Source organism: Pseudomonas sp. UBA6315, from assembly GCF_002438125.1.
GTDB classification, from domain to species: Bacteria; Pseudomonadota; Gammaproteobacteria; order Pseudomonadales; family Pseudomonadaceae; genus Aquipseudomonas; species Aquipseudomonas faucium.
Window position 1 is genome coordinate 1 of sequence record NZ_DJTF01000078.1, and the last position, 57,230, is coordinate 57,230.

At 64.3% G+C, this 57,230-nt stretch carries 55 protein-coding genes (1 of these 55 running past the window's edge); all 55 read right to left on the reverse strand.

Annotation, left to right across the window (positions count from 1 at the left end; all coding sequences use genetic code 11):
• Nucleotides 1–601 (reverse strand): protein phosphatase CheZ (locus B3E94_RS10300; protein ID WP_286913403.1); only part of this gene is annotated, 601 nt, incomplete at its 3' end.
• A gap of 18 nt (nt 602–619) precedes the next feature.
• Nucleotides 620–994, reverse strand: a complete 375-nt coding sequence (locus B3E94_RS10305) for a chemotaxis response regulator CheY (protein WP_104881405.1) — start codon at nt 992–994, stop codon at nt 620–622.
• Nucleotides 995–1,102: 108 nt separating this feature from the next.
• Nucleotides 1,103–1,843, reverse strand: a complete 741-nt coding sequence (fliA, locus tag B3E94_RS10310) for an RNA polymerase sigma factor FliA (RefSeq protein ID WP_054900043.1) — start codon at nt 1,841–1,843, stop codon at nt 1,103–1,105.
• Nucleotides 1,840–2,673, reverse strand: coding sequence for a flagellar synthesis regulator FleN (fleN, locus tag B3E94_RS10315; protein ID WP_016393812.1), 834 nt, complete (start codon nt 2,671–2,673; stop codon nt 1,840–1,842). The genes fliA and fleN overlap by 4 nt, the downstream gene beginning before the upstream one ends.
• Nucleotides 2,674–2,765: 92 nt before the next feature.
• Complete coding sequence (gene flhF, locus B3E94_RS10320; protein WP_286913405.1) at nt 2,766–4,073, reverse strand: flagellar biosynthesis protein FlhF; 1,308 nt, start codon at nt 4,071–4,073, stop codon at nt 2,766–2,768.
• Nucleotides 4,074–4,084: 11 nt separating this feature from the next.
• Nucleotides 4,085–6,214 (reverse strand): flagellar biosynthesis protein FlhA, encoded by a 2,130-nt coding sequence (flhA, locus tag B3E94_RS10325; RefSeq protein WP_286913406.1) that lies wholly within the window; start codon nt 6,212–6,214, stop codon nt 4,085–4,087.
• Between the two features lie 210 nt (nt 6,215–6,424).
• The gene (gene flhB / locus B3E94_RS10330) at nt 6,425–7,567 is read right to left on the reverse strand and encodes a flagellar biosynthesis protein FlhB (protein ID WP_176513153.1); all 1,143 of its coding nucleotides are present in this window, start codon (nt 7,565–7,567) and stop codon (nt 6,425–6,427) included.
• A 2-nt stretch (nt 7,568–7,569) separates the two neighbouring features.
• Nucleotides 7,570–8,346: a flagellar biosynthetic protein FliR gene (fliR, locus tag B3E94_RS10335; RefSeq protein WP_286913408.1), complete on the reverse strand. Its 777-nt coding sequence runs from the start codon at nt 8,344–8,346 to the stop codon at nt 7,570–7,572.
• A 7-nt stretch (nt 8,347–8,353) separates the two neighbouring features.
• Entirely contained in the window at nt 8,354–8,623 is a 270-nt protein-coding gene (fliQ, locus tag B3E94_RS10340) for a flagellar biosynthesis protein FliQ (RefSeq protein WP_176513149.1), read from the reverse strand.
• Nucleotides 8,624–8,644: 21 nt separating this feature from the next.
• Nucleotides 8,645–9,412, reverse strand: a complete 768-nt coding sequence (gene fliP / locus B3E94_RS10345; protein ID WP_176513147.1) for a flagellar type III secretion system pore protein FliP — start codon at nt 9,410–9,412, stop codon at nt 8,645–8,647.
• The gene (gene fliO, locus B3E94_RS10350; RefSeq protein WP_286913450.1) at nt 9,412–9,852 is read right to left on the reverse strand and encodes a flagellar biosynthetic protein FliO; all 441 of its coding nucleotides are present in this window, start codon (nt 9,850–9,852) and stop codon (nt 9,412–9,414) included. The genes fliP and fliO overlap by 1 nt, the downstream gene beginning before the upstream one ends.
• 12 nt (nt 9,853–9,864) lie before the next feature.
• A complete protein-coding gene (gene fliN, locus B3E94_RS10355; protein ID WP_236236349.1) occupies nt 9,865–10,329 on the reverse strand; it encodes a flagellar motor switch protein FliN in 465 nt (154 codons plus the stop codon).
• A gap of 47 nt (nt 10,330–10,376) precedes the next feature.
• A complete protein-coding gene (gene fliM / locus B3E94_RS10360) occupies nt 10,377–11,345 on the reverse strand; it encodes a flagellar motor switch protein FliM (RefSeq protein ID WP_176513144.1) in 969 nt (322 codons plus the stop codon).
• Between the two features lie 9 nt (nt 11,346–11,354).
• The gene (gene fliL / locus B3E94_RS10365; RefSeq protein ID WP_286913410.1) at nt 11,355–11,852 is read right to left on the reverse strand and encodes a flagellar basal body-associated protein FliL; all 498 of its coding nucleotides are present in this window, start codon (nt 11,850–11,852) and stop codon (nt 11,355–11,357) included.
• Between the two features lie 199 nt (nt 11,853–12,051).
• Complete coding sequence (locus tag B3E94_RS10370; protein ID WP_286913411.1) at nt 12,052–13,341, reverse strand: flagellar hook-length control protein FliK; 1,290 nt, start codon at nt 13,339–13,341, stop codon at nt 12,052–12,054.
• Nucleotides 13,342–13,413: 72 nt separating this feature from the next.
• Nucleotides 13,414–13,761, reverse strand: coding sequence for an Hpt domain-containing protein (locus tag B3E94_RS10375; protein WP_176513138.1), 348 nt, complete (start codon nt 13,759–13,761; stop codon nt 13,414–13,416).
• Between the two features lie 48 nt (nt 13,762–13,809).
• The gene (locus B3E94_RS10380) at nt 13,810–15,501 is read right to left on the reverse strand and encodes a fused response regulator/phosphatase (RefSeq protein WP_286913412.1); all 1,692 of its coding nucleotides are present in this window, start codon (nt 15,499–15,501) and stop codon (nt 13,810–13,812) included.
• A gap of 8 nt (nt 15,502–15,509) precedes the next feature.
• Entirely contained in the window at nt 15,510–15,815 is a 306-nt protein-coding gene (locus tag B3E94_RS10385) for an STAS domain-containing protein (RefSeq protein ID WP_236236353.1), read from the reverse strand.
• 156 nt (nt 15,816–15,971) lie between these two features.
• Nucleotides 15,972–16,424 (reverse strand): flagellar export protein FliJ, encoded by a 453-nt coding sequence (fliJ, locus tag B3E94_RS10390; RefSeq protein WP_236236354.1) that lies wholly within the window; start codon nt 16,422–16,424, stop codon nt 15,972–15,974.
• A 7-nt stretch (nt 16,425–16,431) separates the two neighbouring features.
• Nucleotides 16,432–17,790 carry a flagellar protein export ATPase FliI gene (gene fliI, locus B3E94_RS10395; protein WP_176513130.1) on the reverse strand — a complete coding sequence of 453 codons (1,359 nt, stop codon included), beginning with the start codon at nt 17,788–17,790 and terminating at the stop codon, nt 16,432–16,434.
• Nucleotides 17,780–18,544 (reverse strand): flagellar assembly protein FliH, encoded by a 765-nt coding sequence (fliH, locus tag B3E94_RS10400; protein WP_286913413.1) that lies wholly within the window; start codon nt 18,542–18,544, stop codon nt 17,780–17,782. The genes fliI and fliH overlap by 11 nt, the downstream gene beginning before the upstream one ends.
• A gap of 193 nt (nt 18,545–18,737) precedes the next feature.
• Complete coding sequence (gene fliG / locus B3E94_RS10405; protein ID WP_027921181.1) at nt 18,738–19,757, reverse strand: flagellar motor switch protein FliG; 1,020 nt, start codon at nt 19,755–19,757, stop codon at nt 18,738–18,740.
• Nucleotides 19,750–21,525 carry a flagellar basal-body MS-ring/collar protein FliF gene (fliF, locus tag B3E94_RS10410; protein WP_176513126.1) on the reverse strand — a complete coding sequence of 592 codons (1,776 nt, stop codon included), beginning with the start codon at nt 21,523–21,525 and terminating at the stop codon, nt 19,750–19,752. Before fliF ends, fliG begins: the two co-directional genes overlap by 8 nt.
• A gap of 15 nt (nt 21,526–21,540) precedes the next feature.
• Nucleotides 21,541–21,873, reverse strand: a complete 333-nt coding sequence (fliE, locus tag B3E94_RS10415; RefSeq protein ID WP_008097326.1) for a flagellar hook-basal body complex protein FliE — start codon at nt 21,871–21,873, stop codon at nt 21,541–21,543.
• Between the two features lie 106 nt (nt 21,874–21,979).
• Nucleotides 21,980–23,350, reverse strand: a complete 1,371-nt coding sequence (locus tag B3E94_RS10420) for a sigma-54-dependent transcriptional regulator (protein WP_286913414.1) — start codon at nt 23,348–23,350, stop codon at nt 21,980–21,982.
• The gene (locus tag B3E94_RS10425; protein ID WP_176513122.1) at nt 23,350–24,567 is read right to left on the reverse strand and encodes a sensor histidine kinase; all 1,218 of its coding nucleotides are present in this window, start codon (nt 24,565–24,567) and stop codon (nt 23,350–23,352) included. Before B3E94_RS10425 ends, B3E94_RS10420 begins: the two co-directional genes overlap by 1 nt.
• Before the next feature lie 207 nt (nt 24,568–24,774).
• Nucleotides 24,775–26,250, reverse strand: a complete 1,476-nt coding sequence (gene fleQ / locus B3E94_RS10430) for a transcriptional regulator FleQ (protein WP_176513120.1) — start codon at nt 26,248–26,250, stop codon at nt 24,775–24,777.
• Nucleotides 26,251–26,416: 166 nt separating this feature from the next.
• The gene (locus tag B3E94_RS10435; protein ID WP_176513117.1) at nt 26,417–26,713 is read right to left on the reverse strand and encodes a flagellar protein FliT; all 297 of its coding nucleotides are present in this window, start codon (nt 26,711–26,713) and stop codon (nt 26,417–26,419) included.
• A 14-nt stretch (nt 26,714–26,727) separates the two neighbouring features.
• On the reverse strand, nt 26,728–27,123 hold the full coding sequence (fliS, locus tag B3E94_RS10440; RefSeq protein ID WP_286913416.1) for a flagellar export chaperone FliS: 396 nt from the start codon (nt 27,121–27,123) through the stop codon (nt 26,728–26,730).
• 131 nt (nt 27,124–27,254) lie between these two features.
• Nucleotides 27,255–28,667 (reverse strand): flagellar filament capping protein FliD, encoded by a 1,413-nt coding sequence (gene fliD / locus B3E94_RS10445; RefSeq protein ID WP_286913417.1) that lies wholly within the window; start codon nt 28,665–28,667, stop codon nt 27,255–27,257.
• A gap of 79 nt (nt 28,668–28,746) precedes the next feature.
• Nucleotides 28,747–29,121 carry a flagellar protein FlaG gene (locus B3E94_RS10450; protein WP_286913418.1) on the reverse strand — a complete coding sequence of 125 codons (375 nt, stop codon included), beginning with the start codon at nt 29,119–29,121 and terminating at the stop codon, nt 28,747–28,749.
• A gap of 72 nt (nt 29,122–29,193) precedes the next feature.
• Complete coding sequence (locus B3E94_RS10455) at nt 29,194–30,045, reverse strand: flagellin domain-containing protein (RefSeq protein ID WP_286913419.1); 852 nt, start codon at nt 30,043–30,045, stop codon at nt 29,194–29,196.
• A 252-nt stretch (nt 30,046–30,297) separates the two neighbouring features.
• Complete coding sequence (locus B3E94_RS10460) at nt 30,298–31,233, reverse strand: ketoacyl-ACP synthase III (RefSeq protein WP_286913420.1); 936 nt, start codon at nt 31,231–31,233, stop codon at nt 30,298–30,300.
• Nucleotides 31,234–31,499: 266 nt separating this feature from the next.
• Nucleotides 31,500–34,427 carry a TIGR00180 family glycosyltransferase gene (locus B3E94_RS10465; RefSeq protein WP_286913421.1) on the reverse strand — a complete coding sequence of 976 codons (2,928 nt, stop codon included), beginning with the start codon at nt 34,425–34,427 and terminating at the stop codon, nt 31,500–31,502.
• A 32-nt stretch (nt 34,428–34,459) separates the two neighbouring features.
• Entirely contained in the window at nt 34,460–35,197 is a 738-nt protein-coding gene (locus B3E94_RS10470) for a cephalosporin hydroxylase family protein (protein ID WP_286913422.1), read from the reverse strand.
• 34 nt (nt 35,198–35,231) lie between these two features.
• Nucleotides 35,232–36,110, reverse strand: coding sequence for an NAD-dependent epimerase/dehydratase family protein (locus B3E94_RS10475; protein ID WP_286913424.1), 879 nt, complete (start codon nt 36,108–36,110; stop codon nt 35,232–35,234).
• The gene (locus tag B3E94_RS10480) at nt 36,107–37,333 is read right to left on the reverse strand and encodes a class I SAM-dependent methyltransferase (RefSeq protein ID WP_286913425.1); all 1,227 of its coding nucleotides are present in this window, start codon (nt 37,331–37,333) and stop codon (nt 36,107–36,109) included. Before B3E94_RS10480 ends, B3E94_RS10475 begins: the two co-directional genes overlap by 4 nt.
• A complete protein-coding gene (locus B3E94_RS10485) occupies nt 37,330–37,890 on the reverse strand; it encodes a dTDP-4-dehydrorhamnose 3,5-epimerase family protein (RefSeq protein WP_286913427.1) in 561 nt (186 codons plus the stop codon). Before B3E94_RS10485 ends, B3E94_RS10480 begins: the two co-directional genes overlap by 4 nt.
• Nucleotides 37,887–38,969 carry a CDP-glucose 4,6-dehydratase gene (rfbG, locus tag B3E94_RS10490; RefSeq protein WP_286913428.1) on the reverse strand — a complete coding sequence of 361 codons (1,083 nt, stop codon included), beginning with the start codon at nt 38,967–38,969 and terminating at the stop codon, nt 37,887–37,889. The genes B3E94_RS10485 and rfbG overlap by 4 nt, the downstream gene beginning before the upstream one ends.
• On the reverse strand, nt 38,951–39,724 hold the full coding sequence (gene rfbF / locus B3E94_RS10495; RefSeq protein ID WP_286913430.1) for a glucose-1-phosphate cytidylyltransferase: 774 nt from the start codon (nt 39,722–39,724) through the stop codon (nt 38,951–38,953). Before rfbF ends, rfbG begins: the two co-directional genes overlap by 19 nt.
• Before the next feature lie 136 nt (nt 39,725–39,860).
• Nucleotides 39,861–43,436, reverse strand: coding sequence for a glycosyltransferase (locus tag B3E94_RS10500; protein ID WP_286913431.1), 3,576 nt, complete (start codon nt 43,434–43,436; stop codon nt 39,861–39,863).
• Nucleotides 43,437–43,510: 74 nt separating this feature from the next.
• On the reverse strand, nt 43,511–45,082 hold the full coding sequence (locus tag B3E94_RS10505) for a flagellar hook-associated protein 3 (protein WP_286913432.1): 1,572 nt from the start codon (nt 45,080–45,082) through the stop codon (nt 43,511–43,513).
• Nucleotides 45,083–45,095: 13 nt separating this feature from the next.
• The gene (gene flgK / locus B3E94_RS10510; RefSeq protein ID WP_286913433.1) at nt 45,096–47,126 is read right to left on the reverse strand and encodes a flagellar hook-associated protein FlgK; all 2,031 of its coding nucleotides are present in this window, start codon (nt 47,124–47,126) and stop codon (nt 45,096–45,098) included.
• A 12-nt stretch (nt 47,127–47,138) separates the two neighbouring features.
• Nucleotides 47,139–48,302: a flagellar assembly peptidoglycan hydrolase FlgJ gene (gene flgJ / locus B3E94_RS10515; protein WP_176513085.1), complete on the reverse strand. Its 1,164-nt coding sequence runs from the start codon at nt 48,300–48,302 to the stop codon at nt 47,139–47,141.
• 11 nt (nt 48,303–48,313) lie between these two features.
• A complete protein-coding gene (locus B3E94_RS10520; protein ID WP_176513083.1) occupies nt 48,314–49,423 on the reverse strand; it encodes a flagellar basal body P-ring protein FlgI in 1,110 nt (369 codons plus the stop codon).
• Between the two features lie 12 nt (nt 49,424–49,435).
• Nucleotides 49,436–50,131 carry a flagellar basal body L-ring protein FlgH gene (flgH, locus tag B3E94_RS10525; protein ID WP_176513081.1) on the reverse strand — a complete coding sequence of 232 codons (696 nt, stop codon included), beginning with the start codon at nt 50,129–50,131 and terminating at the stop codon, nt 49,436–49,438.
• A 35-nt stretch (nt 50,132–50,166) separates the two neighbouring features.
• Nucleotides 50,167–50,952 (reverse strand): flagellar basal-body rod protein FlgG, encoded by a 786-nt coding sequence (gene flgG, locus B3E94_RS10530; protein WP_054900084.1) that lies wholly within the window; start codon nt 50,950–50,952, stop codon nt 50,167–50,169.
• A gap of 47 nt (nt 50,953–50,999) precedes the next feature.
• Complete coding sequence (flgF, locus tag B3E94_RS10535; RefSeq protein ID WP_176513079.1) at nt 51,000–51,740, reverse strand: flagellar basal-body rod protein FlgF; 741 nt, start codon at nt 51,738–51,740, stop codon at nt 51,000–51,002.
• A 313-nt stretch (nt 51,741–52,053) separates the two neighbouring features.
• The gene (locus B3E94_RS10540) at nt 52,054–52,239 is read right to left on the reverse strand and encodes a hypothetical protein (RefSeq protein ID WP_176515812.1); all 186 of its coding nucleotides are present in this window, start codon (nt 52,237–52,239) and stop codon (nt 52,054–52,056) included.
• 72 nt (nt 52,240–52,311) lie between these two features.
• Entirely contained in the window at nt 52,312–53,667 is a 1,356-nt protein-coding gene (gene flgE / locus B3E94_RS10545; RefSeq protein ID WP_286913434.1) for a flagellar hook protein FlgE, read from the reverse strand.
• Nucleotides 53,668–53,698: 31 nt separating this feature from the next.
• Entirely contained in the window at nt 53,699–54,406 is a 708-nt protein-coding gene (gene flgD, locus B3E94_RS10550; RefSeq protein WP_176515808.1) for a flagellar hook assembly protein FlgD, read from the reverse strand.
• Between the two features lie 15 nt (nt 54,407–54,421).
• Nucleotides 54,422–54,865 carry a flagellar basal body rod protein FlgC gene (flgC, locus tag B3E94_RS10555; protein WP_176515806.1) on the reverse strand — a complete coding sequence of 148 codons (444 nt, stop codon included), beginning with the start codon at nt 54,863–54,865 and terminating at the stop codon, nt 54,422–54,424.
• A 2-nt stretch (nt 54,866–54,867) separates the two neighbouring features.
• Nucleotides 54,868–55,275: a flagellar basal body rod protein FlgB gene (gene flgB / locus B3E94_RS10560; RefSeq protein ID WP_176515804.1), complete on the reverse strand. Its 408-nt coding sequence runs from the start codon at nt 55,273–55,275 to the stop codon at nt 54,868–54,870.
• 337 nt (nt 55,276–55,612) lie between these two features.
• Nucleotides 55,613–56,440, reverse strand: a complete 828-nt coding sequence (gene cheR / locus B3E94_RS10565) for a protein-glutamate O-methyltransferase CheR (RefSeq protein ID WP_176515802.1) — start codon at nt 56,438–56,440, stop codon at nt 55,613–55,615.
• Between the two features lie 52 nt (nt 56,441–56,492).
• A protein-coding gene (locus B3E94_RS10570) for a chemotaxis protein CheV (RefSeq protein WP_176515800.1) crosses the window boundary here: on the reverse strand, nt 56,493–57,230 show its 3' portion. Its footprint extends 192 nt past the window's final position; the window shows 738 of its 930 coding nt (coding positions 193–930); its start codon lies beyond the right edge, outside the window; the stop codon is at nt 56,493–56,495.

Sequence of the window (57,230 nt, forward strand, 5' to 3'; positions counted from 1 at the left end):
CGAGCTTGAGCAGATTGCTTTCGACTTCGGTCACCAGCGCGGTGACGCGCTTGATCACCTGGCCAGTCAGGTCTTGGTAGTCCTGGGCCAGGAGAATGTCGTTGAGGTGGCCGGACACCTTGCGGTTGCCCTCGGCGCTGTGCGTCAGGAAACTGTCGACGCGCTTGACCAGCTCACGGAATTCCGGCGCGGCCACTTCGCGGCGCATGAAACGCTGCCAGTCCAGGCTCAGGCCCTGGGCCTCGGCCGCCAGGTCGTTGAGCACAGGCGTGCTCTCCTCCACCAGGTCCATGGTGCGGTTGGCGGCGCCTTCGGTGAGCTTGACCACGTAGGACAGGCGCTCGGTGGCGTCGGTGATCTGCGAGACTTCCTCGGCCTGCGGCATGTGCGGGTCGATCTGGAAGCTGACGATCGCGCTGTGCAGCTCGCGGGTGAGCTTGCCGACTTCCTGGTACAGGCCGCGGTCGCGAGTCTGGTTGAGCTGATGGATCAGCTGCACCGCCTCGCCGAAACGGCCGCGCTCCAGGCTTTCGACCAGCTCCTGGGCATGCTTCTTCAGGGTCGTTTCGAACTCCCCCAAAGACGTTTGTGATGATTCCATGGCGCCCCCTGACGTGACTCAGCCGTTGACGCGTTCGAAGATCTTCTCGATCTTTTCTTTGAGCACCTGGGCGGTGAACGGCTTGACCACGTAACCATTGACGCCGGCCTGGGCCGCTTCGATGATCTGGTCGCGCTTGGCTTCGGCGGTCACCATCAGCACCGGCATGCCCTTGAGGCGGTCATGGGCGCGCACCTTGCGCAGCAGGTCGATGCCGGACATGCCGGGCATGTTCCAGTCGGTCACCAGGAAGTCGTAATGGCCGCTTTCGAGCATCGGCAGCGCCGTGGTGCCGTCGTCGGCCTCGTCGGTGTTGGTGAAGCCAAGGTCACGCAGCAGATTCTTGATGATTCGCCGCATCGTCGAAAAGTCGTCAACGATGAGGATTTTCATGTCTTTGTTCAAGTAGACCTCCAAGCAGTCTCAAACGCGCTCGGCCTACCGAGCACGCAACTCATTCAATTCGGTACAACATGGAAAACGACTGCAACGATACCGGGCTCAACGCGCCCGCCACTCTCCCAGACGGCTGCGCAGGCGCGCGGCGCACTGGCTGTGCAGCTGGCTGACACGCGACTCGCTGACCCCCAGCACCTCACCGATCTCCTTGAGGTTCAGCTCTTCGTCGTAGTACAGCGCCAGCACCAGCCGCTCACGTTCCGGCAGGTTGGCGATGGCATCGGTCAGGGCGGCCTGGAAGCGCTCGTCCTCCAGGTCGCGCGATGGCTCGACCTGGCCACTGGCGCCGTCCTCGTGCAAGCCTTCGTGCTCGCCGTCCTGCAACAGGTCGTCGAAACTGAACAGGCGGCTGCCCAGGGTATCGTTCAAGATCCCGTAGTAATCATCGAGACTCAATTGGAGTTCGGCAGCAACTTCATGATCTTTAGCGTCACGGCCGGTTCTGGCTTCAACGGCGCGCATCGCGTCGCTGACCATGCGGGTGTTGCGGTGCACCGAACGCGGCGCCCAATCGCCCTTGCGCACCTCGTCGAGCATCGCGCCACGGATGCGGATGCCGGCGTAGGTTTCGAAGCTCGCACCCTTGCTGGCGTCGTACTTGTTGGCAACTTCCAGCAGGCCGATCATGCCGGCCTGGATCAGGTCTTCGACCTGCACGTTGGCCGGCAGGCGCGCCAGCAGGTGGTAGGCAATGCGCTTGACCAACGGGGCGTAGCGTTCGATCAATTCGTACTGGGCGTCCTTGGACGCCTTGCTGTACATCTTGAATCCGCTCGCGTTCATAGCACCGGCCCTGCGCTGGTGGGTTGCACCAGGCGCTCGACGAAGAACTCCAGGTGCCCGCGCGGGTTCGCCGGCAGCGGCCAGCTGTCGACCTTCTGGGCAATGGCCTTGAAGGCCAGCGCGCACTTGGAGCGCGGGAAGGCTTCGTACACTGCGCGCTGCTTCTGCACCGCCTTGCGCACGCACTCGTCGTAAGGCACGGCGCCCACGTACTGCAGGGCAACGTCAAGGAAGCGGTCGGTGACCTTGGTCAGCTTGGCGAACAGGTTGCGCCCTTCCTGCGGGCTCTGCGCCATGTTGGCCAGCACGCGGAAACGGTTCATCCCGTAATCGCGGTTGAGCAGCTTGATCAGGGCGTAGGCGTCGGTGATGGAAGTCGGCTCGTCGCAGACCACCAGCAGTACTTCCTGGGCCGCGCGGACGAAGCTGACTACCGAGTCACCAATACCTGCAGCGGTGTCGATCACCAGCACGTCGAGGTTGTCGCCGATCTCGCTGAAGGCCTGGATCAAGCCGGCATGCTGGGCCGGCGCCAGGTGCACCATGCTCTGGGTGCCCGAGGCCGCCGGCACGATGCGCACACCGCCCGGCCCCTGCAACAGCACATCGCGCAGTTCGCAGCGCCCTTCGATCACGTCGGCCAGGGTGCGCTTGGGGGTCAAGCCCAGCAACACGTCGACATTGGCCAGGCCCAGATCGGCGTCCAGCAGCATGACCCGGCGGCCGAGTTCGGCCAGCGCCAGGGACAGGTTCACTGAAACGTTCGTTTTGCCGACGCCACCTTTACCACCGGTGACGGCGATCACCTGTACGGGATGCATGCTACCCATGTTCGTTGTTTACCTTGTCTCGCTTGGACCCAAGCCACACTAGAGGCATTACAGCGCCCCCCTGGTGTAGGTATTTTGCATACGCGTCATCATCAGCCCGCGCGCCGCGGGTTGTGATAGAGATCAGCGAACATGTCGGCCATGGCCTCTTCGCTGGGCTCGTCTTGCAACTGCACATTGACCGCGCGGGTCACCAATTGGTGCGGGCGCGGCAGGTGCAGGTCATCAGGAATACGCGGGCCATCGGTGAGATAGGCCACAGGCAGTTCATGACTGATGGCCAGGCTCAGCACATCGCCGAGGCTCGCCGTTTCGTCGAGTTTGGTCAGGATACAACCGGCCAGGCCGCAGCGCTTGTAGCTGTGGTAGGCAGCGGTGAGCACCTGCTTCTGGCTGGTAGTGGCCAGCACCAGGTAATTCTTCGCGGCGATGCCGCGCCCGGCCAGGGTTTCCAGCTGCATGCGCAGCGCCGGGTCGCTGGCCTGCAGGCCGGCGGTATCGATCAGCACCACACGTTTGCGCAGCAGCGGCTCCAGCGCCTGGGCCAGCGACTGGCCCGGGTCGACGTAGGTCACCGGCACGTTGAGGATGCGGCCCAGGGTCTTGAGTTGCTCCTGGGCGCCGATGCGAAAGCTGTCCATGCTCACCAGGGCCAGGTTCTGCGGGCCGTACTTGAGCACATAGCGCGCCGCGAGCTTGGCCAGCGTGGTGGTCTTGCCCATGCCGGCCGGGCCGACCACTGCGATCACCCCGCCCTCTTCGATCGGCTCCACCTCGGGCACCTCGATCATCCGCGCCAGGTGCGCCAAAAGCATGCGCCAGGCCTGGCGCGGCTCTTCGATTTCAGCCGTGAGGTCGAGCAGTTCGCGGGCGATCGGGCCAGACAGGCCGATACGCTGCAGGCGGCGCCACAGGTTGGCTTGCGCAGGCTTGGCGCCTTGCAGCTGGTTCCAGGCCAGCGAACCGAGCTGCACTTCGAGCAGCTCGCGCAGGCCCGAGAGCTCCGAGCGCATGGCGTCGAACACGCGCTGGTCGACCGGCGCCGGGGCAGCTGCGGCAGCGGCTGCCGGCGCCTCCACGTGCGGCTCGATCAGCGGCTCCGAGGCGGTCAGCGACTGGCCGGCGAACAATTGGCGGTTGCCTTCGCTGGCATCTTCGCGGTTGTCCAGCTCGGCCTGGGCCGTGGCGATGCGCGAATGGGTCTTGCGCAGCTCTTCTTCCAGCTCGGCGTTGGGCACGCGCGGGGCCAGCGCGGACAGCTTGTAGTCCAGCGCGGCCGTCAGCTCGACACCGCCGGCGATGCGGCGGTTACCGATGATGGCGGCATCGGAGCCCAGCTCATCACGGACCAGCTTCATGGCCTGACGCATATCGGCGGCGAAAAAACGCTTAACTTGCATAACCCACTACCTCAGCCGTTGGGGCCCACGGTGGCAACGATGGTGACTTGCTTGTTATCCGGTATTTCCTGATACGCCAGAACATGCAAATTCGGTACAGCCAGGCGACCGAAGCGCGACAGCATGGCGCGGATCGGGCCGGCGACCAGAAGGATGGCCGGCTGGCCCTGCATCTCCTGACGCTGGGCTGCTTCGATCAACGAACGCTGCAGCTTTTCGGCCATGCTCGGTTCCAGAAGAACACCGTCTTCCTGACCTTGCCCGGCCCTTTGCAGACTATTGAGCAAAATCTGTTCCAACCTTGGCTCAAGGGTGATCACAGGCAGCTCGGACTCAACGCCGACAATGCTTTGCACGATGGCACGACACAATCCGACGCGCACTGCCGCGACCAGCGCGGCGGTATCTTGACTCTTGCCCGCATTGTTCGCGATGGCCTCGGCAATGCTGCGAATATCACGTACTGGCACTTGCTCGGCAAGCAACGCTTGCAGGACCTTGAGCAGCCCCGACAAGGAAATGACACCCGGTACCAGTTCCTCGGCAAGTTTAGGCGAAGCCTTGGACAATACCTGCAGCAGCTGCTGCACCTCTTCGTGGCCGATCAGCTCGTGGCAGTGCTTCTGCAGGATCTGGTTGAGGTGGGTGGCCACCACCGTACTGGCGTCGACCACGGTGTAGCCCAGCGACTGCGCCTGGGCCCGCTGGCCGACGTCGATCCACACCGCCTCCAGGCCGAACGCCGGGTCGCGCGCGGCAATGCCGTTGAGGGTGCCGAACACCTGGCCAGGGTTGATCGCCAGTTCCCGGTCCGGGTAAATCTCGGCTTCGGCCAGGATCACCCCCATCAACGTCAGGCGGTAGGCACTGGGCTGCAGGTCGAGGTTGTCGCGGATGTGCACGGTGGGCATGAGAAAGCCCAGGTCCTGGGACAGCTTCTTGCGCACGCCCTTGATCCGTGCCAGCAGCTGACCACCCTGATTGCGGTCGACCAGCGGGATCAGGCGGTAGCCGACCTCCAGGCCGATCATGTCGATGGGGGTGACGTCGTCCCAGCCCAGTTCCTTGGTATCCATCGCCCGTTGCGGCGAAGGCAGCAGGTCCTGCTGGCGCTGGGCTTCCTGCAGCGCCTCGACCTTGGCCTTCTGCTGCTTCTTCCACACCAGGTACGCACCACCTGCGGCCAGCAGGCCGAGGCTGAGGAAGGCGATGTGCGGCATGCCCGGCACCAGGCCCATGACGATCATCAGGCCGGCCGACACCGCCAGCGCCTTCGGCGAATCGAACATCTGCCGGTTGATCAGCTTGCCCATGTCCTCGGAGCCCGAGGCACGGGTGACCATGATCGCGGCGGCGGTGGACAGCAACAGGGATGGCAATTGCGCCACCAAACCGTCACCAATGGTCAACAAGGCGTACACCTTGCCCGCATCGCCGAAGCTCATGCCGTGCTGCAGCATGCCGATGAGCATGCCGCCGATCAGGTTGATGAACAGGATCAGCAGGCCGGCGATGGCGTCACCGCGCACGAACTTGCTGGCACCGTCCATCGAGCCGTAGAACTCGGCCTCCTGGGCCACCTCGGCGCGGCGCGCCTTGGCCTGGGCCTGGTCGATCAGGCCGGCATTGAGGTCGGCGTCGATGGCCATCTGCTTGCCGGGCATGGCGTCGAGGGTGAAGCGCGCGCTCACCTCCGAAATACGCCCGGCACCTTTGGTCACCACCACGAAGTTGATGATCATGAGGATGGCGAACACCACCGCACCCACGACATAGTTGCCGCCGATCACCACCTCGCCGAAGGCCTGGATCACCTTGCCCGCGGCGCCATGGCCCTCCTGGCCGTGGAGCATGACCACGCGCGTGGAGGCGACGTTCAGGGCCAGGCGCAACAGCGTGGCGACCAGCAGGATGGTGGGGAACGCGGCAAAGTCCAGCGGCCGCAGGGCGTACACGCAGACCAGCAGGACCACGATCGACAGGGCGATGTTGAAGGTGAAGAAGACGTCGAGCAGGAACGGCGGTATCGGCAACATCATCATTGCCAACATCACCAGCAGCAACAACGGCACCCCCAGGTTGCCCCGGCCGAGACCGACCAGGTTTTGCCGGGCGTTGCTGATTAACTGAGTGCGATCCACCGCGATTCCTCTTCATGCAAAACTTTGACGCCCAAGGGGCGCTTGGGCGTGGCTCTGCAAGAAGCCTTCCAACTTTGGGTTTTGTGCTGGCAGGGCCGGCCCTATCGCCGGCAAGCCGGCTCCCACAGGCACACCTGAACATTCAAGACCTGCAGTGAGCCTGTGGGAGCGGGCTTGCCCCGCGAAGAGGCCAGCCAGCGCTACACAGGATCAACTGTCGCGGCGCAGGTCTGGCGGGATCGGCAGGTCTTCCTTCAACGGCTCCGGCCGCTTGCCCTTGCCCGAGCGGTACTGGCGAATCTGGAACACGTAGGCCAGCACCTGCGCCACGGCCAGGTACAGCCCCGCCGGGATCTCCTGCTCGACCTCGGTGGAGTAATAGATCGCCCGCGCCAACTCGGGCGACTCGAGAATCTGCACCTTGTGCTCCACGGCGATCTCGCGAATCTTCAAGGCAATGAAGTCGGTACCCTTGGCCAGCAGCAACGGCGCCGCCCCGCCCTGCTCCGGGTCGTATTTCAGGGCCACGGCATAGTGCGTGGGGTTGGTGATGATCACATCGGCCTCAGGCACCGCGGCCATCATGCGCCGCTGCGACACCTCGCGCTGCAGCTGGCGGATGCGCTGCTTGACCTCGGGCTTGCCCTCGCTGTCCTTGTACTCGTCCTTGACCTCCTGCTTGGTCATCTTCAGCTTCTTGTGCGTCTGGTACAGCTGGAACGGCACGTCCGCCGCCGCGATGATCAACAGGCCCGCCGCCATCCACAGGGCACTCCAGCCCACCACCTGGACGCTGTGGATGATCGCCTGCTCCAGCGGCTCGTTGGCGATGGCCAGCAGCGCCTGGCGGTCATTGCTGAGCACCACCAGCGCCACCACCAGGATCATGAAGAACTTGGCCATCGCCTTGAGCAGTTCGGTCAGCGAGTTCAGCGAGAACATGCGCTTGATCCCCGACAATGGGTTCATGCGACTGAACTTGGGCTGCAGCAGGCTCCCGGAGAAGATGAACCCGCCCAGCAAGATGGACGATACGAAGGCGATCACGAACAGCAGCACCAGGATCGGCTGCACCGCCCAGATCGCCATCTTGCCCGAGGCGAGCAGGAACTGGCCCATGGAGCGCTCATCGACCAGCACTTCACGGGTCAGCGAGAAGTTCATGCGCATCAGCGTCATCAGGGTTTCGGCCAGGTTGCCGCCAAAGGCCAGCAAGGCCCCGGCACCGGCGAGGGTCACCGACACCGTGTTCAGCTCCTTGGAGCGGGCGATCTCACCTTTTTCGCGCGCGGTGCGCTTGCGTTTTTCGGTGGGGTCTTCGGTCTTGTCCTGACCGCTCTCGCTCTCGGCCATGCTCAGCGCGCCCTTGCCAGCTCACGCAGCCATTGCAGCGCTTCGCTGGCCAATGCCTGGTAATGGGAAAGAATGTCGGCCAGCCCCACCCAGAAGATGCCGATGCCTAGCACCAGGGTCAGCGGGAAGCCGATCGAGAAGATGTTCAACTGCGGCGCGGCGCGGGTCATCACGCCGAAGGCGATGTTCACCACCAAAAGCGAAGCGATCGCCGGCAGAATCAGCAACAGCCCGGCGCCGAACACCCAGCTCAGGCGCCCGGCCATTTCCCAGAACTGGTTGGGCATCAGCGCATTGCCCACCGGCAAGGTGGTAAAGCTCTCGGTGAGGATCTCGAACGCCACCAGGTGGCCGTTCATCAGCAGGAACAGCACGCTCACCAGCATGGTCATGAACTGGCTGACCACGGCCACGTTGACGCCGTTGGCCGGGTCGACCATGGAGGCGAAGGCCATGCCCATCTGCACCGCGACGATCTGCCCGGCGATGACGAAGGCCTGGAACAGCAGCTGCAGGGAAAACCCGAACAGCGCACCGACGATGACCTGCTCGCCGCACAGCAGCAGGCCACGCAGGCTCAGCGGGTCGAACTCGGGCAACGGCGGCAGTGCCGGCACGATCACCACGGTAATGGCCACCGCCGCGTACAGGCGGATGCGCGCCGGCAGCATGCGCGTGCCGAAGATCGGCATGGTCATCAGCAGCGCCGTCACCCGGAACAACGGCAGGATGAAGGTGGCGACCCAGGTGCCGATCTGTGCGTCGGTCAGCTCCAGCATGGCCGCCTCAACCGATCAGCTGCGGGATGCTGGTGTACAGGCCGGTGATGTACTCCATGAACTTCTGCACCAGCCAAGGGCCGGCGACGATCAGCGTCACCAGCATGACCAGCAGGCGCGGCAAGAAGCTCAGGGTCTGTTCGTTGATCTGCGTGGCGGCCTGGAACATCGCCACCATCAAGCCCACCAGCAGGCTCGGCACCACCAGGATGGCAACCATCAGCGTGGTCAGCCACAGCGCATCGCGGAACAGGTCGACAGCTACTTCAGGGGTCATGCGGGGCTCTCCTTGACGGCGTCAGACGCCGCCGAAACTGCCGGCCAGGGTGCCCATGATCAACGCCCAGCCATCGACCAGGACGAACAGCATGATCTTGAACGGCAGCGAGATGATCAGCGGCGAGAGCATCATCATACCCATGGCCATCAGCACACTGGCCACCACCATGTCGATGATCAGGAACGGGATGAAGATCATGAAGCCGATCTGGAACGCGGTCTTCAGCTCGGAGGTGACGAACGCCGGCACCAGGATCGTCAGCGGCACCTGGTCGGGGCCGGCGATGTCGGTGCGCTTGGACAGGCGCATGAACAAGTCCAGGTCGCTCTGCCGGGTTTGCGCCAGCATGAAGTCCTTGAGCGGCCCCTGGGCCTTGTCGATGGCTTGCTGAGCGGTCATCTGCTCTTTCAGGTAGGGCTGCAGGGCGTCCTGGTTCACCCGGTCGAACACCGGGGCCATGATGAACATGGTCAGGAACAGCGCCATGCCGGTCAGCACCTGGTTCGACGGCGTCTGCTGCAGGCCCAGGGCCTGGCGCAGGATCGAGAACACGATGATGATGCGGGTGAAGCTGGTCATCAGGATGACGAACGCCGGGATGAAGCTCAGCGCCGTCATGATCAGCAGGATCTGCAGGCTGACCGAATACTCCTGCTGCCCATCCGGGCCGTTGGACAGGGTGATGGCCGGGATCGACAGCGGGTCGGCCGCCAGCGCCAGCGGCGCGGCCAGCAGCAGCGCGATGGGCAGCAAGGTGCTCAACAGGGTGCGCAGGGCGCGGCTCATCACTTCTTGTCCTTCTGATCCTTGCCCATCAGCTCCATCAGCCGCTGGGCGAATTCCGGCGTTGCCTGGCGGGCACTGGCAGGTACCTGCACCGGCTCCGCCAGCACATGCAAGGCCTCGATGCTGCCGGGGCTGTGGCCGATGAGAATCTGCTCGTTGCCCACCTGCACCAGCAGCAGCCGGTCACGCGGGCCGATGGCGCGGCTGCCGACGATCTCGATCACCTGGCCGCCCTTGGGGGTGGCGCCCTGCATGCGGCGCAGCGCCCAGGCCAGGAAGAAGATCAGGCCGACCACCAGCAACAGGCCGAAGACCATCTGCGCCAGCTGCCCGCCCAGGCTGCCGGGCGCGGCTGCGGCTGGCGCGGCCGGGGCGGCGGCCACGGCGGCAATCGCCACTTCGCTGGCCAGCAAGCCGACCAGGGCCATCGCGGCCCGCATCGTGCCCTTCACTCAGCGCAGCTTCTTGATGCGTTCGCTGGGGCTGATCACGTCGGTCAGGCGGATGCCGAACTTCTCGTTGACCACAACCACCTCGCCATGGGCGATCAGGGTGCCGTTGACCAGCACGTCGAGCGGCTCGCCGGCCAGGCGATCAAGCTCGATCACCGAGCCCTGGTTGAGCTGCAGCAGGTTGCGGATGTTGATCTCGGTGCTGCCCACTTCCATGGAGATGTTCACCGGAATGTCGAGGATCACGTCCAGGTTGGGGCCTTCGAGGCTGACGTTTTCCTTGGGCCGCGGCGAGCTTGCGAACTCCTCCATCGGCAGGCGGCCGGCGCCTGAGCTGCCGCTGTCGGCGCCGAGCAGCGCGTCGATGTCGGCCTGGCCGGCGTCACCGGTTTCTTCCAGGGCCGCAGCCCATTCATCGGCCAGGGCCTGGTCCTCGGGGGAGGTGATCTCGTTTTCGTTAGCCATGATGTCCTCGGCAGGCATTCAATTCGTAGTGAGCGACCGGCACGCCGTCAGCGGCGTTCGATCGGGTCGATGATCTGCAGGGCCAGGTTGCCCTTGTGCGAACCCAGGCGCGCCTTGAACGACGGCACGCCATTGGCGCGCAGCACCAGGTGCTCGGGCAGCTCCACCGGGATCACGTCGCCGACCTGCATGTGCAGGATGTCGCGCAGCTTCAGCTGGCGGCGGGCAACGGTGGCGGTCAGCGGCACCGACACGTCCAGCACGTCCTCGCGCAGGGCCTTGACCCAGCGCTCGTCCTGGTCGTCCAGGTCGGACTGGAAGCCGGCATCGAGCATTTCGCGCACCGGCTCGATCATCGAGTACGGCATGGTCACGTGCAGGTCGCCGCCACCGCCGTCGAGCTCGATGTGGAAGGTCGACACCACCACCGCCTCGCTCGGCCCGACGATGTTGGCCATGGCCGGGTTGACCTCGGAGTTCATGTACTCGAAGTTGACCGGCATGATCGCCTGCCAGGCTTCCTTGAGGTCGACGAAGCACTGGTCCAGCACCATGCGCACCACGCGCAGCTCGGTCGGGGTGAATTCGCGGCCTTCGATCTTGGCGTGACGGCCGTCGCCGCCGAAGAAGTTGTCCACCAGCTTGAACACCAGCTTGGCGTCGAGGATGAACAGCGAGGTGCCGCGCAGCGGCTTGATCTTCACCAGGTTGAGGCTGGTGGGCACGTACAGCGAATGCACGTACTCGCCGAACTTCATCACCTGCACGCCACCCACGGCCACGTCGGCGGAGCGGCGCAGCAGGTTGAACATGCTGATGCGGGTGTAGCGGGCGAAGCGTTCGTTGATCATTTCCAGGGTCGGCATGCGACCCCGCACGATACGGTCCTGGCTGGTCAGGTCGTAGCTCTTGATGCTGCCAGGCTCGGCAGCGCTTTCGGTCTGTACCAGCCCATCGTCGACGCCATGCAGCAGGGCATCGATCTCATCCTGGGACAGCAGGTCCTGTACGGCCATGACGGACTCCTACTGCAATACGAAATTGGTGAACAGCAACTGGTCGACCACAGGTTTGCCGACTTCCTTCTGCGCCACTTCCTGCACCACCGCGGTGGCTTTCTGACGCAGCATCTCCTGGCCCACCGGGCTGCCGGCCAGGCTGTCGAAGCCCTGCCCGGAGAACATCATCACCAGGTTGTTGCGGATCACTGGCATGTGCACCTTCAGGGCATCCAGGTCGGCCTGGTTGCGGCCTTGCAGGGTGATGCTCACCTGCATGTAGCGCTGGCGGCCGTTCTGGTTGAAATTGACCACGAAGGCGGGGGCCAGCGGCTCGTAGATCGCCGCCGGCTTGACGTTGCCCGCCGCAGGGTCAGCCGCCGGGGCCGGCTCGCTCTTGTGCATGATGAACCAGGTGGCGCCCACCGACAGGCCGACGGCCAGCAGCAGTGCCAGCACCAGCAGCAGGATCAGCTTGAGTTTGCCTTTAGCGGCGGGGTCTTTCACTGCGTCGCTCTTCGCCATGCCAATAATCCGTCGTCCAGCGGGGTTTCAAAGGAGATGACGTGGCTTGAGCAAGTGTTATGCCAGATTTCGGGTTTTAGCCTGTACCGGCCCTATCGCCGGCAAGCCGGCTCCCACAGGTACACCACTGCACCAAAGTCGGTGGTGTACCTGTGGGAGCGGGCTTGCCCCGCGAAGAGGCCGGTGCCGCCACGGCAAATCAGGCGTAGAAGTCGACCGCGCTGTCGCCGATGACCACCTGCTGCTCGACCGGCCGGGCGGCATCGGCCACTTCACCACCCCGCTCGCCAGCGCCACCTTCCTGCGCCCGGCGCGCCGCCACGCCGGACAATTGCGAGCCGTCCTGCTGCGCCTGCTGCTGTTGCTGCCCGCGCGACTGGTCGGCGACGTTGACGTCCGGCTGCGCCAGCCCCTGCTGGGCGAACAGCTCGCGCAAGCGGTGCACCTGGCTGTCCAGCGCATCGCGCACGCCGGCATGGCCGCTGATGAAGGTGACCTGGGTCGACTGGTCCGCCGCCAGGTTGACGCGAATGTCCAGGCGCCCGAGCTCCGCCGGCTCCAACTGGATATCGGCCGACTTGAGGTTCTGGCTGGACAGGTACATGACCCGGTTGACCAGGCCCTCGGCCCAGGCGTTCTGGTTCATCGCCAGCGGCTGGTGCAGGGGGCTCGGGGTCACCGGCACGGCGTTGGCGGTCTTGGCCGTGGCCGCCTGGGTCAGGCTGGCAAGGCGGTTGGCAAAGTCATCGATGCGGGTATCGCTGCTGGCGTTCTTGGTGTCTTTGAGGCCGTCTTCGAGCAAGGCGCCGAAGGCCTTGTCACCCGACTCCGCATGGCCTGCCTCGGCCTCGACCTTGTCGACCAGGTTCGCCAATGGATTGACGGCCACCGGGCCATCCTCGGCCTGCGGCTGCTGCGCGGTGTTGCTGGCCGCATGGGCCGAGGTGGTGCCTTTGGCCTGGGCGCTCTGCTCCAGCGCCAGGCGCAGGGTGGGCATGTTGGCCAGGGCGTCGGCCTCGGGGTCGAAGGTTTCGCCGGCATCCTCTTCAGGCAACGCCGGCGCCGGTGCTTGCTGAGCGGCCGCCTGCAACACCGGCGCCACGGTCTGGGCCTGGGCCTGCAACAGTTGCGCGCCCGGCTGGGCATCGGTGACCTGGCCGGCTACCAGGTTGGCATCCACCGAGCTTGCGTCGGCGTCGGCGCTGGCCTGGGCCTGGTCGCTGGCTGGCAATTTGTTGCCGTCATCGGCAACGGCTGGCTTGTCGGCTGCCGCCGCCTTGCCGCCCTGGTCGGTATCAGGCTTGTCCTTGGGCTTGACCTTGTCGTCGCGCAGCGAAGGCTTGTCGCGGCCCTGGTTGGCCATCACCTGGTCGAAGCCACCGCCCTGCCCGCCCGCCGCCTGCAGCGGTTTGTCCAGCCGCGAGGAAGCAGCGTTCGACGGCTTGCTCAGGGTGCTGGATTGCAACAAAGGGTTGGGTGCGACAGGCATTGAAAGGTCTCCGCGCCAAAAACATGAATATCGTCCTGGCACAGACAGGCAAAACTCGCGCCAACCTGCCGATCAGCTCGCCGACACCCGCTCGCGCTCGGCACGGTAGAAGCGCTGCACCTCCAGGTATTCCTGGTCGATACGCTGGATCAGGTCCTCGATGCCGTACAACGCGCGCTCCTTGACCCGCTCTTCCAGCTGCTGGCAAAGCTGGGCCAGGCCGACTGCGCCCATGTTGCCGCTGCTGCCCTTGAAGCTGTGGGCCGCCATGCCCAGCTCATCGGCAGTGCGGGCACCGTGCAACTGGCTCAGGCGCCGCTCGGAGTCTTCCAGGAAGGTTTCCAGCAACTGCAGGTAGCCCTCCTCCATCACCTCTTGCAGGTCCCTGAGCACCCTGTGGTCGATATGCATGTCAGTCACTTGCTCACTCCTTGATCAAGCCGGATTATGACCGAGCCGCCCGGCGGCTCACCATTCGAAATGCACCTGGGCACAACGCCCGCCCTCGCGCCACTGCGCGCTGCTGGCAAGCCGTCGCACCAGGCTCAGGCCACGACCACTGAGGCCCTGGTCCTGCGGCGGGCGCGAAAGCACCCGCTGCACATCGAAGCCGGCGCCGCTGTCGCGCACTTCGATCATCAGACGCCCACCGCCGGCCAGCGGTTCCACTTTCAGGTCGATGCGCACGAAGCCCTCGGCCAGCACGCCCAGCCGCCGGGCGCGCTCCTGATAGTAATCGGCAAAGCCCTGCACGTCCCGCTTGAGCCGCGAATCCAGGCCCAGCACGCCATGCTCCAGGGCATTGGAATACAGCTCGCTGAGCACGCTGTGCAACGCCCCGGTGCGCGGCCGCAAGCCGTGGATCTCCTGCAGCAATTGCACCAGGTAGGGCACCGGGTTGAATCGCTTGAGGCTCTCGCCACGCAGTTCGAAGCCCAGCGACCAGTCCAGCGGGCTGGAGCGCCCGCTGTCGGAATAGAGGGTTGGCGCCGGCACCCGCTCTTCGGTGGCGAACATGCGGATGTCACACAGGCTGATGTCGTCCCGCGGGCGCCCGCCAAAACCCTGCAACGCCTGCATCACCTCGTCGAACAGGCGCACCGGGTCGCGGTTGGCCGCCAGCACCGTGCGCAGGCGCTCGACGCCGAACAGCCGCTCCTGATCGTCCGCAGTATCGACCACCCCGTCGGACAGCAGCAGCAACCGCTCGCCCGCCGCCAGCGGCAGTACCTCGGTGCTGTCGTCGAAGCGCTCGGCGGCGAGAATGCCCAGCGGCAGATGGCGCGAGGCCAGGGTGGACAGCACCTCTCCTGCGCCCGACAGCCGGTAGCCATCCGGCATGCCGCCGTTCCACACCTCCACGGTGCCGCGCTGCACGCTCAGGTTCAGCAGCAGCGCGCAGCAGAACATGTCGACCGGCAAGATGCGTTTGAGCTTGGCGTTCATCTCGCGCAGCATCTGCGCCAGGCCGTAGCCCTTGGCGGTCATGCCATAGAACACCTCGGCCAGGGGCATGGCGCCGACGGCGGCCGGCAGGCCGTGCCCGGTGAAGTCGCCGAGCAGCACGTGCATGTCACCCGAGGGCGTGAACGCCGCGAGTAGCAGGTCGCCGTTGAACAGCGCGTAAGGCGACTGCAAGTAACGGATGTTAGGTGCGGTGATGCAGCCGGAATGGGCGACCTTGTCGAACACCGCCTTGGCCACCCGCTGTTCGTTGAGCAGGTGATGGTGATGGCGGGTGATCAGGTCGCGTTGTTCGAGGACCGTCGCCTGCAGCCGGCGCAGGCGGTCCATGGCGCGGATCTTGGCGCCGAGAATCACCGCACTGTAGGGCTTGGCCATGAAGTCGTCGCCCCCGGCCTCCAGGCAGCGCACCAGGGCACCCTCCTCGTTCAGCGAGGTCAGGAAGATGATCGGCACCAGCGCCTCGCCGGCCAGGGCCTTGATCTGCCGCGCCGCCTCGAAGCCGTCCATCACCGGCATCAAGGCATCGAGCAAGACGATATGCGGGCGCTTTTCGGCGAACAGCGCCACCGCCTGTTCGCCGTTTTCCGCCGTGAAGACCTGATGCCCCTGGCGCCGGACGATCTGCGCCAGCAACAGGCGGTCGGTGGCGCCATCTTCGGCCACCAGCACGGTCAACGCCTGTTCGGGAGGCATCTGGGCGTTCAACTGATGTCGAACAGTTTTTCGAAATTGGAGATGGCCAGGATCTTGCGCACGTCGGAGCTGGCATGCACCACCCGCACGTCCGAGTCATCGCCGCCGGCGTGGTCGCGCAGCAACAGCAGCATGCCGAGCGCGGAGCTGTCCAGGTAGGTGGTGTCCTTCAGGTCGACCACGACCGAGTCGGGCTTTTTCGCCTGGCGCTCGTAAGCATCGCGAAACTCCTGATGCTTGCCGAAATCGAAGCGCCCCTTGACCTTGATCGTGAGTTTTTTCCCGTCCTGCGAAAAATCGGTCTCGACTGCCATGCTAGCGATTCCTTCGATGATGGCGAATGCAACTCTTCAAGGTTTAGCAGGCGCTAGCGGTAGTGGCAAACCGGGTATGCCTGATGAGCTCCCACAGGTAGGGCACTGGCACGGCTCCTGTGGGAGCCGGCTTGCCGGCGATAGGGCCGCCGCAGGTTACAGATGCCCCTGCCGGGGCAGCCGCTGGGACAGTTCGTCGAGCAAACGCTGCTCGCGCTTGTCTTCGGCCCGCCGCGCTTCGTCCATGTACCGCTGCACCAGCTTGCGCAGCCCTTCGACCCGTGCATACGCCTGCTGCCAGGTACCACGGGCATTCTTCAGGTTGTTCTGGTGCCAGAGCAGGCTCTGGCGCTGCTGGGTCATGGCCGTTTCGAGCTGGGCCAGAAAGCGCTGGTAGTTGAGCAGCCAGCTGCCATCGACACCCTGCCCGCCGCGCTCGATCCACTGCGCCTGGTAGCCCTCGCGAAACGACTCGAGCTCGCCCAGCTTGGCCTGGGCCTGGGCCACCAGCTGCTGGAAATGCCCCAGGCGCTGGGCAGCCTTGCGCTCGGCCTCCTCGGCCATGTTCACCACCGGCGCCAGGCGCGCGGCACGGCTGGGCATGCTCATGGGCTACTCAACCATTGCCCGGGGGCATGAAGATCGACCCCAGTTGCTGGCGGCTCTGGGCCATGCCGACATTCTCGTCCAGCCCCTGGCGCAGGAAGTCCACCAGCTTGGGCTGCAGGGCGATGGCCAGGTCGGTTTCCGGATCGCCGCCGGCGACATAGGCGCCGACGCTGATCAGGTCGCGGCTCTGCGACAGGCGCGACCACAGCTGCTTGAATTTCTGCGCCTGGCGCAGGTGGTCAGCATCGACCACTTGCGGCATGACCCGGCTGATCGAGGCCTCGATATCGATGGCCGGGTAGTGGCCTTCCTCGGCCAGCCGCCGGGACAGCACGAAGTGGCCGTCGAGCACGCCACGCGCCGAGTCGGCGATCGGGTCCTGCTGGTCGTCGCCTTCGGACAACACGGTATAGAACGCAGTGATCGAGCCACCCCCGGGTTCGCCGTTGCCGGCGCGCTCCACCAACTTGGGCAGCTTGGCGAACACCGACGGCGGGTAGCCGCGCGTCGCCGGCGGCTCGCCGATGGCCAGGGCGATTTCACGCTGGGCCTGGGCAAAGCGGGTCAGCGAGTCCATCAGCAACAGGACATTCTTGCCCTTGTCGCGGAAATATTCGGCGATGCGCGTGCAGTACATGGCCGCACGCAGACGCATCAGCGGCGCATCGTCGGCGGGGGATGCGACCACCACCGAGCGCTTGAGGCCCTCTTCGCCGAGGATGTGCTCGATGAATTCCTTCACCTCGCGGCCCCGCTCGCCGATCAGCCCGACCACGATGATCTCGGCCTCGGTGAAGCGCGTCATCATGCCCAGCAGCACCGATTTACCCACGCCGGTACCGGCGAACAGGCCCAGGCGCTGCCCGCGCCCGACGGTCAGCAGGCCATTGATGCTGCGGATGCCCACGTCCAGCGGCTGGCTGATCGGGTCGCGGTTGAGCGGGTTGATGATCGGGCCATCCATCGGCACCCAGTCTTCGGCCTTCATCCCGCCCTTGCCGTCCAGCGCGCGGCCGGCGCCGTCGAGCACCCGGCCGAGCATGCTCATGCCCATGGGCAGGCGGCCGCTGTCGTCCAGCGGCACCACCCGCGCCCCCGGGGCGATGCCGGCGATGCTGCCGACCGGCATGAGGAACACCTTGTTGCCGGAAAAGCCCATGACCTCGGCTTCGACCTGTACCGGGTGGTAGCTGTCGTCGTTGATCACCAGGCAGCGCCCGCCGACCGCGGCGCGCAGGCCCTCGGCCTCGAGGGTGAGGCCGACCATGCGCAGCAGGCGGCCTTCGACCACGGGCTGCGCCGGCAGCTCGATGGCTTCGGCGTAGCCGCTCAGGCGCTTGCCGAAGCTGGTGCGGTCAAGGCGCATCGCTGGCGCCTATCTCGACCGACACATCCGGCGCCGCCGGGTGCAGGGCGTGGTCGTGCAGCTGGTCGAACAGCTGCGCCACGGCCTTCTCGATGCGCGTTTCCATGGTCGCGTCGATGCGGCTGTGCAAGGTCTCGATCCGGCAACCACCGGGCAGCAGGGCATCGTCCTCGAGCAGCTTCCAGCTCTCCTCGTGGCGCTCGCGCAGGGCCTTGGCCAGCTCGAAGTCCTGGGGGTTGAGGTGGATGCGAATGTTGTCGGCGCCCATGGGCAGCAGCTTCAAGGCTTCGCGCAGCACCTGGGTGATCTGGCTGGAGTCGCTGCGCAGTTCGCGGCCGATGACCTGGCGGGCCATGTGCGCCACCAGGTGCACCATGGTCTTTTCGATCTGCGTGTCCTGCTCGGCGATGGGCTCGAGCAGGTGCTCCATCAGTTGCTCAAGGTTGGCCAGCTTGGCATTGAGCGCTTCCTCGGCCTCTTGGCGCACCTTCAGCTGGGTGCTGTGAAAACCTTCGCGCTCGCCGGTGGCGAAGCCTTCGTTGTAGGCCTCCTGGCGGATCGCTTCGAGTTCTTCGAGGGTCAGCGGCTGGACTTCCTCCAGCGGCACTTCCTCGACTTCTTCCTCGACCACTTCCGGTTCCGGTTCCGGCTCGGGCGCAGGCTCCGGGTCGAAGCTGGGCAACGCCCAGACGTCGACGCCCACGAGGTCGCGGGCGCGGATCAGGTCACTGGGGTGGGATTCTTTGGTGGGCATGTTCTCAGGTACTCAAAAACCCTGTTCGACCAATGCGCCCCCTGTAGGAGCGGCCTTGTGTCGCGAAAGGGCTGCACAGCAGCCCCAGCAATTTATGCAACAACACTGAAATTCTGAATCCTGAATCCTGAATTCTGGGGCCGCTTCGCAGCCCTTTCGCGACACAAGGCCGCTCCTACAGAGGACCTGTGGATCAGATCATTTCCTCGGCGCCTTTGCCGCCGAGCACGATCTCGCCGGCCTCGGCCATGCGCCGGGCGATGGTGAGGATTTCCTTCTGCGCGGTCTCGACGTCGCTGACGCGCACCGGGCCCTTGGCTTCCAGGTCGTCGCGCAGCAGCTCCGAGGCACGCTTGGACATGTTCTTGAAGATCTTGTCCTTGACCCGCTCGTCGGCGCCCTTGAGCGACACCACCAGCACATCGGAGGACACCTCGCGCAGCAGCGCCTGGATGCCGCGGTCGTCGACATCGGCCAGGTTGTTGAAGACGAACATCAAGTCTTCGATCTGCTCCGACAGGTCGTTGTCGATCTCGCGGATCGAGTCCATCAGTGCACCTTCCACGGAGCTGTCGAGGAAGTTCATGATGTCGGCGGCGCGCTTGATGCCGCCCAGGGTGGTGCGCGCGGCATTGGAGTTGCCCGAGAACTGCTTCTCGAGAATCTGGTTCAACTCCTTGAGCGCCGCCGGCTGCACGGTATTGAGCGACGACACGCGCAGGATGATGTCCAGGCGTACCTTGTGGTCGAAGTTGCTCAGCACTTCGCCGGCCTGGTCAGGGTCCAGGTAGGCGACCACGATGGCCTGGATCTGCGGGTGCTCGTAGCGGATCACGTCGGCCACCGCACGCGGCTCCATCCACTTGAGGCTGTCCAGGCCGCTGGTGTTGCCACCAAGCAGGATGCGGTCGATCAGGCCGTTGGCCTTGTCTTCGCCCAGGGCCTGGTTGAGCATCTTGCGGATGTAGCCATCGGAGCCCACGCCCAGGCTGGTCTGGTCGCCGACGATCTCGACGAACTCGCTCATCACCTGCTCGACCTGCTCGCGGTGCACGTTGCCCATCTGCGCCATGGCCACACCAACCCGCTGCACTTCCTTGGGGCCCATGTGTCGCAGCACTTGCGCAGCATCGGTCTCGCCGAGCGACAGCAGCAGGATGGCTGCCTTGTCGACCCGGCTGAGCTTGGCGGTAATGGCTCGATTGTCACTCATCGGCGTTGATCCACTCTTTCACGACCTGGGCCACGCGGCCCGGGTCTTCGGCCACCAGGCCTTTGATTGCGTTGAGCTGCGCCTCGTAACCCTCGCTCGGGCTTGGCAACAGAATGCTTGTCGGGCCACCCAGGCTGACGCGGTCGTTGGCCAGTTCGCCATCCAGACCGATCATGCCGCCCAGCTCCATGTCGCTGTCCGTGGCAGCATGCTTGCCGCCGCCAGTGATGTTGTTGAGTACCGGGCGCAGCACGCCGAACACCAGCACCAGGATGAACAGCACGCCCAGCACTTGCTTGACGATGTCCCAGAACCACGGCTGCTGGTAGAAGGCGATGTCGGCGATCACCTCGCCGCGGTCGGCGGCGAACGGCACGTTCATCACCGTCACGCTGTCGCCACGGCTGGCATCGAAGCCCACCGCGTCCTGCACCAGGCGGGTGAAGCGCGCCAGGTCTTCGGCGCCCCACGGCGCACGGGTGGTTTCGCCGTTGGCGTCGACCTTGACCTGGTCATCGACCACCACTGCCACCGACAGGCGGGTCAGGCGCCCCTGCTGCTGGCGGGTGTGGCTGATGGAGCGGTCCAGCTCGAAGTTCTTGGTGGTCTGCTGGCGCTTGTCCGAAGGGTACGGCGCGAGCATCGGTTGGCCGGTGGCCGGGTCCATGACCTGCTGGCCGTTGGCGTCCACCAAAGGCTGGCCAGGCTGGATCGCGGCGGCGGCGCCCGGGGCGCCCGCGGTGGTCTGCGGCGCCGAGGCCGGGCCTGGTGGCTGGTTGCTCAGGGCACCCGGCACGCCTTGCGGGCCCTGGCTGCTGGCGCGCTGCTCGTTGACCGACTGCTCGCTGCGCAGTGCTGGTTGGTCCGGGTTGAACTGCTCGGAGGTCGATTCGACCGCGCTGAAGTCAAGGTCAGCCGACACTTCGGCCTTGTAGCGGTCGTTGCCCAGTACCGGCTGCAGGATGTTGTGCACGCGCTGGGTGAGCATGCCTTCCATGCGGCGGCTGTAGTCGTACTGCTTGCCGGCCATGGTCAAGGCGGTGTCCTGCAGCTGCTCGGAGAGCAGGTTGCCCTTCTGGTCGACCACGGTGACCTGCGACTTGTCCAGCTCCGGCACACTGGTGGCGACCAGGTTGACGATGGCCATCACCTGGCCCGCTTCCAGCGAACGCCCCGGGTACAGCTCGACCAGCACCGAGGCGCTGGGCTTGCGCTCGTCGCGCACGAACACCGAGCTTTTCGGGATCGCCAGGTGCACGCGGGCGGCCTTGACGTTGTTCAGGCTGGAAACGGTGCGCGCCAGCTCGCCTTCCAGGCTGCGGCGGTAGCGGGTGGCTTCCATGAACTGGCTGGTGCCCAGGCCCTGCTCCTTGTCGAGCAGTTCGAAACCGACGTTGCCATCGCTTGGCGCCACGCCGGCGGCTGCCAGTTTCAGGCGCGCACGGGAGAGGTCGTCGGCCTTGACCAGCAGAGCCCCGGAGTTGGGCTCGACGTTGTAGGGGATGTCGGCAGCGGCCAGGGTATCCATGACCTGCTTGGTGTCCATGCCGGCCAGGCTGCCATACAGCGGGCGGTAGTCCGGCTGCTGCGACCACAGCACCACGGCGAAGCCGATCGCCACGCTCGCCGCCAGCCCGACCAGCAGGCCAACCTGGCGCAGCATGGGCATCTGCGAGATGTTTTCCAGAAACGCCATGCCGAACAGCGGCGGCTTGCTCGCGGGCGAACCGCTCTTGGCGGGGGCGTTTTCGACGACTGCTTCAGCCATGACTCACTTCCGTCCTCAAACCGGCATCTGCATGATGTCCTGGTACGCCTGGACCAGCTTGTTGCGTACCTGGGTCAACGCCTGCATGGACACGCTGGCTTTCTGCGAAGCGATCATCACGTCGGTCAGGTCGACGCCGCTCTTGCCGATTTCGAAGGCATTGGCCAGTTGGGTCGACGCCTGCTGGGTCTCATGCACCTTGCCGATGGCCTGGCCGAGCATGTCGGCAAAGCTGCTCTGCCCCGGCGCCAGCTCAGGCGCGGCAGTGGCTTTGGGCGCGGACATGGCTTCTGCCTGCATGGCGCGCATGTCCAACATCAGACGATTGAATTCAACACCTTGGCTCATGAACTTCTCTCTCCGGCGGCCGCATTTTTTTGACACTCATGCGGCGGATAGCCCAGAACTAGCAACAAGAGTGCCAGCCCGCTCGACGATCTTTGAATTGGCGCGATCAGCCGTACAGGCTGGCTTCCACGTCCAGGCCGGCATCACGCATCTGCGCCAGCTTGTAGCGCAGGGTGCGCGGGCTGATGCCGAGCCGTTCGGCAGCCTCCTTGCGGCGACCGCGTTCGGCGCGCAGGGTGTCGATGATCATCTGGAATTCGTGACGACGCATGTCGTCGCCCAGGCCGCCGGCATCCGCCGTGGCCGGCTCGGATACTGGCGCAATAGTGGCCTGCGCCGCAGCCGACAATGGAATGGCGCCTGCCAGACAGAAATCCGCCGCTTCGATCACCCCGCCCTGCTGCAGGATCAGCGCCCGCTGCAAGGCGTTGTCCAGCTCGCGCACGTTGCCCGGCCAGCTGTGCGCTTGCAGGCAGGCGCGGGCCTCGGCCGACAGGCGCACCGGCGCATGCTTCATCTTCGCCACGTGCCGCGCCAGCAGGCGCTCGGCCAGCGGCAGGATGTCGCCGGCGCGCTCGCGCAGCGGTTGCCAGGCCAAGGGGAACACCGACAAGCGATAGAACAGGTCTTCACGGAAGCGCCCGGCCGCCACTTCGCCGGCCATGTCGCGGTTGCTGGTAGCCAGCACGCGGATGTCCAGGGCAATCGGCTTGCGCCCGCCGACCCGCTCCACTTCACGCTCCTGCAGCACGCGCAGCAACTTGGCCTGCAGGCCCAGGGGCATCTCGGAGATTTCGTCGAGCAGCAAGGTGCCGCCTTCGGCCTGCTCGAACTTGCCGGCCTGGGCAGCGATGGCGCCGGTGAAGGCGCCCTTTTCATGGCCGAACAGCGTGGCTTCGAGCATGTTGTCGGGGATCGCCGCGCAGTTGATCGCCACGAACGGCTGGGCCGCACGCGGCGACTGCTGGTGGATGTAGCGCGCCAGCACTTCCTTGCCAGTACCCGACTCGCCGGAAATGAGCACCGTGGAATCGCTGCGCGCCACCCGCGCGGCCAGCTCCAGCAGTTGCCGGCTGGCCGCCTCGTTGGCCACTGGCCCTTCATCTGCGCCAAGGCGCCCCGCCGCATGGCGCTCGACCAGGCTCAGCAGCGCCTTGGGTTCGAACGGCTTGACCAGGTAGTCCGCCGCGCCCTGGCGCATGGCCTCGACGGCACGCTCCACGGCGGCGTGGGCGGTCATCAGCAGCACCGGCAGCTGCGGGTAATGGCGGCGCAATTGCGCCAGCAGCTGGTGGCCGTCCATGCCTGGCATGTTCACATCGCTGACCACCAGGCTGAACGCCTCCCCCGCCACCGCCTGCAGCGCCTCCTCGGCACTGCCTACGGCCTGGTAGGCGAAGCCACCGATCTCCAGGGTGTCGCCCAGCGCCTGGCGCAAGGCGCGGTCGTCTTCGACCAGCAGCACCTTGATGGGCATCACAGGCCCTCCGCCGGCTGGCCGTCGATCAGTGGCAGCACCACCTTCACGCAGGTGCCGCGGCCGACCCTGGAACGCAGTTGCAGACTGCCCTGATGCGCACGCACCACGGCCTTGACCACGGCCAGCCCGAGCCCGGTGCCGGTGGCCTTGGTGGTGAGGAACGGCTCGCCCAGGCGCCCAAGCAGCTCTGGCGCAATGCCGCTGCCGGCATCGCTGATGCACAGGTGCAGGCTGTGCTGGCGGCGGAACAGGTGCACCTTGAGCCGCGCCGGGCTTTCGCTGGCCTGCAGGGCATTTTCGATCAGGTTGAGCAAGGCGCCGACCAGGGTATCGCGGTTGCACAGCAGCTCGCCCAGGTGGGTGTCGCACTGCCAGCGCACGGCATGCCCCTGCACATGGGCCTGGGCCGCGTGCTGCAGGGCCTGGAACAGGGCTTTGGGGGTCAGCCGGTCGGTCATCGGCAGCTCGCCGCGGGCGAACACCAGCATGTCGCGCACCTGGTGCTCGAGCTCGTGCAGGCGCTCCTTGAGGCTGCCGGCAAAACGCTGACGGGTCTCTGGCGCGAGCTCGCGCTCGCCATCGGCCAAGTGGCTGGCGTAGAGCATGGCGGCCGACAACGGCGTGCGGATCTGGTGGGCCAGCGACGCCACCATGCGGCCCAGCGAAGACAGCCGTTCGTGGCGCGCCAGCTGGTCTTGCAGGCGACGGGTTTCAGTCAGGTCGTTGAGCAGCACCAGCTGGCCGGGCTCGGCGTCCAGCGAACGCGTGGCGATGGACAGGCGGCGGCCGTCACGCAGCGACACTTCGTGGCCGTCGTCCTTGCGCGGGGCGAAGCAGCGGCCGATCACCTGGCGCCAGAGCTGGCCCAGCAAGGGCTCGCCAAGCAGCTCGCAGGCTGCGGGGTTGGCTTCACGCACCAGGCCCTGGTCATCGATCACCACCACCCCACCGGGCAGCAGGTCGAGCAGGTTCTGCAGGCGGTTGGCCAGGCGCTCCTTCTCGTTCAGCTCGGCCATGCGCTGGGCGCCGACCACCGCCAGCTCGCCCTTGAGCTCGCTGACGCGGGCTTCGAGCATGCTGTAGGACTGGTTGAGCTGGGAGGAAACCTGGTTGAACAGGGCAAACGCCTGCTCCAGCCCCTCTCGACTCTCCTGTTCGACCGGGGTACGCCCCTGCAGATCAAGGGCTCGGGAATGGTGGGCGGCCTGGGGCATCGTGCTCTCTCGCGTGGCTGACCGTCATAAAAACGGTGTGGTGCCAGCGGTGTAGCAATAGCCGTGCCGGGGATGGGGGTTTTGCGTTTTTACAGGCCCGGCCCTATCGCCGGCAAGCCGGCTCCCACAGATAACGCCACAACACTTGAGACTTGTGGTGCATCTGTGGGAGCCGGCTTGCCGGCGATAGGGCCGGTACAGGCCAAATCAATCCTCGGCCTGGTCCTCGCCGCCCTGGCGGCTCATGCCGTACTTGCGCATCTTCTCCACCAAGGTGGTGCGGCGAATGCGCAAGCGCTCGGCCGCACGCGCCACGATGCCGTTGGCATCGTCCAGCGCCTGCTGGATCAAACCCTGCTCCAGGCTGCCCAGGTAGTCCTTGAGGTCCAGCCCTTCAGGCGGCAGCATGGCGTGGTTGGCGAAGTTCGGCGCATGGCCGTTGATCGCCACGCGCTCTTCGAGGTCGCTGCGCAGGCTGTCGACCAGCTGCTCGTCCTCGTCGTCGATGTAGCGGAATTTCTTCGGCAGCTCCGACACGCCAATCACCCCGTAAGGGTGCATGATGGCCATGCGCTCGACCAGGTTGGCCAGCTCGCGGACGTTGCCCGGCCAGCCATGGCGGCACAGCGACATGATGGCCGCGGAGTTGAAGCGGATCGAGCCACGCTTCTCGTGCTCCATGCGCGAGATCAGCTCGTTCATCAGCAGCGGGATGTCTTCCACGCGCTCACGCAATGGCGCCATCTCGATGGGGAACACGTTGAGGCGGTAGTACAGGTCTTCGCGGAAGGTGCCTTCCTCGATCATGCTCTCGAGGTTCTTGTGGGTCGCGGCGATGATGCGTACATCGATGCTCTGGGTCTTGTTGCTGCCCACCCGCTCGAAGGTACGTTCCTGCAGCACGCGCAGCAGCTTGACCTGCATCGGCAGCGGCATGTCGCCGATCTCGTCGAGGAACAAGGTGCCGCCGTTGGCCAGCTCGAAACGCCCGGCACGGCTGGTGATGGCCCCGGTGAAGGCGCCCTTTTCATGGCCGAACAGTTCGCTTTCCAGCAGCTCGGCCGGAATCGCGCCGCAGTTGACCGGCACGAACGGCGCTTCACGGCGCTTGGAGTGGTAGTGCAGGTTGCGCGCCACCACCTCCTTGCCGGTGCCGGACTCGCCGAGGATCAGCACGCTGGCGTCGGTATCGGCCACCTGCTGCATCATCTGGCGCACATGCTGGATGGCACGGCTGGTGCCGACCAGGCTGCGGAACAGGTTGGGCTCGCGCTGGCGACCGCGCTCGCGGGCCTGGTCGTACATCTCGCGGTAGACCTGGGCACGGTGCAGCGAATCGAGCAGCTGGCTGTAGCTGGGCGGCATTTCCAGGTTGGACAGCACCCGGCGGCGAAGCTCTTCGGGGTAGTCCGCAGAAGAAATTTCACCAATCAGCAGCACCGGAAGGAACTCATCCCACCCTGCCACGGTCTTAAGCAGCCCAAGCACTCCGGCTGGAGCATTGACGGCACCGATCAGCACGCAGAGCACTTCGCGACTGGAAGACAACGATTCGACTACCTGCTGCCAGTCCTGGCTGGAGCACGATAGGTTCTCTTCCCCGAGAAAGTTCAGTACCACCGCCAAGTCGCGGCGGCGGGCGCTGTCGTCATCGATCAGAAGAATCTTGGTTTCACGCCACATGCAATAGCAACTTCCCTAGTCATATCGGCGCCCGAAGGCATGCGCGACATCATTCCGACTGAATGGTCAGTGTTCGGACGTCTGAAATTCGAAAACAGCCACTAGTAAAGTCAAAAAAACGCATACAGTCAAATTAATGGCGGACGGCTTTTTGCCCATCTGTGGATCACGTGAACAGATGGTATACCTTAGCCGCGTTTTTCGCCTGACGGATTTGCATCATCTCGTCGACTATTGATTGACGCTCGCCACTTGCAACATCAATTAATTGGCGGTAGACGAGCAAAAGCTGCTCGAGGCTGTCGCGCACGTCGGCCTCGTTGCCCTGCGCCTCGGTCAGCACATCGTCAATGCGCAGGCGGCATTGCAGGTCGAGTTCACCGACCGCATCCCAGTCGCGGCTGGCCAGGGCGGCCAGCAGCAACTCGCGGGTCTGTTCGATTCGGGCGATTACCTCGGTCATGTCATCCTCCTTGATCAGGAAGCCGCCGACGGGTCGCCGATCGCATCCCAACCTTCTTTCACGGTGATCAGCAGGCGCGCCACTTCGTCGATGATGGCGGGGTCGCTCTTCACGTTGGCTTCGACCAGGCGGCGGCTCATGTAGGTGTACAAGCTGTCCAGTTCGGCCAGGCTGTCGGCGTGGTTTTCCAGGTCCAGGCCTTCGCGCAGGCCACCGATGATGTCGATGGCCTTGCCGATGAGGATTCCCTTCTGGGCCACGTCCTCGCGCGCGATGGCGCCCTTGGCCTGGGCCATACGGTCAAGACCGCCCTGCATGAGCATTTGCACCAGACGGTGCGGGCTGGCCTCGGAAGTCTGTGCCACACCGTTGACTTTCTGGTATTGCCGAAGGGCCAACATCGGGTTCATGGATCTACCTCGTTGCAGCGAAAAAGGTTGCTTGTACCCTGTGTATCGCCGCCCCGTCAAAAAACTTTAGGGCCAAAACGAAAAGCCCGGCGCGTCGGGGGACGCGCCGGGCCTCGGTCAGTCAGACCCAATCAGGAATTCTTGGCCTGGGCGTTCAGCGCATCGAACACCGACTTGATCTGGTTGGCCTGAGCGTTGAGCTTGGCCACCATGGTGTCCATCGCCACATACTTTTTGGTCAGCGACTCGGTCAGTGATTCGGTACGACGGTCCAGCGCGGTCTGCTGGTTCGCCAGATCCTTGGCCACCTTGTCGAGGTTGGCCTTGCGCGTGGCCAGGCTGCCGTCGGTGGCGTTGTACGGATTGATGGCCGCGTTCATCCGCTCGAAGATACCGTTCTTGCCGGTGAATAGCTCCTGCACCTCGGACCCCAGTTTCTTGTCGTTCATCGCCGCCGTAAATTTGGTGGTGTTGAACTCCAGGGTGCCGTCCTTGGTGGTATTGATGCCCAATTGGCTGAGCGAGGTCAGCTGGTCGCCCGCGCCGACTTCGGAGAGCACCTTGCGCACGTCACCGACCAGCGAGCGCGTGGTCGGGTCGTTGGTCAGCGGGCCGAGCACCAGGTTGTCGTTGGCGTCACGACTGGTGGAAGTCAGCGAGGTGATGGCTTTCTGCAGGGTGTTATAGGCATCGACGAACGACTGGATGGACTTCTGCAAGCCATCGTTGTCCTGAGCCACGGTCACCTGGGTAGGCGTACCAACCCCACCTGACTGCGCGCTGACGCCGGTCAGTTCGATTTTCATGCCGCTGACGGCATTCTCGATGGTGTTTTTTGCACTCGTGGCCTTCAGGCCATCGATAGTGAACTCGGCATCCTGGGCCAGGCCCGTGATGTAGCCAGCGCCGCTGCCAGCCATCGGCGCGGTGCCGTCGATTTCCAACTCGGGAATACCGCTGAGCGAGAGGTCAGAGCCCTTGCCGGTGGTCGTGGAGCTCAGCACCAGGCGCGAGCCGCCTTCACCGTTGATGATGTTGGCCGAAACGCCCTGCACACCCAGTTCTTTGTTGATCTGGTCGCGCACGCTTTCCAGCGTCGAGCCGGCAGCGATGTTCAGCTTCCAGTTGTTGCCGCCCTGGCTGACAGTCAACTCGCCTTCGCTGATGGCGGATTTCGAGCCACCGACAAACGCCTCGCTGGCGACCTTGGAGCCGGTGGCCAGCTTGTTGACCACGATGTTGTAGTTGCCAGGTACGGCGGTGTTGCCCGACGTGACCTTCACTACCGCCTCGTTGGCCGACTTCGCCGCGTAGGCGTTGAACGCCGGCGCGGTGGAGTCGTTGAGCTTCTTCATGGCGTCCTGGAACGTCGTCAGGGCACTGCGCAGCGAGCCCACCCCGGAGATCATCGCGGAGTTGTTGTTGGTCTGCCGGGTGATCTGCGCCTTCTTGGCCGCCGTGTCGGCAGACACAAGCGCCGCGACCATCTCGGTGATGTTCAGCCCGGTACCCTGGCCGATACTGGAGACAATGGTGCTCGCCATACAGTTATCCCTCTTTTCGCAACGTCAGCCCCGCTCCTGCACGGCCGACATGAACTTGCCTTGAAGCATTCGCCGCCGGTCAGACCTTGGCGTCGAACAGAAGACTGTTTACATCGCTCAGGCTGTGGGCAATTCGCAGGGCCTCTTCCGAGGGCAACTGACGAATCAGCTCTCCAGTCTCGCTGGCGATGACCTTGACCACGATCTTGCCGGATTCTTCGTCCGTGGAGAACTCCAGATTACGTCGGGTCGAACTGAGGAACTTCTCGATTTCCGAAACGGCATTCTTGACCTTTTCGGCATCCGTTCCTTTTTCGGCAGCACTGACTGCCTTGGGTTCCAGCGTATCACTGCCACCCGGCGCATCAGCCGAGCGGGCAACCGGCTTGCCGACGACTGCATCAGTCGGTCGAACAGTCGGGTAGGACAGGTTCAGCTTGACGCTCATGTCCATGGCTTACCACCTCGCAATGAAAAGGCGGGGAAGCGCCTCAAAGTGCACTCCCCCGCCGGTCACCATCAGCGATTACTGAAGCAGCTTCAGTACAGCGGATGGCAGCTGGTTGGCCTGGGCCAGAACCGAAGTCGAAGCTTGCTGCAGGGTCTGCTGCTTGGTCAGCTGGGCAGTTTCGGCAGCGAAGTCGGTGTCCTGTACACGGCCACGAGCGGCTTCGGCGTTTTCGTTGATGTTCTGCAGGTTGTTGACGGTGCTGGTCAGACGGTTCTGCGAAGCACCCAGGTCAGCACGGGTGGTGTTGATGGTCTGCAGAGCTTTGTCGATAGCGTCCAGAGCAGCGTTCATGCTGGCTTCGGCTTCAGCGCTGTCCGAACCGGTGATGGCGATGGTAGCCGAGTCGACACCCATGGTGGTGGCGTCGAAGCCGCTGTCCAGGCTGATGCTGATCTGGTTGTTGGCACCGGAGTTGGAACCGACCTGGAAGGTCAGAACGCCAGCGGTACCGTCCAGCAGGTTCTTGCCGTTGAGCTGGGTGGAGTTGGCGATACGGCTCAGCTCGTCCGACATCTGCGCGAATTCTTTGTTCAGCGCGTCACGGTCGTCTTTGCTGTTGGTGTCGTTTCGCGACTGAACAGCCAGTTCGCGCATACGCTGCAGAATGTTGGTCTGCTCTTGCATCGCGCCTTCAGCGGTCTGGGCGATGGAGATACCGTCGTTGGCGTTCTTGATTGCCATGGTCTGGCCACGGATCTGCGAGGTCATGCGGGTAGCGATCTGCAGGCCGGCGGCGTCGTCTTTGGCGCTGTTGATTTTCAGGCCGGAGGACAGACGGGTCATCGAGGTGCTCAGTGCATCGGAAGCACGGTTCAGGTTTTTCTGAACGCCCAGAGAGGTGGTGTTGGTGTTGACGGTCAAAGCCATGACGAATTCCTCGTTGGATTGGGTACTACGGCTTCCGGCCTTGGCAATTCGCCGGGTGTGGCACAGAGAACCTTCGTAATAGTTATCGTCGTCAGGGCGGGTTGCTTTAGGGGATTTTCAAAAAAAATTACTGGCATCCTGCCAGCCCAATGAAATCAAGGAGTTGACGCCATAATTCAGGCGCAATCGAGCGCCAGGGCAGAAATGAAAACGCCGCCTGGAAGCGGCGGCGTCTAACAGCAGGTCAAGCGGTCAGTCACGCCGCTCGATGATGGCCGAGCCCCAGGACAGGCCCACACCAAAACCACTCAAGGCAATGCGTTTGTGCTGCGAACCGAGCACGTGCTTTTCCAGCAGCAGCGGAATGCTCGACGACACGGTATTGCCGGTCTCGACCATGTCCTTGACGAACTTCTGCTTGTGCTCGCCATCGATGAAACGCGCCGACACCGCATCGACGATGGCAGCGCTCCCCTGGTGCAGGCAATACAGATCGATATCGCCTGCCTGCAGGCCGCTGGCTTCGAGCAGCTGGTTCAGGTGCGCAGGCACCTTCACCAGGGCAAAGTTGTAGACCTGGCGGCCATTCATGAAGAACTTGCCGTCGGTGGTGCGCAGGTGCTCGGCACCGGCGCCGTCACTGCCGAACAGCGACTTGCCCAACTGCCAGGTGGCATCTTCGCCCATCCAGGTGGCGGTGGCAGCATCACCGAACAGCATGGTGGTGTTGCGGTCTTCGGGGTCGACGATCTTCGAATACGGGTCGGCGGTGATCAACAGGCCATTCTTGAGGCCCGCGGCCTCCATGAAGCCCTTCATCGCATACAGGCCGTAGACGTAGCCCGAGCAACCCAGGGAGATGTCGAAGGCGGCGATCGCCGTGGGCAGGCCGAGCTTGTGCTGAACGATCGCAGCGGTGTGCGGCAGGCCTTCGGCATCTCCGTTCTGGGTGACCACGATCACGGCATCGATGGACGCCGGGTCCAGCGATGGATTGGCATTGAACAGATTCCTGGCAGCCTCGACACACAGGTCGGAGGTTTCCTGGGCGGCTTCCTTGCGCGGCAAGAAGGTCGAACCGATCTTGCCAAAGATGAAATCCTGGTCCTTGCCGAACTTCGCGCCTTGGGCGTAGTTGTCCACGCCTTCTGTCGGCACGTAGCTGGCGATGCTTTTAATGCCAATCATATGGCTTCCCAATTCAGTAACAGCGAAATACCCACCACGCTCCAAACGGCAAAACGCCAGGCGATACGGCACGCTCCGATCCCTGACGGCTTGTCCGGGGGGCGACGCAGCGGTTCCCGGTTTCGACAATATACAGTGAAGATGCGCGTTCTGACTCTCAAGTCACGCGCTTTTTGTCGAAATGATACAAGGCGCCGGCGCGCCCATAAAAAAGCCATGACTGCGCCGAGCAGTCATGGCTTGGGGCCTTCTCGTCGAAGCGGCGCTCAGTCGATCAGCGCTTGCCACTCGACCCGGCGGTCGAAGTCGACGCTGAACAGCTTGTCGCCATGCAGGTGGTTGGCGTTGTAGCAAGGGTCCTGGGCCAGTACGTGCGCCCAGCGCTCGCGCAGCGCTGCACAGGCCAGCGCATCGTCATCCACCGGGGCATGGCGCACCGCCTGGGCCTGGGGCGTGCACACCACCAGCAGCCCGGCTGCCGACGCCTGCAGGCAAAGGTCAACCTGCGCCGCACGCAGGTTTGGCGCCAGCTCATCGAGACCACCGGCGGCCCGCAGCAGCTCGGCACGGACCATCAGGCAACCCGTCACGGCGGAAACGCCGTGTTCTACCTGCAAACGCTGCAGGTAGCCTGGCGCATCCTTGGTTTGGCCGACGAAGGCGGCGCGCGCGCCAGCCTGCGCTGTCAGCACCAACCCGGCTTCGACGACCTTGCCGCCAGCATCGAGCAGCTTACCGCCCACCACACCGACCTCGGGGCGTTGAGCCTGGTTGAGCAGCCCTTCGAGCCAGTTGGCGTTGAGCACTTCAGCCGCGCTGTCGAGCATCACCCAATACTCACCACGGGCCTCACGGCTGGCGAGGTTGAGCATCGCCACGGGCGCCAGCGGCTGCTCACTGCGCACGACCCGCACGCGGTCGCCCGCCGCCGCCAGGCTGCCCAGCCAGTCACGCAAGGCGGCCGATTGGCTGGCGTTGTCCGCGATGACGATCTCGTGATTCTGGTAGCGGGTACGCTGCAGCACGCTGACCATGCAGGCCTGCAGTTCATCGAAGTTGTCCTGGCAGTGCAGCAGGATGCTGACCACCGGCCGCTCCTGATGGCGGTAATCGATCTGCAGGGTGCCCGGGTGCGCCGAACCTACCGAGGCAACGTAGCCACGCTGGGCAACGTGTTGCGCCAGCACGGCGCGCTCCTGGTCGTGGCCCTCTTCACCTTGCGCTGCGCAAATCAGCAAAGGCTCGGCGAGGTGCGCCAAGCCGGCCATGCCCTGCTCGCCGACCATACGCAGCAACAGGTCGAATTCCAGTGCCTGCGGATAGCGCGCATCGAAACCGCCCGCCTGCAACCACAGGTCGCGGCGCACCAGCCAATGGCGCGCCATCAGGCCCGGCACGCTTTGCAACAAGTCGAGGTTCACGCCCGGGCGCAGTACTTCGCGCAGCGAGCCGTCGGCCTGGGCCTGCAGTTCGTCCATCGCCACGGCGCGCACGCCTTCGACGCCCAGCAACTCAAGCCCGGCGCGTAGCAGGCCACTGCCGGTGAAGCGATCTCCACTCTCGGCCAACAGGATCCAGTCAGTCCCCAGATGGCGGGCAGCCTCGTTCATGCGCTGGATGTAATCCTGCATCGTGACCTGGATGAAGTGCACTGTCTGCTCTGGCCGGGTTACCGCCGGCAGTTCCCCGGTGGTCAGCACCGCAACCTTGAAGGCACGGCTATGGCTGCTCATCAGGCTGTCGAAGGTTGCCTGCAGCTTGGCCATGTCGGCTTCGAGGTCGAGCAGCAGGATGCCGAAAGTCGGGCCACCCTGATGCCGGGCCAGTTTCTGAGCGGCCTGGCGCGCCTGCTCGGCGCTTGGCTCGCGCGCTTGCAACCAGTTGCTCAACTGGCCGGAAGGCAAGCTGTCGAGCAGCGCCTGGCTGTCGTAGCACGGCACCGACTGCAGTCGATGCAACCAATCGCGCAGTGGGGCGGCCTCGGCCTCATCACCGGCCTGTTCCAGCGAGGCCACCAGGCGCTCCACCACCGTGCGGTTGAACGGGCTCAGGGTCAGCGCTTCCCACAGGCGGCTGCGCTGGGTGCGCGCATCGTCGTTGGCATGCACCTGCATCAGCTGCGCCTGGCGCAGCAAAATCGGCTCCAGCTCGATAAGCTGCTGGCGCCCTGCAGGCAGGGTGTGGATCAGGAATTCGAGCTCGGCCAGCAAGTCGAACATCGGCTTGTTGTAGAACGGCATCTCGACGAACTGCTGCTCGCCAAACACACGGCGTGGCTCGGGCTCGGCCAATTTCCAGTGCGAGCGCACGATGACGCAGCCTTGCAGCGAAACGCCGGTCAAGAGGCCCTTGGCCATCGCCTGGAAGCTTTCCAGGGCAATACGCTTGACCGCTTCTGCACCCTGCCCGCTCAGCGCGGTCGGGATCGAGGCCAGAAACTCGGCGAACGCTTCACGGCCCTGGCGGGATTTCTCATCCTGCAAGGCAAGCACGGTAAGCACGTTGGTGTTGTGCTCGGAGCCGCCGTAGTTAACCTCGCGCACCGCATAAGGGATCGGCAGGATGCGCGCCTTGGCATTGGCCAGCAGGTAGAAGGTATGGCCGATTTCCTGCCACTCGAAGTTGGTGCCCGGCGGCAGCAAGGCGTACCACTGCTGCAGCAGGTCGGTGCGAGTGACGGCGTAGAACGGCGGCAGGAACTGGCCCATGAACTCGATCAGGCGCTGTTCGGGTTGTTCGGCGCAGTAGTCTTCCTGCACCCGGTTGTCGCGCTTGTAGAAATCCACCTGGGTACCGCGGCCCAGGTACATCATGCCGTAACCATGGCACACGCCGTAGTCGGGATTCTGCTCGAGGAACTCCACCGAACGGGTCATGCCGTCGTATAGCAGGAAGTCGTCGACCGCCGCGAACGTCATGTATGGCGTGCGCACTTCGTTGACGCCGTAGGTCAGCTTGTCTTGCAGCCCGGAGTAGGAGAACTGCGGCAAGTGGCGGTAATCGACCTGCGGATAGTCGCGGGCGACCTGTTCATCGGCCTGCTGCGAGGAGTCCAGCACCAGGATGGTTGCCGGGTAGTTGCGGTAGTAGTACAAGGCCCGGCGCAAGAACGCCGGGCGATTATGGGTAATCACCACCAGGGTGAGGCGATCCTTGAGCGACGCATCGCTCGGCTGCTGTGCATGTGCCTGCATATCTGCTCCTGCCCGTTGTCGGCTTCGAGGGTTCAGCGCACGCGGCGCAGGTAGCCGTCACGCGCTACGGTGATCAGCAGTTTGTCGTGGAGCGCGGCGTCGATGACGAAGTCCTCGGTTTCCTTGAGGTAGGCCCACACTGCAGTGCGCGGGTTGTCGCCGACACCCCAGGGGCGATCCGGGAAAGCATCTTCGGGCATGTCCTGGACCACGGTGTCCATCACCACGCAGTAACTGTCGACCGACACCAGCGGGGCGTAGGCACGCAGCTCGGCGAGCACGTGCTCATGGGTGTGGTTGGAGTCGAGCACGACGATGACCCTCTTGCCTTCGGCCAGCGCGCGTACCTGCTCGACCACCGCCGGGTCGATGCTGGAGCCCTGGATCATGCTGATGCGCTTGAACATCGGATGGCTTTCGATGGCCTCGCGATTGTGCGCACGGATATCCAGGTCGATGCCGAGCACTTCGCCATGCCCGACCAGCTCCATCATCGACGCGTAGTAGATGATCGAGCCACCATGGGCGATGCCGCATTCGATGATCAGGTCCGGCTTGATGTTCCAGATCAGCTCCTGCATGGCAACCATGTCCTGGGGCAACTGGATGATCGGCCGGCCCATCCAGCTGAAGTGGTAGGTGTACTTGTGCCGGGCCGATTCGTTATAGAAAGTCTGGGCCAGGTCGCACAGTGCACGGTCGTTGCCCTGATCGCGAATCTCGGCCTGGCACTCTTCGGCAAATACCTGCTGTGGCGTCTTGTCGCTCATGTGAAGCCTCTATGAAAGTGGTGACCCGGCGGCGTCAGCGTGGCGCGGGCGCAAGGGTGGATTGCAGCAGCCGCTGCAAGCGATCGGTAGCGGCCCAGAAAGCCATCGGCTCATGGGTCGGGTAAGGGTAATGGCCAAGGTTCAGGTGCAGATCGGCGCCACGCTCGCGCAGGCGTTGTTCGACCAGGCTGCGGACCGCCACCGGCCGGCCGCTGGCGCAGTTGACCACCCCCGAGAAATCGCTGCATTGCAGCAGGCCCGCGAGCTGTCGCGCGGCCTCGGTAATGGGCTGAAAGTCGCGCAGTTGTTCGCCCGCAGACATGTCGAAAACGCTCGCGCCGCTGTCGATCGCGCGGTCGAGCGCCGCCAGCAGGCTGTTGGGGTTCTGCCCCTCGCCGTGCAGGTAAAACAGCCGTGCCCATTGCAGGGTAAACGGGTGCTGGCGCTGCAAGGCCTGGAGAAACTGATGCAGGCTATGCTTGGCCAGGCCATACGGGTTCGCGGGAAGGGCCGGGCATTGCTCGTCCAGCGGGCCACTCTGCATGCCATATTCGAAACAGGTGCCGGTCACCAGCACCTGCCCTACCCCACCCTGCAGCGCATGCTTGATGAAGCGGTAGTCGGCCATCAGGTTCTGCTCCAGGTGGAACAGTGCCTGGTAGTTGGGCAGCCCTGGCCAGGCCAGGTGTGCCAGGGTGTCGATACCCTCGACCCAGCCCGCGACCTGTTCGGCGCTGGCCAACTGCAAATCGCCCGCGACGAACTGCACCTGGTCGAACCACGGCAGGCTTCGGGCTCGCTCGGCATCACGTGCCAGGGCGCGAACCTGCCAGCCGCGTGCCAGCAGCTCGGCCACCAGGTGCCGGCCGACGAAACCGGTGGCACCGGTCACCAGCACGTGCCGGCGGCTCATAGCACGGTCAACTCTGGCACGGCGATGACGAACTGCCCGCCCCACTGGCGAATGACCGCCTGCTGTTCGCTCACTTCACGCAACAGATTCCACGGCAGCACCAGCACATAGTCTGGCTGCTCTTGCACCAGGCGCTCGGGCGCGACCACCGGGATACGGCTGCCAGGCAGGAACTTGCCCTGTTTGTGCGGATTGGCGTCGGCCACCCAGGCCAGCAGATCGGCCTTCACCCCGGCGAAGTTGAGCAAGGTATTGCCCTTGGCGGCGGCACCGTAGCCAACCACCCGCTTGCCCGCGGCCTTGGCCTCGAGCAGGAAACGCAGCAGTTGCAACTTGATGCGTTCGGCGGCGGGTGCCAGGGTCGAGTAGAACTCGGCACTGCGCACGCCCACCTCGTCTTCCAGCCTCAGCAGGTTCGCCACCGCAGCTGCCACGGCACGCCGCTGGCCGTCGACGCGCTGCACGAAGACCCGCAGCGAGCCGCCGTGGGTCGGCAGTTCCTCGACATCGAAGATTTCCAGGCCATTGCGCTGACAGAGGATCTGCACCGCCGTCAGCGACAGGTAGGAATAGTGCTCGTGGTACAGCGTGTCGAACTGGTGTTCGGCAATCAGCGACAGCAGGTGCGGAAACTCGAAGGTCGCCACACCGGCGGGCTTGAGCAGGGTGGCAAAGCCACCCAGGAAATCGTTGATGTCCGGCACGTGCGCAAGCACGTTGTTGGCGGCCATCAGGTCGGCCCCCCAACCTTCGGCCAGCAGCGCTGCCGCTACCTCACGGCCAAAGAACACCTCACGGATCTCAAGGCCTTTGGCGCGCGCCGCGGCGGCCGTGCTGCGGGTCGGCTCCACACCCAGGCAAGGGATGCCGCGCCGGGCCACGTACTGCAGCAGGTAGCCGTCATTGGCGGCAATCTCCACCACGCGGCTGTGGGCATCCAGGGCGAAACGTTCGACCATGCCGGCCACATAGGCTTCAGCATGGGCCAGCCAGGAACTGGAGTAGGAGCTGAAATAGGCATAGTCGGCATCGAACAGTTGCTCGGCGCGGGTGTAGTCTTCGGTCTGCACCAGCCAGCACTGCTCGCATACCGCCACCTTCAGCGGCACCCACTGTTCGGCCTCGGCCAGTTGCTCGGCACGCAGGTAGGCATTGGAGGGTGGCGAGGTACCCAGGTCGATCAATGGCAAGTGCAGGGCACTGCCGCAACCACGGCAATTCATAGGAACACTCCGCTGAAACGGTCATCCAGCCAAGGATGCAGCTGATCCCGGACCGAGAGGTTGATCACAGGCAACGGCCACGCGATGGCCAGGCGCGGGTCGTGCACCGACAGGCCGCCCTCGTGTTCCGGCGCATAGTCCGCGCTGTGCAGGTAGAGCAGCTCGGCGTCATCGCTCAGTGCCTGGAAGCCGTGGGCAAAACCGGCGGGCACCAGCAGGCTGCTGCCCTCCCCGGCCTTCAGGTGTTCGGCGTGCCAATGCAAAAAGGTGGGGGAGCCGGCACGCAGGTCGACCACCACATCCCAAACCTCGCCCTGCAGGCAGGTGATGTACTTGCTTTCCGGCTGTGGCCCGGCCTGGTAGTGCAGGCCGCGCACGCTGCCACGCTCACGGGTCAGCGAACGGTTGATCTGGCGGATGTGGAAAGGCGCGCCAAAGCGCTCCAGGCTGTCTTCGCAGTACAGGCGTGTGAAGGCGCCACGCGGATCTTCGCGACGGCAATGCTCGACCCGGGCCAGGCCCCACAGCGGCAAGGGATGCAAGGTGTACTGGCTCACAGCGACTCCTGGTACAGGCTAAGTTGAGTCAGGCTGACCGCGCGCATATCCATGCCCTTGCGCCAGGCCAGGTGCCAACCCAGGGTGCGCTCCAGGCATTCGTGCAACGACCAGCGCGGGCGCCAGGCGAGCGAGTGGCGCGCGCGCGAGCTGTCCAGGCGCAGCAGGCCGGCTTCGTGCATGTCGCTTTTCTGGAACTCGACCCCAGGCGCCTCGGGCCACAGGCCAGCGAGCAACTGCACCACTTCGCCGACACTGCACATGTCATCTTCGCCTGGGCCGAAGTTCCAGGCGCCGGCGAAGCGCTGGCCCTGCTCGTACAGGCCGGCGGCCAACTTCAGATAGCCCGCCAGGGGCTCCAGCGCATGCTGCCAGGGGCGCACTGCCTGCGGGCAACGCAACGTCACCGGCGCCCCCTCGGACCAGGCCTTGAGCACATCCGGGATCAGCCGCTCCGGCGAAAAATCACCGCCACCGAGCACATTGCCAGCACGTGCCGTGGCCAAGCTCAGGCCGTGCTCGGCAAAACGCTCGGCGGGGAAGAACGAGGCGCCATAGGACTGCGCGAGAATCTCGCAGCAGGCCTTGCTACTGCTGTACGGGTCGTGCCCGCCCAGCGCTTCGTTTTCGCGGTAGGGCCAGGCCCACTCCTGGTTGGCGTAGACCTTGTCGGTGGTAACCACCACGCAGGCGCGCACGCCACCGACCTGGCGCACAGCCTCCAGCAGGTTCAGCGTACCCATGACGTTGGTCGAGTAGGTGCCCAGCGGGTCGCGATAACCTTCGCGCACCAGCGGTTGCGCGGCCAGGTGCAGGACGATCTGCGGCTGCACCTCGGCGACCAGCTCCAGCAGCACGCCCAGGTCCCGTACATCGCCGCGGCGGTCATCGATCCCCTCGCCGACACGCGCCAGCGCGAACAGGCTCGGCTCGGTGGACGGGTCGAGGGCGAAGCCTGTGACCTGCGCCCCCAGGCTCTGTAGCCAGAGCACCAGCCAGCTGCCCTTGAAGCCGGTGTGGCCGGTGACCAGGACGCGCTTGCCAGCCCAGAACGCAGGGCTCAGGGCCATTGCTTCCATGGTGCCTCCCCGCTGCTCCAGAGCTGCTCGAGGTGGTTCTTGTCGCGCAGGGTATCCATCGGGTGCCAGAAACCATCATGTTCGAATGACATCAACTGGCCCTGCTCGGCCAGCGTCACCAGCGGCTCGGACTCCCACGGGGTGGAATCGGCGGCGATGTAAGGGATGACTTTCGGCGACAGGACGAAGAACCCGCCGTTGATCCAGCCGCCATCACCGCGTGGTTTTTCGCTGAAGCCGTGTACCAGGTGGCCGTCACGCTGCAAAGCGCCGTAGCGCCCTGGCGGCTGCACGGCGGTGACCGTGGCCAGCTTGCCGTGGCCCAGGTGGAAGTCGACCAGCGCGCCGATGTCGAGGTCGGAAACGCCATCACCATAGGTGAAGCAGAACGCCTGCTCGTCTTCGACGTAGCGCGCAACCCGGCGCAGGCGGCCGCCGGTCATGGTCTCGTCACCGGTATCGACCAGGGTCACGCGCCATGGCTCGCTGTAGTTCTGGTGCACGTCCATGCGGTTGGCGCGCATGTCGAAGGTGACGTCCGAGGTGTGCAGGAAGTAGTTGGCGAAGAAGTCCTTGATCGCGTAGCCCTTGTAGCCCAGGCAGATCACGAAGTCATGGATACCGTGCGCCGAATACTGCTTCATGATGTGCCAAAGAATTGGCTTGCCGCCGATTTCGATCATCGGTTTTGGCTTGAGGTGCGACTCTTCGCTGATGCGCGTGCCGAGCCCACCCGCCAGAATGACTGCCTTCATCGATTTCCTCATGTACTCCGCGCCCCCGGACCGCCAGGGTTGAAGGATTTATGGCGATATCGACGGGTACTGCAGGAAATGCGCCAATCTGTGTGCCCGAAAAAAAAGGGGGCCGCATCGGCCCCCCGGGTTCAGCTCAATCGGCCAGCCAGCCCCACTCCCAATGGCGTAGGTTGTCGTCACGTAGCACGAAGTCACGCATCACCGCCTCGCGCAGCTCGTCACCCATGCGATAGCTGGCAGCGGGGTCGGCCAGGTGCGAGCGGATCGCCGCCAGCCATTGCTCGGTACTGTTGCTGTAGACCCGTGTGCACGGCAGGTAGCCGCGGTAGGCTTCGGTGTCGGTGCAGATGGTCGGATAGCCACAGGCGCCGTATTCCAGCAAGCGCAGGTTGCTCTTGCAGTCGTTGAAGATATGGAACTCCAGCGGCGCCAGGGCCAGGTCGAGGTCGAGGCTGGCCAGCTTGGCCGGGTACGCCGCCAGGCTGACACCTGGATGGTACTCGTGGATGTAGGGCTTCAAGGCGTCCGGGCACATGCCGAAGAACACCCACTCCACCTCGCCGGCCAGTTCGCGCACCACCTCGGCGATGACCTCAAGGTCACCACTGTGGCTGGTACCACCGCCCCAACCCACGCGTGGCTTGCTGGAAGTGCCGCGGCGGCTTTGCGGCAAGTTGGCCCACAGCCGCGGCGCCAGCATGTTCGGCACCACGCGGATATCGTGATGCATGTCGGACAGCGCATTGGCCAGCGCCTGGGTGGTGACCACCAGGCGGTCGCACAAGCCGATGCCGCGGCGCAGATGCCGCTCGATATCGGCAGGTTTGTTGCGTGCATGGGCATTCTTCTTCGGCGCGCTGAGCACGTAGTCGTCGATCTCGAATACGCGGCGAGCATTGGAGAAGCGCTGGATACGTTCGATATCGCGCACCGAATCCTCGGCATGGCGCAACTGCAGGATGATCACGTCCGGGTCCATGCGCGCGAGCTGAACCACGCTGGGCGATTCGTAGGCGATGCGCCCGACCACCCGCCCGGCAGCCTCGAGCTGGTTGAACGGCTCGGTGACCCGGTAATGGCCCACCGCACTGTCGTTCAGCGGCAACGCCAGCACCGACGGCAACGTCCGAGCGCACAGCGGATTCCAGCTGCCCCGCAAGCTTGGCTCAAGGCTGAAGTCGGCGCTGGCCAGGCTCAGGCTGGGATTGTAGGCAGGGTCGAGGATGACCTTGTTCAACCAGCGTTGGCAAAACACCTGCTGTTGTTCCAGCAACTGCTCATGGCTCACCTGCGCCTCGGCCACCTGGCCCTGGGTCTTGAGCAATACCGCATAGGGCGTACCCACCAGCAGATATCCCTGGCGCCCGGCACGCAGGCACAGGTCCAGCTCCGCCAGCCCCTGCTCCAGGCCCTGCCCAGCCAGCCCACCGACCTCGTCGAACACGGCCTTGCGCACCATCAGGCAGTCGCCGCCAAGCGCACTCCAGTCTTGCACCACCTGCAGGCGCTGCAGGTAGCCGCGCGCCAGCAGGTCCTCGCCGGCAAAGGCCGGACCTGCGCCACTGGAAACACCCAGCACCCGGCCCGCCTCGACCACCCGGCCCTGTGCGTCGACCAGCTTGGCCCCCACCATGGCCACCTCGGGGCGCTGCGCGTGCTGCAGCAGTTCATTCAGCCATTGGCCGTCCAGCACCTGCAACGAGGCATCAAGCAGCAGCAGGTATTCACCACGGGCCTGGGCTGCGGCAGCATCGACCAGCTCGACACGCTGACGGCTGGCGTGGTGAACCACGCGCAGCATGCCCGTGCCCAGCTCGGCCATGGCCTGCAGCCATTGCGCCATGCTCGGCGCGACCTGCGTCGTGGCCACCAGCAGTACTTCATAGTGGCCATGGGCGGTGCGCTCGAACAGGCTCTGGACACAAGCCTGCAGCTGCTCCAGGTCCTCACCGGCGGGCACGATGATCGACACCAGTGGCTGAGTGTCGTGCACATAATCGACACGGTTCAGCAGGGCCAGCTCGTCGTGCCGAATCTGATGAGCGACCCCCAACCGCCGCAGGTGCGCCGCCAGCACCGGTTCGCTCTGGGCGACCACCTGCGGCAGCGACAGCCACTGGGCAAAGCTCAAGACCGATTGCACCTGGACTTCGGCGATATGCTCGACCACCTGTGGCCCGCGGGTTTCGACCAGACGCCAGAGCAGGTCGTGCGGGGCCAGTTCGGCGAACGTGGGATCCAGCCCATCGAGGTCGAGCATCGCTTCACGGGAGAACGCCAGGGTGCGCCCCACATAGGGATAGCTGCGCAGCAAGTCGAAGTTGAACCCAGGCTTGAACACCGGCTCGCCTGGCTTGCCGTCAAGCCAGGCGCCTTCATCGCTGTAGGCACAGGCCATGCCCGGGAACACCGCGACACGCTCGGCCAGCAACAAAATCGCCGACTCGCTCAAGCGGTCACCGGCGCGCAGCAGGTAGATCCAGTCGGCTTCGTGCAACGAGGTCACGACTTGGTTCAGCTGGCTTGGCCAGTCGGCCTGCAAGGGCTGATGCAACAGGGCAATGTCGCTTTGCGGCAATTGCTCGGCCAATACCACGCAGGCATGCACGGGGTAAAGTTGCCCGGCCAGACTCTCGAGTGTCTGCTGCAGCGCCTGCACATCGCCCTCTACATCCAGCACCACCGGCACGATGCGGGGCTGTCGCGGCCAAGCCGCGACAGTCTGTGGCAGGGCCTTGCGCTGGGCCTCGCTGAAACGCCGCGCCGCCAGCCACTGCTGGTACAGCTCGGCATAGCTCTCGCAGTCGCTCCCCACCCGGCCGCTCAGGCGCGTGGCCCAGTTGCCGATGATCCGCGCTATGCACAGTTCTTGCCAGGCACGCGGTTGCTGGTGCGCCTCGGCGAGCGACACGTAACGCACCCAACCACTGGCTGGCGCCGGTTCACCGCTGCGCGCCGCAACCATCTGCAACAGCCAGCGCCACTCTTGGGGAGCCCCTTGCACCAGGGCCGGCTGCTTGCTCAGGCGCTGCGGGTGCAGGCGCTCGAGCAAGCCGGGCTCGCTGAGCATGACCATGTTGGCGCGGCGCATGAGGCAGGCAAACAGCGCCAGGTCGATCAGGACGACGAAGCTCTGACCTTCACCCGTCAGCGCCTGCAGCCATTGCAGCGCCTGTTCGCGGCGCATCAGCGCGGCAGAGAAATTACCCAGGAAGTTGACCGCCCGGCCATCGAGCAAGGCCAGCATGTCCTCACCCTTGAACAGGCTGTCGACCTGGGCAAAGCGTGCGTTGGCCACACGCATCGGCAGGATGAAGTTGTTCTCATCCGCCAGCACCCGCTGCGACAGCACCAGCCCGACATCGGCGTGTTCCTGCAGCACCTTGGCCTGATGCTCGACGCACCGGGGGAACAGGCGATCGTCATCACACAGCACTTTGACCAGCGTGCCGTTGGCCAGCGTCAGCGCCTGCAGCAGGTTGCCGATGAAGCCTTTGCGCTGGCTGTTACGCACATAGCGCAACACCACAGAGCCCTGCTCAGCCTGGGCCGCGCGCACGATCGCCGCGATTTCCTCGCCCTCGCTGTCATCGCAGACCAGCACCTCCAGGCCCTCGCAGGTCTGGCTCAAGGCACTGTGCAAGGCCATCGAGAAGAACCGTGGCTGGTAGGCGGGGATGACAATACTGACGAGCGGCTTTTCGTTCACGTTGGCGACCTTGGAAAAAAAAGTGCGCCGCACCTGACGGTGGCGGCGCACGATTGACTACGCATGGAGCGCTATCAGATGTAGTTGACCAGCGACAGGCCGGCGACCTTGGCATAGGCCTGCAGCGAGGCCTGCAGCATGTTGGTCTGCATCTGCAGACGCACCATCACCTCGGCCGGGTCGCTTTCGCGAATCGAGCTCTGGGTCTTGGTGTTCTCGGCGCTCAGGGCCTCGTTGGTCTCGGCCTGTACGTCCAGCGCCTGGCCACGCCCACCGATCGAGGCGATCGACGAGGTCACCTGGTTGCTGGCGCTGCTGACGTTACCGATGGCGGCATCCAGGGACGCCTTGAATTTCTGCTTGGCCACCGGGTCATTGTCGACCGGGGTACTGAGCGCAGCGCGCAGTTGGCCGATGGTGTCGAGAATGTTCTGGGTCTGGTGGGTGTCGACCTTGATGGCAAACGAATCGCCTGCGGCCGGCGGGCCCGACAACTCGAATTCGACGCCCATGGCGGTGGCGGTATTGCCATTGAGGGTGCCGGTGGAGATCGGCTTGCTGTTGGCGCTGACCGGCGAGGCGTACAGCTCGAAGTCGGTGGCACTGGTGAACTTGAGCACCGCGCCTTCCGGGAAAGCAGCCTTGTAGGCGGCCTGGTCGGTGACCTGGGCGCCATTGATCTGGACCGACGACGGGTTGCCTGGGCTGCGGGTACCGCTGATTTCGTCAGCCTTGGAACTCAGGCTGAAGGTGTGGCCGGCAATTGCGGCGTCCGGGTCGGCTTCGTCACCAGCCTTGAAGCTGATGTCCAGGCGCAGGTCGACACCCCGGAAACTGATCATGGTGTTATCGCCCTTGGGGTCGAACTTGCCGCCCTGGGTCGCTTCCAAGGTCACGTCGTTGCCGTTGGCATCGGTGATCTTGAACTCGGTACTGCTGGTGAACGCGACGCTATACGGCTCGCCACTGCGGAAACGGTCGTTGTAGGTGGAACTGCCCGACACCTGGCCATTGGACAGGCTCACGCGGCCATCGTCAGGGCTCGGTGCTGTCAGGTGCGTTTCACTGCGGCTGGTGTTCAGGGCCTGTTCGAATGCGTCGTAACCCGTCTCGTTGGCGGCCAGGCCGATCATGTCGCCTACCTGCAACTTCAACTGGGTCTGGTCGCCCTGGTAGGTGTAGGTGCCATCGGCATTGCGCACGTAGGGCTGGGTATCCCCTTTGGAGCCGGAGAACAGGTACTTGCCGTTCTCGTCCTTGCTGTTCATCAAGGTGAACAACTGCTGTTCCAGCGAGTCCAGTTCGGCGGCGTTGGCCTTGCGGTCGGCATCGGTGAAGCTGGCGTTGCCGGAGCTGACCGCCAATTCGTTGACCCGCTGCAAAATGGTGCCGATCGAGTTCAGGGTGCTTTCTGCCGTGCCCAACGCATTGCGCACGCTGGTGATGTTGCCCTGGTACTGGCTGAGCATGTTCTGCTGCTGTTCGAGCTGCAGCAGGCGCGCCGCGCCCACCGGGTCGTCCTTGGCGGAGCGCACGCGAATGCCGTCGCTGGCCTCCTGCTGGGTCTTCACCGTGTTGGCGAAGTTCTTCTGATAGTTGCTCTGGTTGGTGTTGTAGAACTGCGAAGTAGAGATGCGTACGCTCACGATCTACGGCTCCTTAAAGACTGTTGATCAGGGTGGCGAAGGTTTCCTGGGCCGCCTTGATGATCTGCGACGACGCGGTGTAGTACTGCTGGAACTTGATCAGGTTGCCAGTCTCTTCATCGATGGACACACCCGACAGGTTGTTGCGGCTCTCCAGCGCCGAGGTGTGCAGCGCCGTGGTGGCATCAGCGTCCATCTGGGCCTGGCCGGCCTTGCCACCGACGTTGGAGACCAGCTTGGCGTAGGCATCGGTGAAGCTGATGCCTTTGCCATCGGCGCCGACTTCGACGGTGGACTTGGTCTGCAGGTCGATCACCGACTGGGCGTTACGATTGTCGGCGGAGCCGGCAGCGGTCATGCCGACGGTGAAGCTGTCACCGTTCTTCGGCGCGCCAGACACATTCATCTCGAAGGTGAAGCTGCTGCCCATCGAGTTGCCATTGGCATCGACCATCGGCACCGACAGTTTCAAGGTATTGTCCTGGCCCGGCACGATGGTGCCGCTACCGATCTCGGTGCCCTTGGCGTCGTACATTTTGTAGGCCTGGGGCGAACTGGTGTCGTCGCCGAACACCAGCTTGACCGGCGTGGAATACTTCAGGCCGGTCTGCAGTTGCGCACGCTGGGCCGAATCGTAGATATCCAGCTTGGAAGTCAGGTTTGGCTGGGTGATGGTGCCGGTGCCCTTGTTGCCCGAGCCGCTGGTACCGGTCAGCGGCGACGCCATGGCCAGGCGCTTGGGATCGGTCAACGTGGTTTCGATGCCAGCCGCGGCATTGCGCGTCGGGGTGATCTTGAAGCTGTCACCGGCGCTCAGGCCGCCGCCATTGAGCGACAGGGTGAAGCCATCGATCACCGGCGGCGGGTTGTCGTTGAGGTCGAAACTACCCATTTCGGTGCCTTCGGGCAGCTTGCGCACGCTGTAGCCGGTGGCGCTGGTGAAGGTCACCTGGTAGTCGCTGGTACTCAGCTTGCCGGTGTCCTTGATGGTCACGTCAAGGTTGCCGGAGCCCGCGCTGTTGGTGTTCTTGGCGATGCTGCGCTGGCTGATGGCGCTGAGGCTGTTGATGTCGCCGAACAGCGCGGCACCGAATTCACCGTTCTTGTCGATGCCTTGGGCCAGCTGGCTGTTGATCGCATCGGCCACCACCAGGGCCACGCGGCCCAGCTCGTTGAGCGCGGGGTCGAGGGTTTCCTTGCGGTAGCGGATCAGGCCGCCGAGCTCACCACCGGTGGTGCTGTTGGTGATGTCCATCTTGGTCGAGCCGCGGTTGAGGATCAGGCTCATGCGCGTCGGGTCGGTGGCGTTCGGCGCCACGCCCAGGGTCTGGGTAGTCTTGCCGAGCACCAGCGACTGGCCGTTCTTCAGGTAGATGTCGTAATTGCCGTCGCGCTCGACCACGTCGACGCCGACCAGCTTGTTGAGCTCGCGCACGGCGCCGTCGCGCTGGTCGAGCAGGTCGTTGGGCTGGCCGGAGATGGCGCTGACGCGGGAAATCTGGTCATTGAGGTCGGCGATGGTCTTGGTCAGGTTGTTCACCTGGTCGGCCAGCGACGCCATGTTGCTGTTGATGTTGCTGTTCTGCTGGTTGAGCTGCGCGGCCAGGGTATTGAAGCGCTTGCTCAGCGACTGCGCGCTGGTCAGCAGCAGCTGGCGCGAGGCGTCTTCGGTGGGCTTGGCTGCGGCGTCCTGCATGGCGCTGAAGAAGCTCTGCAGGGCGGCGGTGATGCCGGTGTCGCTGCTCGACAGGGCGGTGTCCAGCGGCGAGATCTGGTCCAGGTAGGAGGAGGCATCGCTGCTCAGCGAGGTGGTGGTGCGCAGCTGGTTCTCGAGGAACGAGTTGTACACCCGGCGCACGTCGGCCAGCGTGGTGCCGCTGCCCATGAAGACCTGGCCGACCTGCTGGCCGCCCTTGGTCTTCTGCACGTTCTGCTGGCGCGAGTAGCTCTCGACGTCGGCGTTGGCGATGTTGTTACCGAGGGTGTACATCCCCGACTGCGCGGCGCCAAGCCCCGACATACCAATGTTGATCAGACTCGCCATGGTTCCATGCCCTTAAAGTTTCGTTGTGGTACCGAGCGCTGCGTATTGCTCGTACGACTTCATCTGTCTTGCGATCTGCGAGATCTTGCTGGCGTAATTCGGGTCGGTGGCGTACCCGGCCTTCTGCAACTCTTGCACGAACTGTTCTGGCTTATCGGCCGACTTCACCGCATCTTGATAGCGCGAATTGTTCTGCAGCAGGCTGACCAGGTCGTGGAAACTGTCCTGGTAGGAATCGTAGGAACGGAACGCCGCCGTTTCCTTGACGAACTGGCCATCGCGAAACTCGCTGGTGATCGCCCGCGCCGAATCGCCTTGCCAGTTGCCGGTGGCCTTGATGCCGAACAGGTTGTGGCTGCTGCTGCCGTCGCTGTTGCGCATCACCGACTTGCCCCAGCCGGTTTCCAGCGCCGCCTGGGCCACCAGGTAGCGTGGGTCGACACCGATGCGCTTGGCGGCCTGTTCGGCCATCGGCAGCATGGTGGCGACGAATTCATCGCTGTCGGCAAAGGCCTTCTTCGGCGCCAGCGGCGGCTGGGCCACGGCGCGGCCGGTGATGCGCAGGCCGTTGTCTGGCACCGCCACGGCCCTGGCCACCTGCTGGCCGTCACGCACCGGCACGGCGGCGGTATTGGTGGCTGCGGCCGTGCCGCCTGCAGACGGCACGATGCCGGCCAGCAGGCGGTCGGTGAGCTTGCTCGGCAAGGCCAGGCGCCGCGAGTTGAGCGCAGCCACGTCGTTGCGCGCAGCCGACTGGGCCGCGTGCGCAGGCTCTGCGACCTTGTTGCCCCACAGCGTCGGGGCATTGCCCTCGATACGCGGGAACGGGCTGGTGTTGGCCGGCGCCGGCTTGTGCTTGGACAGCTGGCGCACCAGCACATCCTGCAGGCCGATACCGCCGCCCTCGCGGGACATGCTCACGGCCAGCTGCTGGTCGTACATGTCGCGGTACTGCTTGACCGTCTCGGTGTTCATCGGGTTGTCGTCGGCCAGCACATCGCTGGCCTTGCGCGAGGCCTTGAGCATCTCGCTGATGAACAGCGACTCGAATTCCTGGGCCACCTTGCGCACGTTGGCATCGCTGTCGCGGTCACCGTGCTTGAGCGAGCTCAGGCGATTGAGGTCGGTGTAGGCGCCACTGTCGGCGGTGCTGGAGACCAGGCTCTTGGAGTTCATCGCCAGCGTCCTCAGATCACGATCAGGTCGGCTTGCAAGGCGCCGGCCTGCTTCAGGGCTTCGAGGATGGCCATCAGGTCGCCGGGCGCTGCGCCCACCTGGTTCACCGCACGGACGATCTCATCCAGCGTGGTGCCCGGGCCGAACTTGAACATCGGCTTGGCTTCCTGCTCGGCATTGACCCGCGAGCGCGGCACCACGGCGGTCTGGCCATTGGAGAACGGCCCCGGCTGGCTGACGATCGGGTCTTCGGTGATGGTCACGGTGAGGCTGCCATGGGTCACCGCCGCCGGCGAGACCTTGACGTTCTGGCCAATGACGATGGTGCCGGTGCGCGAGTTGATGATGACCTTGGCCACGGCCTGGCCCGGGTCGATCTCGAGGTTTTCCAGGATCGACAGGTAGTCGACGCGCTGGCTCGGGTCCATCGGCGCACTGACGCGCACCGAACCGCCGTCCACGGCCTGGGCCACACCTGGGCCGAGCAGTTCGTTGACCTTGTCGACGATGCGCTTGGCGGTGGTGAAGTCGGGGCGGTTGAGGTTCAGGGTCAGGGTATTGCCCTGGTTGAAACCGCTCGGCACCGCACGCTCGACCGAGGCGCCGCCAGGGATGCGGCCGGCCGACGGAACGTTGACGGTGATCTTCGAGCCGTCACGGCCTTCGGCATCGAAGCCGCCGACCACCAGGTTGCCCTGGGCGATCGCATAGACGTTGCCGTCGATACCCTTGAGCGGGGTCATCAGCAGGCTGCCGCCGCGCAGGCTCTTGGAGTTGCCGATCGAGGAGACGGTGATGTCCACCACCTGGCCCGGCTTGGCGAAGGCCGGCAGGTCGGCATGCACCGACACCGCAGCGACGTTCTTGAGCTGCACGTTGCCCGAGCCCGGCGGCACCTTGATGCCGAACTGCGACAGCATGTTGTTGAAGGTCTGCAGGGTGAACGGCGTCTGGGTGGTCTGGTCACCCGTACCGTTGAGCCCCACCACCAGGCCGTAACCGATCAACTGGTTGGAACGCACGCCGGAAATGCTGGCGATGTCCTTCAGGCGCTCGGCATGGGCAGCGAACGCGCAGGACAGGAGCAAGGTTGCGGCAATCAGCTGCCTAAGGTTGAACATGTTCATCCGTACTCAGAAAGGCCAGAGCGGGCTGATGAAGAAGCGATCGAGCCAACCCGGCTGGCTGGCATCGGCGAACGAGCCGGTGCCCGAATAGGTGATGCGTGCATCGGCCACACGGGTCGAGGGCACGGTGTTGTCGGTGGCGATGTCGTCGGCACGTATCAGGCCGGCGATGCGCACCAGCTCTTCGCCGGTGTTCAAGGTCAGCCATTTTTCGCCGCGCACGGCGATGATGCCGTTGGGCAGCACTTCGGCGACGGTGACGGTGATCGAACCGGTCAGGGTGTTGCCCTGGGTCGCCTTGCTGTCGCCCTTGGTGGTGCGGTCACCGCTGTAGCCGGCTTCCAGGCTCAGGTCGCCACTGCCGAACGGGTTGTTGGTGTTCGGCGTGGTGCCGAACAGCGAGGTCAGGCCAATGTCTGCCTTGCTGTTCTTCTGGATCTGCGAGCCGGCGTTCTTGCTCGCCGAGGTTCTCTCGTTGAGCGTGATGGTAATGATGTCACCGACCCGGAAGGCCTTGCGGTCGGTGTACAGGCCCTGCTCGAAGCCGGCTTGGTAGATCGAACCGTTGTTGGCCGCCGCCGGCAACGGGGTGCGCGGCAGAACCGGCGCGTAGTACGGGTCGTTGGGCTTGGGCGTCGGCGCGACGCAACCAGCCAGCAACACCGCCCCCCCCAGGGCGAAGACAGACAACGAACGCTTCATGACGCATTACCTCACGGTGTAACGGTGACTAGGGCTTAGAGCTGCTGGGTAACGAACGACAGCATCTGGTCGGCGGTGGAAATGACCTTGGAGTTCATCTCGTAGGCACGCTGGGTGGTGATCATGTTCACCAGCTCTTCCACGGTGCTGACGTTGGAGTTTTCCAGGGTCTGCTGCAGGGTGGTGCCGAAGCCGTTCAGGCCCGGGGTACCGACCTGTGGCGCGCCGCTGGCGGCGGTTTCCAGGAACAGATTCTCGCCGATGGCCTGCAGGCCGGCCGGGTTGATGAAGTCGGCGGTCTGGATGTTGCCGATGACCTGCGCAGCCGGGTTGCCGGCGGTGGTGATCGACACGGTACCGTCCTGGCCGACGGTGAAGGTCTGGGCGTCGTTCGGCACCACGATCGCAGGCTCCAGGGCGAAGCCGTTGGCGGTGACGATCTGGCCGTCGGAGTTCAGGTGGAAGGTACCGTCGCGGGTGTACGAGACGGTGCCGTCCGGCTGCAGCACCTGGAAGAAGCCGCGGCCGTTGACGGCCATGTCCAGCGGGTTCTCGGTGGTCTGCAGGCTGCCGGTCTGGAAGTTCTTCTGGGTGCCGACGATGCGCACACCGGTACCGACCTGCAGGCCCGACGGCAGTTCGCTGTCCTGGGTCGACTGGGCACCTGGCTGGCGCTTGATCTGGTACAGCAGGTCCTGGAACTCGGCGCGGTCACGCTTGAAGCCGGTGGTGGAGACGTTGGCCAGGTTGTTGGAAATGACCGTGAGGTTGGTGTCCTGGGCGGACAGGCCGGTTTTAGCGACCCAAAGAGCCGGAAGCATCAGTTTTCTCCTCGTGCGCCTGTTTTACGGCACCCGTTCAAGTGTGGTTAGCCGAGTTGCAAAACACGCGCCATGGCTTCGTCGCCTTCCTTGGCCGCGTTCATCATCTTCACGTGCAGTTCGAATTGGCGGGACAGCGCCAGCACCGAGGTCATTTCTTCCACGGCGTTGACGTTGCTGCCCTCCAGAAAGCCCGAGACCACCCGCACGTTGACGTCGGCCGCCGCTGGCTGGCCGTTGGCGGTGTGGATCAGCCCGTCCAGGCCCTTGGTCATGCCCTTGGTGTCGGGGTTGACCAGCTTGATGCGGTCGACCTCGGCCATCACCCGCGGGTCTTCGCCCATGGAGCGGATGCTGATGGTGCCGTCTTCGCCGACTTCGACTTTCTGCTCGGGCGGAATGGCGATCGGGCCGCCGTTGCCGATCACCGGCATGCCGTTGCCGGCGCGCAGCACGCCAAGGGCGTCGATGTTCAGGCTGCCGGTACGCACGTAGGCTTCGCTGCCATCGGGGGCCTGCACGGCGATGAAGCCCTGCCCGGCCACGGCCACGTCCAGGTCACGGCCAGTCTCGACCATCGGCCCTTCGCTGAAGTCGGTGGCCGGGCGCTCGGTCATGGCAAAGGCCCGCGACGGAAAGCTGTCACCGAACACCGGCATCGAGCGCGCCTGCTCCAGGTCGCGCTGGAAGCCGTTGGTGGAAATGTTCGCCAGGTTGTTGGCGTGGGCCTTCTGCGCCAGCGCGTTCTGGCTGGCGCCGGTCATGGCCACGTAAAGCATCTTGTCCACAGTCATCCTCCGCTGCACTGGCGAGCGCTTGCCGCTTGCCGCTGCTGTGCAGGCACTGAAGCAAGTTCCGAACCAACTTTGAGAAAGTGAGAAAAAGCCCGTGAATACGGGCTTTTGCGGGGGATGCCTGGGAAGTGGACGCCGGTTATCCGGCGCGAGGTTGCCGGTGGCGGCAATGTGGCCCTATCGCCGGCAAGCCGGCTCCCACAAGGTATGCGGCTGGCCCCGACCCTGTGGGAGCCGGCTCCCACAAGGTATGCGGCTGGCCCCGACCCTGTGGGAGCCGGCTGCCGGCGATAGGGCCGGTACATCCTCACCGCTCCCGGCACCCACCATTGTTGTAAGGCCCGGCAAAGCGCTTCCAGCCCTCCCCCGGCGACCACTGCGAGCACACCAGGCGCCCATCCACCTGGCTTTCCCAGCGCCACCACGGCGCGGTGCCCGCCTGCGCCTGGTACAGGCAAAAAGCAGCAAGCAATGCGACCAGCAGCTTTTTCATGATGCCTCCGGCAAAAACGACGAACCCCTTCATGACAAAGGGGTTCGGCCACACACCCTCAAGCAGCGACCATCAGGTCATCTGGATGATGGTCTGCATGATGGTGCTTTCGGTGGAGATGGTCTTGGCGTTCGCCTGGTAGTTGCTCTGCGCCTTGATCAGCTCGACCAGCTCCTGGGTCAGGTTGACGTTGGAGCCTTCCAGGGCGTTGGACTCGACGCTGCCCAGGGTACCGGTCTTCGGCGCATCGATGCCTGGGATGCCGGAGCTGTAGGTCTCGGTCCAGCGGGTACCGCCAATCTGCTGCAGGCCCTGCTCGTTGGCAAAGCCGGCCAGCGCCACCTGGCCAATGGCGCGCGACTGCTGGTTGCTGAAGCTGGCGAACAGGACGCCGGTGGAGTCGATGCTCAGGCTCGACAGGATGCCGGTGGCATAGCCGTCTTGGGACTGCGACATGCGCGCGGTCTCGGTGTTGTAGGAGGTGGTGCTGTTCATCGACAGCTTCAGGCCCTCGGCATTGCCGGTGGCGCCATTGCCTGCCCAGTTGCCGGCCGAATCCTTAACCGCGGGCACCCAACCGGTCATGGTGAAGGTGTTGTTGGTCACGGTGAACGACGAACCTGCCGGGTGGCCGGTGTCATCGGCCGACATGCTCTTCACCGAACCATCGCTGTTGAAGCTGATGGTGCCGGTCAGTGGCGTGGTCGAGGACGGGTCGAACGGGTTGCGGCCATCGACCAGGGTGTACATGGTCCACTCGTTGGTGTCGGTCTTGCGGTAGAACTGCTCCAGGGTGTGCTCGTTGCCCTGGCTGTCATACACCTTGGTCGGGAACGACTTGGTGTAGGTGGTTTCGTCGGAGGGGTCGAACACCTTGTTCGGGACCATGGTGCCGGTGCCGTCATCGACGGTCAGCGGGATGTCGCCGGCCGAGGAGTTGAGGTTGATGCCCTGGTCGATCAGGGTGGTAGCTTTGGGCTTGAGCGCCGAGGTGTCGATCTTCAGGTCGGTCAGCACGCCCTTCTGGATCTTGCCGTTGGAGTCGGCGGCGTAGCCTTGCAGGCGCAGGCCGTCGGAGGTGACCACGAAGTTGTTCTTGTCGGCCTGGAAGGCACCGGCACGGGTGTAGACGCGCGTGCCGTTGTCGGACAGCACGAAGAAGCCCTGGCCCTGGATACCCATGTCCAGCACGTTGCCGGTGGTGGCCACGTCACCCTGGGTGAACTGCTGCGAAACCGCAGCCAGGCGCACGCCGGCGCCGACCTGGTTCTTGCCCACGCCCAGGCGGTTGGCCCCGGCGTAGACGTCGGCGAACTCGGCGCGCGAGGATTTGAAACCGGTGGTGTTGACGTTGGCGATGTTGTTGCCGGTGACGTCCAGTTGCTTGTTGGCTGCGTACAGACCGCTAAGGCCGATATTGAAAGACATGAATTCGCTCCTTGTGCCGCGCTAGCGGGCCTTAGATACCAATGGTTTGTACGTCGGAGAGGGACACTTTGCCGACACCTGCGAGGTTGAGCACCATCTCGCCGGTGGCGTTGAAGCTGACGCTGGTCACCTTGGCCGGCAGCAGGGTGTTCATCTGCACGGCCTTGCCGTCGACGGTGGTGCTGGCGGCAAAGGTGTAGGTGCCCGGCTCGACCTTCTCGCCCTTGGCATTGGTGCCATCCCAGATGAAGTCGGCATAACCGGCTTTCTGCTCGCCCAGCTCGATGGTCTTGACGGTGTTGCCGTCCTTGTCCTTGATGGTGACCTTCGCTTCGCTGATCGCCTGGGGCACAACGAACTGGCCGTTGAAGCTGTCGGCGGTGTCGACCACTGCCTTGTCGTTCTGCACCACCACCGAACGCCCTACCAGCGACGAGGCCTGCAGCGCCTGGGACGAGGCCATGGCATTGGTGATGCTGGTGACCGAGTCGTTCAGGTTGGTGATGCCTTCAAGGCTGCTGAACTGCGCAAGCTGGGCGACGAACTCGCTGTTGTCCTGCGGGTCGAGCGGGTTCTGGTGCTGCATCTGGGTAACCAGCAGCTGCAGGAACGCGTCCTTGCCGAGCGCGTCGGAACCGGTCTTGGACGCGGTATCGACGGTTTTCTTGGTGGTGCCACCGACACCCGATGCCGTCAGGACATCGTTGAGGTTCACACCGCTGGTGCTATCGACTGCCATGGTCTGGATTCCTTATCACTGACCCAGGGTCAGGACTTTCTGCATCATGTTCTTGGCGGTGTTCATCAGCTCGGCGTTGGTCTGGAACGCTCGGCTGGCGGAAATCATGTCGGCCATTTCCTCGACCACGTTGACGTTCGGGTAATAGACGTAGCCGTCCTTGTTCGCCGCCGGGTGGTTAGGCTCGTAGCGCGCCTCGAGGTTGCTCTGGTCTTCGACGATGCCTTTGACCTGCACACCCTGGCCTGCCTCGCCCTGGTCTTCGAACAGCGACTGGCTGCCGCCGGCCTGGGCGTTCTGGAAGGTGGTGGCGAACACCGGGTGACGCGCGCGGTAGGTCTGGTCGATGCTCGACGATACGGTTTCGGCGTTGGCGATGTTCGAGGCAACGGTGTTGAGGCGGGTGTTCTGCGCGCTCATGCCGCTGCCGGCAATGTTGAAAACACTGGAAAGGGACATGGTCATTCTCCGCGCAGGGCCGATACCAGCCCTTTGAATTTACTGTTGAGCAAGGTGAAGCTGGCCTGGAAACCCATGGCGTTTTCGGTGTAGTTCGATTGCTCGATCTGCGCGTCCACGGTGTTCTGGTCGATCGACGGCTGCGTCGGGGTGCGGTACTGCAGGCTCTCGTCGTTCATCGCCAGGCCTTCGGCCTCGATGTGCCGGCTGTTGGTGCGGTCCATGGCGAAGCGCCCGCTCTGCTGCTTCTGGCTCTCGGCGGCGAGCACCGAGGAGAAGTCCATGTCGCGCGCCTTGTAGTTGGGCGTGTCGGCGTTGGCGATGTTGTTGGCCAGCACCTCGGCACGCTGGGCGCGAAAGCCCAGGGCTTTTTCGTGGATACCAAGTGCCTTGTCGAAGCTGATGCTCATGTCGGGGAAACCTTCGAAGGTTGACCGGAATGTCGTTGGCCTAGGTATAGCAAGTGCTGTGCCAAGGTTTGCAAAGGCCGTAATTACTGGGCGGCGAGGGATGCGAGGGCGGCCGTGATGCCAGAAAAGCGGCAAAGTGCTTCCGCCTGGTGGGGGGAAAGCGGCAATTGCCGGGTGGCAAAAGCGGCAAAACAAAAAATTGACGTCAGAGGGGCCGCTTTGCGGCCCATCGCCGGCAAGCCGGCTCCCACAAGGGTTTGGTGGTGGCCTTGAAATTGTGGGAGGCCAGTGCGCGCAAACAAAAAGGCCGGCAACTTTCGCTGCCGGCCCCTTGGGTTTACTTGGCCTGGTAGATGATCCCCGGGCTGCACTGCACCATCTGGTAATGGTCCGGCAACCCGTTGAGCGCCTCGGACGCCCCGAGGAACAGATAACCACCCGGTTTCAGCGTGCTGTGGATGCGCAGCAGAATGTCCTTCTTCACCTGCGCCGAGAAGTAGATCAGCACGTTGCGGCAGAACACGATGTCGAACTTGCCCAGCGCGGCATAGCTGTCGAGCAGGTTGAACGAGCGGAACTCGACCCGGCTGCGAATCGCCGGCTTGACCGCCCAGCGCCCCGGCTCCTTGACGTCGAAGTAGCGTTGCAGGCGCTCCTGGGACAACCCGCGGGCAATCGCCAGGCTGTCGTACTCGCCGGTCTTGCAGTTGTTGAGCATCGAGCCGGACAGGTCGGTGGCAACGATCTGCGCGCCCATCTTCAACTGGCCCAGGTTGCTGCGCTCGAACTCGTCGATGGCCATGGAAATGGAATACGGCTCCTGGCCCGACGAGCACGCCGCCGACCACATGCGCAGGCGCTGGCCGGGGTTGTTCCTGATGAACTCTGGGATCACCTTGTTCTTCAGCACTTCGAACGGGTAGGTATCGCGAAACCACAACGTCTCGTTGGTGGTCATGGCGTCGACTACCAGCTCGCGCAGGCCGCCACGCGGTTGCGTCTGGATGCGCTGCACCAGCTCGCCCAGGCTCTTGATGCCCTGTTGCTCCATCAGCTTGTTGAGACGGCTGGAGACCAGGTATTGCTTATTCTCGCCCAGCAGGATCCCACAGGCTTTCTCCAGGAAGACCCGGAACTGTTCGAACTCCAAATTACCCGTAGACACTACTGCCGCCTCTTTTCAATCACTGGTGCCGGGAGCATGCCCCCCGGCTGCTTCAATGCGTTGCCTTGATCCGGTCGACCACGCGCTGGGCCAGGTCGTCCGGCTTGAACTTGGCCAGGAAGTCATCGGCTCCGACCTTCTTGACCATCGCCTGGTTGAACACCCCGGACAGGGAAGTATGCAGGCAGATGTGCAATTTTTGCATGCGCGGATCGCTGCGTATCTCTGCAGTGAGGGTGTAGCCGTCCATTTCTGGCATTTCAATGTCCGAGATCATCATCAGGAACTCTTCTTCCGGCCTTTTGCCCTCCTCCACCAGCTTGCGCAGGTAGTCCAGGGCCTGGCGGCCGTCATTGAGCGCCACCACTTCCACACCCACCGTCTGCAGGCAGCGGCTGACCTGCTTGCGCGCCACCGACGAATCATCCACGGTCAGCACCCGCAGCAGCACGGCCTTGTCCTGCACCTCGGCATCGACCACGCCGGCGGACACCTGCTCGGACGACGGTGCCACCTCGGCCAGCACCTTTTCCACGTCGATGATCTCGACCATGCGGTTGTCCACCCGAGTGACCGCAGTCAGGTAGTGGTCGCGGCCGGTGCCCTTGGGTGGCGGATGGATCTCTTCCCAGTTCATGTTGACGATGCGCTCGACCGAGTGCACCAGAAAGCCCTGGGTCTTGGTGTTGTACTCGGTGATGATCACGAAGCTGTTGCGCGTCTCTTCCTTCAACCCGGGCAGGCCGGTGGCCATCGACAGGTCGAGGATCGGGATGGTCGCCCCGCGAAT

Coding starts and splice junctions, on each gene's coding strand:
- B3E94_RS10305 (WP_104881405.1), bottom strand. CDS start 994: ATGAAAATCCTCATCGTTGACGACTTTTCGACGATGCGGCGAATCATC.
- fliA (WP_054900043.1), bottom strand. CDS start 1,843: ATGAACGCGAGCGGATTCAAGATGTACAGCAAGGCGTCCAAGGACGCC.
- fleN (WP_016393812.1), bottom strand. CDS start 2,673: ATGGGTAGCATGCATCCCGTACAGGTGATCGCCGTCACCGGTGGTAAA.
- flhF (WP_286913405.1), bottom strand. CDS start 4,073: ATGCAAGTTAAGCGTTTTTTCGCCGCCGATATGCGTCAGGCCATGAAG.
- flhB (WP_176513153.1), bottom strand. CDS start 7,567: ATGGCCGAGAGCGAGAGCGGTCAGGACAAGACCGAAGACCCCACCGAA.
- fliR (WP_286913408.1), bottom strand. CDS start 8,346: ATGCTGGAGCTGACCGACGCACAGATCGGCACCTGGGTCGCCACCTTC.
- fliQ (WP_176513149.1), bottom strand. CDS start 8,623: ATGACCCCTGAAGTAGCTGTCGACCTGTTCCGCGATGCGCTGTGGCTG.
- fliP (WP_176513147.1), bottom strand. CDS start 9,412: ATGAGCCGCGCCCTGCGCACCCTGTTGAGCACCTTGCTGCCCATCGCG.
- fliO (WP_286913450.1), bottom strand. CDS start 9,852: ATGCGGGCCGCGATGGCCCTGGTCGGCTTGCTGGCCAGCGAAGTGGCG.
- fliN (WP_236236349.1), bottom strand. CDS start 10,329: ATGGCTAACGAAAACGAGATCACCTCCCCCGAGGACCAGGCCCTGGCC.
- fliM (WP_176513144.1), bottom strand. CDS start 11,345: ATGGCCGTACAGGACCTGCTGTCCCAGGATGAGATCGATGCCCTGCTG.
- fliL (WP_286913410.1), bottom strand. CDS start 11,852: ATGGCGAAGAGCGACGCAGTGAAAGACCCCGCCGCTAAAGGCAAACTC.
- B3E94_RS10370 (WP_286913411.1), bottom strand. CDS start 13,341: ATGCCTGTCGCACCCAACCCTTTGTTGCAATCCAGCACCCTGAGCAAG.
- B3E94_RS10380 (WP_286913412.1), bottom strand. CDS start 15,501: ATGCCTCCCGAACAGGCGTTGACCGTGCTGGTGGCCGAAGATGGCGCC.
- B3E94_RS10385 (WP_236236353.1), bottom strand. CDS start 15,815: ATGGCAGTCGAGACCGATTTTTCGCAGGACGGGAAAAAACTCACGATC.
- fliJ (WP_236236354.1), bottom strand. CDS start 16,424: ATGAGCATGCCCAGCCGTGCCGCGCGCCTGGCGCCGGTGGTGAACATG.
- fliI (WP_176513130.1), bottom strand. CDS start 17,790: ATGCGCCTTGACCGCACCAGCTTCGGCAAGCGCCTGAGCGGCTACGCC.
- fliH (WP_286913413.1), bottom strand. CDS start 18,544: ATGCCCACCAAAGAATCCCACCCCAGTGACCTGATCCGCGCCCGCGAC.
- fliG (WP_027921181.1), bottom strand. CDS start 19,757: ATGAGTGACAATCGAGCCATTACCGCCAAGCTCAGCCGGGTCGACAAG.
- fliF (WP_176513126.1), bottom strand. CDS start 21,525: ATGGCTGAAGCAGTCGTCGAAAACGCCCCCGCCAAGAGCGGTTCGCCC.
- fliE (WP_008097326.1), bottom strand. CDS start 21,873: ATGAGCCAAGGTGTTGAATTCAATCGTCTGATGTTGGACATGCGCGCC.
- B3E94_RS10420 (WP_286913414.1), bottom strand. CDS start 23,350: ATGCCCATCAAGGTGCTGCTGGTCGAAGACGACCGCGCCTTGCGCCAG.
- B3E94_RS10425 (WP_176513122.1), bottom strand. CDS start 24,567: ATGCCCCAGGCCGCCCACCATTCCCGAGCCCTTGATCTGCAGGGGCGT.
- fleQ (WP_176513120.1), bottom strand. CDS start 26,250: ATGTGGCGTGAAACCAAGATTCTTCTGATCGATGACGACAGCGCCCGC.
- B3E94_RS10435 (WP_176513117.1), bottom strand. CDS start 26,713: ATGACCGAGGTAATCGCCCGAATCGAACAGACCCGCGAGTTGCTGCTG.
- fliS (WP_286913416.1), bottom strand. CDS start 27,123: ATGAACCCGATGTTGGCCCTTCGGCAATACCAGAAAGTCAACGGTGTG.
- fliD (WP_286913417.1), bottom strand. CDS start 28,667: ATGGCGAGCACCATTGTCTCCAGTATCGGCCAGGGTACCGGGCTGAAC.
- B3E94_RS10450 (WP_286913418.1), bottom strand. CDS start 29,121: ATGGACATGAGCGTCAAGCTGAACCTGTCCTACCCGACTGTTCGACCG.
- B3E94_RS10455 (WP_286913419.1), bottom strand. CDS start 30,045: ATGGCTTTGACCGTCAACACCAACACCACCTCTCTGGGCGTTCAGAAA.
- B3E94_RS10460 (WP_286913420.1), bottom strand. CDS start 31,233: ATGATTGGCATTAAAAGCATCGCCAGCTACGTGCCGACAGAAGGCGTG.
- B3E94_RS10465 (WP_286913421.1), bottom strand. CDS start 34,427: ATGCAGGCACATGCACAGCAGCCGAGCGATGCGTCGCTCAAGGATCGC.
- B3E94_RS10470 (WP_286913422.1), bottom strand. CDS start 35,197: ATGAGCGACAAGACGCCACAGCAGGTATTTGCCGAAGAGTGCCAGGCC.
- B3E94_RS10475 (WP_286913424.1), bottom strand. CDS start 36,110: ATGAGCCGCCGGCACGTGCTGGTGACCGGTGCCACCGGTTTCGTCGGC.
- B3E94_RS10480 (WP_286913425.1), bottom strand. CDS start 37,333: ATGAATTGCCGTGGTTGCGGCAGTGCCCTGCACTTGCCATTGATCGAC.
- rfbG (WP_286913428.1), bottom strand. CDS start 38,969: ATGGAAGCAATGGCCCTGAGCCCTGCGTTCTGGGCTGGCAAGCGCGTC.
- rfbF (WP_286913430.1), bottom strand. CDS start 39,724: ATGAAGGCAGTCATTCTGGCGGGTGGGCTCGGCACGCGCATCAGCGAA.
- flgK (WP_286913433.1), bottom strand. CDS start 47,126: ATGGCGAGTCTGATCAACATTGGTATGTCGGGGCTTGGCGCCGCGCAG.
- flgJ (WP_176513085.1), bottom strand. CDS start 48,302: ATGAACTCCAAGAGCCTGGTCTCCAGCACCGCCGACAGTGGCGCCTAC.
- B3E94_RS10520 (WP_176513083.1), bottom strand. CDS start 49,423: ATGTTCAACCTTAGGCAGCTGATTGCCGCAACCTTGCTCCTGTCCTGC.
- flgH (WP_176513081.1), bottom strand. CDS start 50,131: ATGAAGCGTTCGTTGTCTGTCTTCGCCCTGGGGGGGGCGGTGTTGCTG.
- flgG (WP_054900084.1), bottom strand. CDS start 50,952: ATGCTTCCGGCTCTTTGGGTCGCTAAAACCGGCCTGTCCGCCCAGGAC.
- B3E94_RS10540 (WP_176515812.1), bottom strand. CDS start 52,239: ATGAAAAAGCTGCTGGTCGCATTGCTTGCTGCTTTTTGCCTGTACCAG.
- flgE (WP_286913434.1), bottom strand. CDS start 53,667: ATGTCTTTCAATATCGGCCTTAGCGGTCTGTACGCAGCCAACAAGCAA.
- flgD (WP_176515808.1), bottom strand. CDS start 54,406: ATGGCAGTCGATAGCACCAGCGGTGTGAACCTCAACGATGTCCTGACG.
- flgC (WP_176515806.1), bottom strand. CDS start 54,865: ATGTCCCTTTCCAGTGTTTTCAACATTGCCGGCAGCGGCATGAGCGCG.
- flgB (WP_176515804.1), bottom strand. CDS start 55,275: ATGAGCATCAGCTTCGACAAGGCACTTGGTATCCACGAAAAAGCCCTG.